The sequence below is a fragment of the Acidithiobacillus albertensis genome (assembly GCF_001931655.1).
Lineage (GTDB): Bacteria > Pseudomonadota > Gammaproteobacteria > Acidithiobacillales > Acidithiobacillaceae > Acidithiobacillus > Acidithiobacillus thiooxidans.
This window is the reverse complement of sequence record NZ_MOAD01000001.1, coordinates 1,763,396-1,821,066: the sequence shown is the minus strand read 5'-3', so window position 1 is coordinate 1,821,066 and position 57,671 is coordinate 1,763,396. Positions and strand designations below refer to the sequence as shown.

Below are 57,671 nucleotides of genomic sequence, written 5' to 3'. Positions count from 1 at the left end.
CAGAGAGAGTAACTTTCCGCTGAATAGTACTCCCGGTCCGAGTGGGACCAGTTGGCGTTTGCGATTGAGTATGTAGCGCCTTTTGGCCAGAGGGTTGGCTTCGACGATTTCCTGTTGCAGTTGGAGTGAATCCATCAGTGCCGGAACTACCTGACCTTTGAGCATCAGCGAATTGGGTCCGGCATCCCGCAGAAAACCATTTTCTTTGATGCTCAGAAGATTTCCCCCGACTTGGGGTGCTGCTTCCAGCAGGCGTGACTGCACGCCCTGTTGCTGCAAAAAATAGGCACTGGCGAGACCGGAAAGGCCGCCACCGATAATGATGACTTTATCCAAGGGGTTTATTCCTTGCCCAGATAGTAAGGGCTTTGCAAATACCAGCTTTGAAAATGCCGTAATAATGCCACTAATACGGCAGTGACGGGTAGGGCAAGCAACAGGCCGATAAAACCGAACAACTCTCCTCCGGCCATCACGGCAAATATGACGGCCGCAGGATGCAGGCCGATGCGGTCTCCTACCAGATAAGGGGTAAATACCATGCTTTCCAGAATCTGTCCGATGAAAAATACCAATAATACCCAGGCAACCGAAAGCAGCGAACCGGTTTGCACATACATGGCGAGACTGGCCATGAGGACGCCGCTGATGACACCCAGATAAGGGACAAAACTCAGGATGCCGGCTATCAGACCAATGAGAATGGCGGTTTTAAGGCCGATGATGCTGAGACCAATGGCGTAGCTGCAACCCAGGGCGAGCATGACCAGCAGTTGGCCACGCAGAAAGGCCATCAGCATGGTGTCGGCATCCCGGCTCAAAAGACGTATCAAGGGTGCATGCTTTTGCGGAATCCACTGATCAATCCGGACCAGCAAACGCGGCCAGTCCCGTAATAAATAAAAACCCAGAACCGGCACCAGAATGATGCTTAATGCGCTGGTCAATAGCCCTGACCCGGAGCTCAACGCCACTTGTACGCCATGTCCCAGCCATGTGGCCAGTTTCTGGGCATTACTGGTGGCATAGTGGGAAACAGCGCCGCTATCCAGTTGAATACCCGTTGCTGCGGCAATTTGCGGGATCAAACGGCTTTGTAGTAATCCTCCATATTTTTGCAGATACTCCACAAAAAGCAGGGATTGATGCTTGATGACCGGTAACAGGGCCATGATGCTACCCGCAACAATCAGCAGGACAATCACAAACACCAACGTGGTGCCCCAACTGCGGCCAATGCGATGACGCTGGAGATAAGTCACCAGAGGGTTACCCAGATAGGCCAAAATGGCTGCCAGTAAAAAGGGGGTAAGAACGGGAGACAGACGAATCGTCAACCACCCCAGCAAAATCAAAATGGCCAGGAAAAAAAAGCGTTGCATGAATTGACGTATGCTCCGTGTGGATCAAGCCGCGAATTTGCAGAGTATATCAGTCGTGTAGGGTTCGGCTATGGGCGTTCTTGTCGATGCCGAGAATATCCATGAAGGTGGAAAGTACGCGGGATCTTTGCAGACTTTTGGGGACGGCAATATAGCTTCTCCAGACCGGGCTGGGGGCGGCTATGCGGATACCATGAAGTCCCCAATCCAGGCGTTTTTCAAAAACCGTTCGGGTGATGAAGCCTACTCCGAGTCCGGCTTGAACCATGGCGCCCACCGATTCCACATCAGCTACTTCCACGAAGCGTTGTGGCTGAATATCTCTGGCGTTAAAAACGCCTTCCATGATTTTGCGCACACCCGAGGAAGGTTCCCGCCAGATGATCGGATAAACCTGAAAATCCTGAATGGGAACTTCCGCGTGAATGGCGAGGGGATGGTCATGGGGCACGATGGCGATGATTTCATCCGCACACCAGGGCAGTTTTTCGTAGTAGGCGGGGAGGTTGGGAATATCCATATCCCCCTCAAAAAAAAGAATGTCAATTTCGGAAAGCTGAATATCCTGCCAGTAGGTCACGCCACTTTTGATATGCAGATTGATATCTGGATGATTGCTCTGAAATTTTTGCAGGTAGGCCGGGAGGAGATGGTTGGCGATCAGGCTGGTCGAGGCAATGCGCAAATCGCCACTTTGCAGGGATTGGCGGCGGATGACCTGACGTTCTATGTCGCTGATTTTGTCCCGGAGCTGGCGGATATCGGGCAACAGAACCTGACCGGCTTCCGTCAGGCGGATGCTGCCCCCCTCCCGGATATAGAGGGGCTCGCCGACTTCTTCCGATATTTTATGCAGACGTTCAGAAATCGCCGGTTGACCACGATGCAGGCGGGAGGCGACTTCGCTGACACTGCCGGTTTCGGCGAGCAGTAAGAGGGTCAGCCATTGTTCTGCGCTAATATTCATCAATTAATCCGAATCAATATTCAACTAAATCGATTTGTTTGAGTTTCAAGGATAGCGTACCGTCAAAACAAAACCATTTCCAAGAGTTGGTAATGCCGGAAAATACCCCAATTGCTCCTGAAGTTTTGACCCATGTAATCGAAAGAGAAGTAGGCGGATGGCAGGGCAGGCTGCGCCGCAACCCTTTATTCCATCTGTTGCTGGCCTTTTTTGTCGGCATTATTGCCGGGCTGGGGGCGGTGGCATTTCGGCGTCTCATCGGCCTGATGCACAACCTGTTTTTCTTTGGTCAGTGGTCCTTTTCTTTTAATGCACTGCAACATTCCGATGCCAGTATCTGGGGCGCTGGAATCATTTTGGCCCCCATTATCGGTGGTCTGATTGTGGTCTGGCTGGTGCGCAACTTTGCACCCGAGGCCAAAGGTCATGGCGTGCCCGAGGTGATGGATGCCATTTACTACAAGCGCGGGGTGATTCGCCCTGCCGTGGTCCTGATCAAGGCGCTGGCTTCGGCCATTACTATTGGGAGTGGCGGCTCAGTGGGCCGGGAAGGGCCCATTATCCAGATGGGCGCAGCCTTTGGGTCCAGTCTGTCGCAATGGTTGCGCTTGCATGAGTGGCAGCGTCTGGGCTTGATTGCTGCCGGTGCCGGTGCCGGAATTGCGGCCACTTTCAATACGCCGGTTGGCGGCATTCTGTTTGCGGTGGAATTGATGCTGGTGGAAGTCAGTGCCCGTACACTGGTGCCTGTCATGATTGCCACTGGAACGGCCACCTTTGTGTCCCGCCTGTTTCTGGGAAATCATCCTTCTTTTGTGATTCCTGCCAGCATTATTGCCAGTACAGCCCATGAAACGGCTGCCGATTATGTAGCGTATGTGGTTTTTGGATTGCTGGTAGGGGGCGTAGGTTTGCTGTTCACCAATACCCTTTACTGGACTGAAGACTTGCTGGAAAAATGCTTAAAAAATGCCTATCTGCGCACAATTTTGGGAATGGCTGCGGTGGGTCTGACCATGTATATGATCCAACGCTGCACCGGACATTATTATGTGGAGGGCGTGGGTTATGCCACGGTCCAGAATGTTCTGGAAAGTACCCTGCTGAATCCCGGCTTTCTGCTGCTGCTGTTGGTATTGAAGGTGTTTTCCTTTTCAGTCACTTTGGGTTCGGGAGGATCCGGCGGGGTTTTTTCTCCTTCCCTGTTCGTGGGAGCCGTGCTGGGGGGCGCTTTCGCAGCCCTGGTGAGTCAGTGGATTCCGGACTATCAGATGGGTATGGCGGTGGGAGCAGCACTGGGTATGGCAGGGATGGTCGGGGCATCTACCGGGGCCGCCGTCACTGGCGCCGTCATGATTTTTGAGATGACCAATGACTACCACATCATTATCCCGTTGATTGTGGTATCGGGCTTGGCTTTTGGTGTGCGCAGACTGTTTACCCGCGAGAGCATCTATACGCGCAAGCTGATCCGGCGGGGACATTTTATTCCTGAAGCCCGGCACAGCAATCTTTACCTGATGCGTCCTGCGGCGCAACTTATCGAAACGCCCATGGTACGCCTGCGCGGAGACCGGACATTGGAGGATTTGCAAAAAATACTCCTGCATCGTCGTGAGCTACCCCATGTGCTGATTATTGAAGGGACCATGCCTTTGGCGGTCATTCCTGCGCATCGGGTGGCAGAAATTCTGCGTCGGGAAATCCGCCATGTGCCCTTGAGTGATCTGGCCAGTACCGACTGGGTGGCGGTGCGTGATGACAGTCAGCTGTATGATCTGGTTGCTCGTCTGCGCGCCTGTGCCTGCGAGACGGCGCTGCTCTGCAAAAAGGATCCCCCCGAACATCATGAGGATGTGGTGGCTGTGGTGACCGTGGAAGATATTCTCAGTTATGCCTCTCTGCCTCAGGTCCTGCTGCGACCGGAGCGCGGTCCGCAATGAGTCGGGATACCGTACGATGAAACAGGCATGGACAAGCCTGCGCCGCACTCTCCATGATCGGCTTTCCCCGGTGGGTGAAGGGCCCGGCTTGATCCTTCTTGGTGCCTTTGTGGGCTTGTTAGCCGGTGGTGGTGCTTTGCTTTTCCATTATCTGGTAGCGCTGCTCCACAACCTGTTTTTTCAGGGAAGCTGGAGTTTTTATTACAATGAGCATTTGCCATCCACACCGTCGCTTTGGGGGCCGTGGGTGATTCTGGTGCCGGTATTGGGTGCTTTTCTGGTTACCATTCTGGTGCAACGGGTCACCACGGAAGTTGAAGGTGCAGGCGTCAGTCAGGTTATGGAGTCGGTGCATACGGATGGCGGACGCATACGCCCCATTATTGCCGTTTTGCGGCCACTGGCGACGGCGCTGACTCTGGGTTCGGGAGGCTCTGCGGGGCGCGAGGGACCCGCCATGCAGTTTGGTGCGGCAATGGGCGCATTAATGGGCCATGTGCTGCCCATGTCCGACAGTCGCCGTATTCATCTGGTGGGTTGCGGAGTCGGTGCGGGCATCGCAGCGGTTTTTAATGCCCCTCTGGGTGGCTGGTTTTTTGCCATGGAAGTCATTGTGCCCGACTGGCGCCCCTGGACGGTGTTATCCACGCTGGTAGCAACGGTTTCCGCGACCTGGATTACGGAAACCGGTCTGGGCAATTTTCATATTCTCGCCTATGTGCCCACACCGACACTTTCCGGGAGCCTGATGCTTCCGGCTTTTGCGCTGCTGGGCATTGTGGCGGGTTTGATGAGCTTTTTGTTCATACAGTTGCTGACCTGGACAGGGCAGACCAGCAAACACTACTTGCCCAATCCTTATTTGCGACACATGAGCGCCATGTTACTGGTGGGGTTGCTCCTGTATGGAATGTTCTGGTTTACCGGCCATTATTACCTGATTGGTGGCAGTTATTTTGCTATTTCGGAAATTTTGACCGGTCACTTACACCTGCTCGGCTTTCTGATTTTACTGTTGATTCTGAAGGGCGTTGCCACCAGCCTGACCATTGGTACGGGCGGTTCTGGCGGGATTTTTTCACCTTCCCTGTTTATGGGGGCGGCCATGGGTGCAGGCGTTGGTTATCTGGCAGAGGGCTTGCTGGGTTGGCATGGCAGTATTCCACTATTTGCCATGTGCGGAATGGCGGGGATGGTTGGGGCAAGTACCGGAGCCCTGATCAGTGCGCCGGTCATGGTGGTGGAATTGACGAATAATTATCATATTCTGCTCCCGGCCATGGTCACCTCACTGACGGCTTTTGCATTGCGCCGGGTGTTTCTGGAGCAAAGTATTTATACCTACCCGCTCTTCAAAAAGGGTCTGAATATTCCAGAAAATCATTATGTTGTCCAGGAAAAAATCCACCCGGATAAATCGTCCGATAAATAGCCAGCAAGGAGCCGTACATGAAAAACCCTGAAGCCGCACTCAATCAAAAGGAACGCCGAGCCGTATTTTCCCTGGCCGGAATATTTGGCCTACGATTGTTGGGACTCTTTCTGGTTCTCCCGGTGTTTTCTGTTTATGCCCATGGTTTACGAGGTGCCATGAATCATCCGGTGTTAATAGGTATTGCTCTGGGAGCCTATGGACTGACCCAGGCCTTTTTTCAGATTCCCTTCGGCAAACTTTCTGACAAATGGGGACGCAAGCCGGTCATTGCCATAGGGCTGCTGATTTTTGCCGTTGGCAGCACCATCGCTGCTACGGCGACCAGTATTGAATGGTTGTTGATTGGCCGTATTGTGCAAGGGGCTGGCGCAGTGGCGGCCGCCATTATTGCCCTGACCGCCGACCTAGTCCGGGAAGAACGCTGGACCAAGGCTATGGCGATTATCGGCATTACCATTGGCATCAGTTTCAGTATTTCCCTGATTCTTTCTGCACCGCTTGCAGGCTGGATTGGGGTGAGTGGCATATTCTGGCTCACTGCGGTCTTGTCCCTTGCCGCCATTGGCGTTCTTTACCTGGTGATTCCGGCGGTTCCCACCCGCTTTCATCGCGATGCGGAAATGAGCCCGGCCATGTTGGGCGAGGTGTTGCGCGATCCCAGTTTGTTGCGTCTGGATTTTGGCATTTTTTCCCTGCATACCGGACTCACGGCCATATTCGTGGTGCTGCCGCTGGTGCTGATTGATCCCCGGCATCCCCTGCTCAGCCTGAATGATCAATGGATGCTGTATTTGCCGGTCATGCTGTTCTCTTTTGTAGCCATGCTGCCGATGATTATCGTGGGTGAAGCCAAGCGGAAGCTCAAGGAAGTATTCATCATCGCCATTGCGATCTTACTGGTTTCGGTCATTTTGATGGCGCTGTCAGCTCATAATATCTGGCTGATTGCCGTAGCGCTTTTCCTGTTTTTCATGGGCTTCAATGTGCTTGAAGCCAGCCTGCCTTCGTTGGTCGCCAAATTCTGTCATCCCGGTGCCAAAGGTACGGCAACGGGTGTCTACACCACGTCCGAATTTCTGGGTGCTTTTTGTGGAGGCTTGCTGGGTGGTTTGCTGTATATTCCGGGGGCGCGTAATTACAGCGATATTTTCTGGGCGGTAGCCATTATTTATGCCATCTGGCTGGTGGTTGCCCTGACCATGCAAAGGCCCCGTTACCTGGCGACGCGGGTGTTTACCTTGACGGAATCTGCCGAGCGTCAGAGTAATCTGGAGACCCGTTTGCTGGCGCTTCCGGGTGTTGCTGAGGTGGCGGTATTCAAGGATGAAGGCGCGGTGTACTGCAAGGTGGACAGCAAAGTGTATGATGAGCAGGCAGTGATGGGGGTGCTGGCGGATACCTGAGCCGGATCCGACAGTTTTTTATAGTCAGAAACGGCCTTTGGCGGGGAGGTTTTTGCTCTAACATCCCTTTTGGGCTTATGAAATTGTTTTAGCTGTTTTCAGGACGAGGCACTATTTATCAACAAGGCATTGATAGCCTGCAAATCCGCCATATTGATTTGTCCGGAGGCCGCCTTGAGCTGCACCCGGGCAATTACCTGATTGTAGAAAGCGACGTTGTAGTCCTGCTCGGCCCGCACGTAGTCGGTGGCGGTGTGCAGCAGGTCGATGATGGAGCGGGTGCCCACTTCATAACCCTTGCGCGTTCCTTCCAGGGATAGTTTGGCAGAGTCTACGGTTTCTTTGGCGGCCTTGAGCTGCGCCACACTGTTTTTCAGATTGAGAAAAGCAGTTTGGGTGTTCAGAGTGACTTCATCGCGCACATTGGCAACATGGTCGACACTGGCTACGGTTTGCGCCTGGGCTTTTTGCACGGAGGCGGAAATATTGCCGCCTTCATACAGGGGGGCCGACAAGTTCAGGCTGACGCCGGCCTGATTCATGACCAGCCCCGGAAAGGGATTCCCGAGGGCATGCTGGGCTACGCCCTGCAGGTTGACCACCGGCCAGCGCGCGCGCTGATGGTATTGGACTTCCTGCTGGGCGGTATGGAGCTGGGCCTGGGCCTGATGCATCAGCGGCTGATCCTGAACAGCACTGTGCACCCAGCTCTGCATATCATCAGGCTGCGGACCCAGAGCCTGATAATGGCCCAGAGGCTCCAGCACGCCGATGGGATGATGGGTCAAGCGCTGTAACTGTTTCTCGGCGATCGCCACCCCGTTGCTGGCTTTGATGAGATCGGCTTCGGCGGCATCAACCCGGGCTTGGGCTTCACGCACGGCGATAATGTCTCCCGTGCCAATTTTCAGGGTGGCTTGGGTTTGCCGGTAAATGCTCTCCAACAGCGATTTCTGCTTTTGCGCCACCCGTTCCTGGGCCTGGGCTTCCAGTACCCCGAAATAGGCCGTGGCGACCTGCAGGGCGAGCTGCTGTTCGGTGTAGGTCAGGCCGGCAGCGCTGGCCTGTATGCGCGAGTCTGCCTGTTTCAGCGCCGTCCAGGCCTGGCCGTTGAATACGGATTGGGTGATATTGACGCTGTAGCTGTCGGACAAATAGGCGCGATTAATGTCGATATTGCCAAAGCCGGTAATGTCGGCGGTATTGAAGCCCACCGCTGCACCAACCCCCACATGGGGCAGCAAGGCTGAACGCGCCAGGGGCTTGTCCTGCATTTGTGCGGCCAGTTCGGCGCGGGCCTGGGCCAGTACCGGGTCGGTATGGTAGGCCTGCTGATAGGCGTCAATCAGGTTTTCTGCCCAGGCAGAACTGCTGCTCAACAGCAACGCAGCGGCAAGCAACGACAAAGCAGAACGATGGGCGTGCATGGACATTTCCTGAGCCTGAAGGAGATTCCAGACAATACCGACCGATCGGTCGGTAGTCAAGAGCTCGTGGGCAAAGGGCCTTTCATCGCTTATGCTACGAAGCTCTATTTGGCGATATTTTTGGCAGGATCATGACGTTGTCTCCCTTGGTTTGCTGTGCTTTGGCCTATCCCGATCGTCTTGAGAAGGTATTTGCAAGTCTTGCCGAAACAGATTGGTCGCAGTGGCTGGATAGTAGTGTCCGGACGCCAGGGCAGGGGAGATACAGCATTATGGTGACGCAACCGCGTCGCCGTATCTGGCAGCATCAAGGACAATTGTGGGTGGCCGATGGCAATCAGCCCGCACAGCTTTCGACATCTTCATTGTGGCAGGTCTTGCGGGAAAGTCTTGCCAATCTGCCTGCAACGCAGTTGCCTCAGGGCGAAGATCTGCCCTTTACCGGCGGGGTTCTGGGTTACCTGGCTTATGATTTTGCTTTGGCGGAGCAGGGGCTTGCAATGTCCGCGACTGCGACCTGGCCCGAAGCAGCCTTTGGCGTTTACGATACGGCCTTCATGGTTGACCATTTGGAGTCTTGTTCCTGGCTGCTTGCCCCGGAAGATCAGATGGCCAGTGTACGTTTACAATGGGAAGCCCGATTGGCGGCTGTCCGGGAGCCTTGTTCACCGTCAAGGTTTCAGACGCACGGAGCGGTGCAAGCGCAATGGTCTCCCGCCCAATATCACCAGGCTTTTCGTCAGGTGGAGGCTTATATTCACGCCGGTGATTGTTATCAGATCAATTTGGCACAAAAGTTTTCTGCCGCCTTTAGTGGCTCACCCTGGTATTTGTATCAGCACTTACGCTCACTCAATCCGGCAGCTTTTTCGGCTTATCTGCGCTTTCCCTGGGGGAGTGCATTGAGCTTTTCTCCAGAGAGATTGCTGCAGGTCCGCCAGGGACAAATGCAGGTTCGGCCCATCAAAGGGACACGGCCCCGCTCTGCAGATGCTGTGCAGGATATCCGCCTGGCCGAAGACCTGCTGCATAGCCCCAAGGATCGTGCGGAAAATGTGATGATTGTGGATTTGCTGCGCAATGATCTGGGTAAGGTGGCGAAAACAGGTTCCGTGCAGGTGATCCAGCTTTGTGGTCTGGAATCCAACGCCCAGGTCCATCATCTGGTCAGTGTGGTGGAAGCCCAATTACAGGATGGATTGGACCCCCTTCACGCACTGGCTGCCTGCTTTCCGGGAGGGTCCATCACGGGTGCGCCTAAGCGCCGTGCCATGGAAATCATCCATGAACTCGAAGCCGCATCGCGCGGCCTTTATTGTGGCAGCATCGGTTATATCGACCGCAGTGGAAGAATGGATATGAATATCGCCATCCGTACCATCACGGCCAGCCAGGGAGAACTGCAGTTCTGGGGAGGTGGAGGCATTGTCTCGGACTCTGTGGCTACTGCGGAGTATCAGGAAAGCCTGGACAAGGTGGCTTTGTTCCATCGGGAACTTGCAGCACTGCGCGGTCTCGCATAGAGTCCGACCCTTGATTCACTTTTGAAAGTCAGGCATGTCCCGAAAAAAACTCCACACCCGATGGCAACTGCTGTTACAAATTGTTTTTACCATTGGCGTTCTGTTCTGGCTTTTGCATAACACCAACTGGCCGTCGCTCAGTCAACGTTTTGCAGAAATGCGGCCCTGGTGGTTTGTCGCGGCCATGGCCTCCTATGCCCTGAATTTATCGGTATCGGTTATTCGCTGGCGCATCATTCTGTTGGCTATGGAGCGCACGGCTCCCATCCTCTGGTTGTTGCGGCTGAATTGGGTTGGGGCCTATTTTAATCAGGTATTGCCCGGGGCGGTTTCCGGTGATGTGATTCGTGCCTGGTACACCCGTCAGCAAACCGGTTCCATGCCGCTCGCGCTTGCAGCGGTTTTTGGTGACCGCTTTATGGGTATGGGCGCTTTGATTGTCATTGCAGCGGTCGCCTTTGCTCTGGGTGGAGCAAGGGTGGGGCTGCTCCCGCAAATGGGCTGGACCATCGGGATTCTGCTATTTGCCTATGCACTGATTGTTCTTCTCATTTTAAGCCCGCTACTGAATTTTCTCGAAAAAATTTCGGGAAAACTCGGCGATAAGCTTCATGATATTCGTTTGGGGATGGGCGCACTGCTGCGCCATCGTCTGGCATTGAGCGCGACCATTGTTCTTTCTTTTACGATTCAGTGCATATCGGTTCTGACCTTCTGGCTACTCGCCCATGCTCTTGGCGAGGCCCCGGACGCCGTAGCACTCTGGGTAGTGTGGCCGGTAATCAGTCTGTTTCTGGCCCTGCCCATATCCTTTGCCGGTTGGGGGCTGCGTGAAGGCCTGATGGTTTTTTATCTGGGCTATTTGCACATGGGGCATGATCAGGCTTTGGCGCTCTCCTTGTTGCTCGGCTTCACCATGGTCCTGACCAGTCTGCCGGGCGCCTTGTTGTGGATAGGATTACATCGTCATCATGAAGCACCGCCTGATCTTCAGCATTAGGCCGGTGTCCACTGATAAACAATATTTTTACCGCGAGCATCTTCTTCGACCATGATCAGGTATTGCCCGTTTTTCCGGCGCAGGGCATGAATAGCGTGAATCATGTCCACCCAACCGCTTTGATTGCCCACCGCCGCTCCCGGTGAAATGTTCCCTACCTTTGCCCCATTGCCGAGGCGGAAAATAGTTACTACCGCATCCTTGCCTGCGGTGGGAAATACGGCGATGGTAAACAGATAATCACCAGCAATATCAAATGCTTTTGGTGGTAAGCCATGTCCGTCTTCGGGCATATTGGCCGCCCAGCGAAATTGCGCTTTTCCGCTTTTCCAGTGATCATAGCGCGCGACGACTGCACCTATCAGCCCCCAGCTTTTTTTGCCTTTATTGGCGGTGTAGCCACCGATATAGAGACTATCGCTGCTGCTGTCATAATGTGCACGAGTCACCCGGGTAAATAATTCGGGCACCGGATATTTTACCGGAGATTTAAAACGGGGAATGCCCGCATCAGACCAGGCAGCAAAGGCATAATGCCAGATGTTTTGATCGGGTGTTTGCCCACGCCAGATACCCCCTTCCGCGTCCACGTTCCAGGCAAATCCATCGCCCTTGAGGCTGGCCACATGATGGGCAATTTGGCTTGGGGCCGGTTCAAAGGCGTATAAATCGTATCCGCCTCCGGTTTGTCCCATGGTGTACAGCAGTCTTTTCCCCTGCAGATGGCGTAGTTCGGTGGAGCAGGCATCTTTGCCCATAATGCGTGGATCATCAGGGTAGCGCACAGCATCCAGAGTAATGGCCTCTGCCTGCCAGCCTTTGCCGGGCTCCTGGTCAGGGTCGTAGGAAAAAATGGATTCAGGACCATAAACCACTGTGCCATCACTGCGGGGGTCAAAACAGAAAGCGGTCACCCAGGCATATTTTGATAACTCCCAACGCAATTGCTGCTGGGGGTTTAAAGAACGAATAACCACCGGAGAATTGGGATTGGGTCCAAAACACATACCGACATAAAGATTACCAGCAGCATCCAGGCCGGCCCCGCGCAGGGCAAAAAACTTGTTGGCAGCCATTTTTCCCGGTGTGCCCGCCCGCAGCCCACCCTGAACCCCATAACGCTGATTGAGTTGTGGTTTAGAAGAGAGGGTATAACTCAGTACCTGTTGATCCGGACCATTATCGCAAATCAGCAGAACATCATTTTTATCGATGGAAATAGCCGTAGCTTTGGCCACATTGCCAATCCGACCAGGCAATATCTGACCATCCAAACCATAATGCAGGATTTGCCCTTTTTGTATCACCCACAAGGAGTTTTTTGAGTCGATGGCGAGGCCGGTGATATCCGATAAAGGAAGGGTGTTGCGGACGCTCATATCCTGCGGATTGCGGATCTGAATGCCGCCTCCTTTGAGGGCCAAGGCCAGGGTTTCTGCGCGTCCTGCCATGGCGAGTGCCAATCCGGATTTGCTGTGCCCCTGGTATTTAATGGCCGATTGAATATTGTGTGGATCGCTCCAATAGAATTGTAATAAGTCCCCTGCAGTATTGGTGATAAAAATCAGATGGCCGATTACGGCTACACTGGTTCCTGCGGTGCCCCAACCCCAGGCCCGTGAACGGGCTTCACCATCGGCCATGAGACATTGGACATTGGTATCATTGTCCCGATACAGGCCGGTACAACGCCCAGCCTCATCCCACAAGGATGCGGTCAGCACCGTGCCCTCATCCGTGACAGTCATGGCCACAATTTCATCCTGAACCCAGCGACCGGAACCATTTTGACCCTTTCCGGCAAAGCTGTTGCCAATCCACGAGGTGGAATATTGTCCATGCAGCAGTGACAGCTCTGAACCTGCAAAAGCCCGAGAGATCAGGTTGTGAGAGTAAAAAGCAATACCCGCAACCGGCAGCGCCACTCCACTCAGTCCGGCAAATTTCAGGAAGGTACGACGATTATGCATGTAGAACCGCCTCACTATGATTAAATGCGTCAAATGGCCCGAGAAAGCATGGTCTGGCTTCGAGTGTAACGGATTACTGTGCTCATAGCGGTATGATGCGTTGCCACAGGGCGTGGCATCAAGATATAATTCAGTATCCGAGATGCTGGCGTAGCTCAGTCGGTAGAGCTACTGATTTGTAATCAGTGGGTCAGGGGTTCGATTCCTCTCGCCAGCACCAAATAAAACAGGCACTTAGCGATTTTTGCTAGGTGCTTTCATTTTTACGGGCTAACAGGATTGTTCCAGGGCTTGCCGCAGTATGTGAAATTCGCGCCTACAATAGCGCCAAATGGATTTAAAACAACCGGTATACGATGATAAATTCAACAGAGGCCATTGATAAAGTGATATCAGTCGCACCCATGCTCGACTGGACAGACCGTCATTGTCGGCATTTTTTGCGGCTGATTTGTCCTTCCTGCGTGCTCTACACGGAAATGCTGACGACTAATGCGCTTTTGTTGGGTCGCGATCCCCAGCGTTTCCTGGAGTATTCTGCGGCCGAAAACCCTTTGATTTTGCAGGTAGGGGGGGATGATCCGGCCGCGATGCGCCGTGTTTCCAGGCTAGCCAAGGAGTATCAATACGACGGAATCAACCTGAATGTAGGTTGTCCTTCGCCACGTGTACAAAAGGGCAGTTTTGGTGCCTGCCTCATGGCGACTCCGGAATTGGTTGCCGAGCTGATGGCAGGGCTTTCGGACAGTGCCTTACCGGTGAGTGTCAAACATCGTTTGGGATTGGATCGCGAAGAGGATTTTGCGTCTTTGCATCAATTCGTGGAAATTGTGGCGCAGTCGGGATGCCAGCATTTTATTGTGCATGCCCGTAATGCCTGGTTGAAGGGCCTGAATCCCGCAGAAAATCGGGAAATACCGCCATTACGCTGGGATTGGGTACATCGTCTGAAAAGCGATTTCCCCCACTTGCGCATTGAAGTCAATGGGGGCTTCAAGACCACTGAAACGGTACTGGATCAATTCACTCACGTCGATGGGGTGATGATTGGTCGAGCGGCTTATCATAATCCAATGTTCCTGGCCGAAGTGGAAATGGCCCTGGACAGGCGCGGGCAATTACCTGATCGATCCGTCGTGCTCGAACAATTACTGGCTTATGCCGAAAACTGGGGAGAGGCATTGCCTGCGCCACGCCTGAGCCGACATCTGCATGGTCTGTATTTTGGGGTTACTGGCGCTGGAGAATGGCGTCGATTTCTGGGTACGGCGACAGTCAACGAAAACGCCGCAGAGTTTCTGCGGCGAGCCATGCAACATATTGAAAAAATGGATCAGGCAAGTACTTGATTACTGATTTCCAGCAAGCGTAAGGTGCGTTGATCGCGGATGCGGTAATAAACGCGACTGGCCACCTTTCTGACCAGGACCAGACCGGAGTCCTGAAGCAGGGCAAGATGCTGGGAAGCATTACTGTGACTGGTGTTGATGGCGGTCACCAGATTTTGCATGCTCATTTCACCGCGACCAAGTAGGCAGATGATCTTATAGCGCAATGGATGAGACATGGCCTTGATAATTTCAGAAAGCCGGGTAATTTCCCATTCGGGAATGATCGTGTTTCCTGTGCTTTTCATGGTGTCTCCTTACTTGACTATCATTAGGTAACTGACCTGGATGATTAAGCAGAAACCATGCCACTAACTATATCCACATGAAATATAAAACAAAAAATAATAATTAGTGTATTTCTATGGCGCGTTTATTAGCTTATGCTGTAGACGTTCGACTACGCTTTTTGTAAGGATAGTTTATTTCATTGAATCATATGGTATTTTTTTTGTTATCAAGGAGCGACAGTCGAGCTTTCAGGGCTGTCGCTCACGCTCAGCTTAGATTTTGTTGCGCCAATACTGATCTTCTTTGTCCATAATCCGCGCAGCCTCTTCCGGTCCCCAGGAGCCCGCCGGATAGGTGAGGATGTAGTCGGTTTCCCGGCCCCAAGCCTTGATAATCGGGTCTACTACCCGCCAGGCCCATTCCACTTCATCAAAGCGGATAAACAGGGCTTTGTCGCCTTCCATGACATCCAGCAGTAGAGCTTCATACGCATCCAGCTCCTGTTCACCCTCCTTGCGATAGGATGCATTGAGCTGCACCGGACGGACGCGCATTTCCAGGCCGGGTTCCTTGATCTGGATTTCGGTTTTCAGACTTTCGGGTTCCAAAGAAAGCAGGATCCAGTTGGGTTCGATTTTTTCGATACTGGTTTCTCGAAAAAGCTGCTGAGGCGTATGCCGAAAACGCAGGGCAACACTGGAGGTTTTGTTTTCGAGGCGTTTGCCGGTACGAAGATAAAAAGGAACCCCGCGCCAGCGCCAGTTATCAATATAAAATTTCGCGGCCACATAAGTCTCGGTAATGGAGTTGGTTTCAACCCCGGCTTCATCCTGATAGCCCGGTACATGCTTGCCATCTACTACCCCGGGACCGTATTGAGCGCGCATGGCATAGGCCGTGACGGCAGATTTGGGGATGGGTCGAATAGAGCGGAGTACCTTGACCTTTTCATCACGCAGAGCGTCCGCTTCCATGCAAGGGGGGGGCTCCATAGCTACCAGAGTCAGAATTTGCATCAGATGATTCTGCAACATATCCCGCAATGCTCCGGCCTGATCATAATAACCGGCGCGACTTTCGATACCACCACTTTCGGCTACGGTAATTTGCACATGGTCTATATAATTGCGGTTCCAGAGGGCTTCTACGGCCAGATTGGCAAAACGATAAACCATCAGGTTCTGGACGATTTCCTTGCCTAAATAGTGGTCAATGCGATAAATCTGTTCCTCGCGGAAGTGACGATGCAACTGTTCATTGAGACGCATGGCGCTTTCCAGGTCTTCACCGAAAGGCTTTTCAATAACAATACGATAGTCGCCTTCCTGATTGAAGCCGGCACTCGATAGATGCTGAACAACAGGCACAAAATCTGCCGGGCGAATGGCCAGATAAAATATGGTAGCAGCAGGTTTATCCGCACCTTCCTCAGTGAGTGCCGCGCGGAGCTTTTCATAAGACTCCTTTTCATGAATTTCTCCACGCACATACTCAAAGTGTTTGCAGAAATCATCAAAATGTTCGTCATGATAATTTCCTGCGTAGGTTTCCAATTGTTCTCGCAAGAAATCCTGCCAGCCATTATTGTCCCAGGGACGCCGCCCAAAAGCCAAAATACGCATTTCCTTGGGCATCATACCGGCACATTCCAGGTGATACAGGGCCGGGAGCAGTTTTTTACTGGCCAGATCCCCAGTAGCGCCAAAAATGACGAACTGACAAATACATTGGTTATCCACTCAGTCCTCCTTTTGTACGGCATGACCGCCGAACTGATTGCGCATCATGGCCAATAGCTTGGCCGCATAGTCGTCTTTTCCCTGGGAAGCCCAACGCATCTGCAGGGCCAGCGTGATGACCGGAGCAGGAATTTTCATGGCCAAAGCGGCTTGAGCGGTCCAGAGCCCTTCGCCCGAGTCGGCGACCACCGGCGCAATATCCGCGAGGACCTGATCTTTGTGCAGGGTGTCAGCAGTCAGATCCAAAAGCCAGGAGCGGACAACACTGCCATAGCGCCACATTTCGGCGACATTGGCGAGATCCAGATTAAACTCGGTTTTAGCCTGAAGAATGGCGAAACCTTCGGCGAGTGCCTGCATCATTCCATATTCAATACCGTTGTGAACCATTTTCACGAAATGCCCACTACCTACCGGTCCGCAATGCAGCCACCCCTGATTTTCACCGGGAGCGAGGGCTTTCAGGAAAGGCGTGACCTGAGTAACCGCCTCCTGGCTGCCGCCTACCATCAAGGCATAGCCTTCCTGCAATCCCCAAACCCCGCCGGACACACCCGCGTCGACATAATGCAAGCCAGCAGCTTCGACCTTGGCGGCCTGCGCCATGGAGTCTTCGTAGAGTGCATTGGCGCCATTGACCAGGGTGTCACCCTTGCTTAGCAAGGGAAGTAACTGGTCAATATGCTCTTGCGTGGCTTCACCGGCCGGTAGCATTAACCAGATGACTCTGGGGGCTGGCAGTTGTTTGACCAGATCTTCCAGCGAGCTGGCAGCGCGCATGCCACTTTCCTGGGCAAGGTCCTGGGCTTTTTGGATATGGCGATTGTAAGCAATGACATTCATGCCTTTCAGATGCAGACGTCGCGCCATATTGGCGCCCATGCGACCAAGACCGACCATGCCTATACTGGGTTTACTCATGTCATGCTCCTTTGCGTATGCGTATGCGTATGCGTCTGTCGGGAAAATGATACTATGTTGAGTATAGACATATTGGGCTTTTATTGTTTTTTTTGCTAAAGGAAATGCACATGAATCTGGGTACTCCGTGTTCTGCTTCTGCGACCCGGCTGATGATGCTGGGCGCCGGTGAATTAGGTAAGGAAGTGTTGATTGCTGCCCAGCGTCTGGGCGTTGAGACCATCGCCGTGGATCGTTACGCAGATGCTCCTGCCATGCAGGTCGCTCACCGCGCCTACGTGATAGATATGACCGACCCTGAAGCGATTCTGGCTCTGGTCAAGCGTGAGCGTCCGCATTTTGTGGTCCCGGAAATTGAAGCTATCGCCACCTCCGCCCTGGCAGAAATCGAAAATTCCGGCTCGGCCACGGTGGTCCCTTCGGCGCGGGCCGTGCAATTAACCATGGATCGTGAGGGTATTCGTCGTCTTGCGTCCGAACATCTGGGCCTGCCCACTTCTCCTTACCGCTTCGCCAGCAGCTTGCAGGAACTAGAGGCGGCAGCTGTCGAGCTGGGTTTCCCCTGTGTGATCAAACCGGTCATGTCTTCCAGCGGCAAAGGGCAGTCGGTCGCGCGGAGTGCGGCGGAATTGGCGCTGGCCTGGCAGGAAGCGCAGACGGCCGGGCGTGTGGGGGCGCAGAAAGTCATTGTCGAGGGCTTTGTGGACTTTGATTTTGAAATCACCGTGCTGACGGTGCGCTCTGCCTTAGGTACAGTATTTTGCCCGCCCATCGGGCATCGTCAGGAAGCAGGAGATTATGTGGAGTCCTGGCAGCCCCAGGCCATGTCCGCGCAGGCGCTTCAGGATGCACAGAGCATGGCGCAAAAAGTGACGGATAATCTCGGCGGACAGGGATTATATGGGGTGGAATTTTTTGTTCAGGGTGAAGCAGTGATTTTCAGTGAGTTGTCGCCCAGACCCCATGACACCGGTCTGGTGACCTTGGCCAGTCAACGTCAGAACGAGTTTGAATTGCATTTGCGGGCTATTCTGGGCTTGCCCGTTGATCCCGGATTCCGCAGAGCTTCCGCTTCTGCGGTTATTCGGGGTAAAAACTTGGGTTGGGGGCCCCGATATGCCGGTCTTGAAACAGCACTGGCCGTACCGGAAAGTGATTTACGTCTGTTTGGCAAGCCGACGGCCAGCAAGTTGCGGCGGCTTGGCGTAGCCGTCGCTGCCGGAGAAAGTGTGGAAGAGTCGCGGGAAAGGGCGGCCAAGGCCGCCGCCGCGATTACGGTCAGCCCCGCCTAACTCTTTACAAATTGTTCAATGCGATCCAGTGCCATTTCCAGGTTTTTGTCACTGGTCGCAAAAGAAAGGCGAATATGTCCGGGGCTTCCAAAGGCAGAACCCGGTACCACCGCAACGCCTGCTTCCAAGAGGGCTTCCGCTAGAATCAGGTCATCCTGCAGATTTTTGGCCTGCATCACTTCATGAAAGCCCGGGAAGCTGTAAAAGGTGCCATCTGATGGCAGCACGTTGACGCCCGGAAGACTATGCAGGCGACCATAAACGTAAGCATGACGGCGCCGGAAAGCATGAACCATTTCATGCACCGCACTATCGCCCCCTTCCAGAGCTGCCTGGGCAGCTACCTGGGCGATGGAGGTTGGATTGGAGGTGCTTTGCGACTGCACGGTGTTCATGGCCGTAATCAGTGTCTCGGGCCCTGCACAATAGCCTATGCGCCAGCCGGTCATGGCATAAGCCTTGGAGACGCCATTCATCACAATGCAGCGTTCTTTCAGATCGGGGCAGGCATTGGTAATGTTTACGAAAGGCTGGTCCTGAAAGAGGATTTTTTCATACATGTCATCAGTGGCAATCAAAATCCGGGGATGACGACGTAATACTTCTCCCAGTGCTTCGAGTTCACTGCGGCTATAAGCGACTCCTGAGGGGTTGGAAGGGCTGTTGAGCACTAAAAGCCGGGTGCTTTCGGTGATGGCCGCTTCCAGTTGTTCAGGCAGAATTTTGAAGTGTTGTGCGGCGTCCGTATCAATAATGACCGGACAGGCCTCGGCAAGAATGACCATATCGGGATAGGACACCCAGTAGGGCGCGGGAATGATGACTTCATCTCCTGCATCCAGCAAGGCTTGACAGAGGTTGAAAAAGCTCTGCTTGCCGCCGACGGAGACCAGCACCTCATTGGGACGGTAATCGAGATGATTGTCCCGGGCAAATTTGGCTATGATGGCGGTTTTCAGCTCCGGCGTGCCACCGACTGCGGTGTACTTGGTGAAGCCCCGATGAATGGCTTGTATGGCCGCATCCTTGATATATTCGGGTGTGTCGAAATCGGGCTCGCCAGCGCCGAGACTGACAATGTCTTTGCCTTCCCGACGGAGTTGCTGTGCCCGGGCGGTAACGGCGAGTGTCGGAGAGGGACGCACCGCAGTAACGCGGCGGGAAAGGCGAATATCCACGATGTTAAACTCCAGATATCATTTTCAGCGGGTGCGGCAAATGCGCACAAGAGGGCAAATGATAAGCATCCGTCACTTAAAATCAACTATTTTGCTATAGGCGAAAAGATCGCGGTTGCCCATGGTGATGGATTGACATTACATCTGGCTACAAGGATATGCTGCAGATTGCAATTTTCAAATAGCAATGGGCAGCGGGCAGGAAAGGGAGCGTTATGAAAAATCTGGAGATCGGGGTGGCAGGGATGACCTGTGCTTCCTGCAGCAGTCGGGTAGAACGCACGCTGAATCGCTTGCCGGGGGTACAGGCCAGCGTGAATTTGAGTACTGAGCGGGCAACCGTGGCATTCGATCCGACCCAGACCAGCCTGGAAACGCTGAGGGCTGCGATTGCTGATATAGGCTACCAACCCGTCGTGGCGCAATCTGAGCTGGAGGTTGGCGGGATGACTTGTGCCTCTTGCAGCAGTCGCGTGGAGCGCGCTCTGGGCAAGGTTTCTGGCGTCCTGTCGGCCAGTGTCAATCTGGCCACAGAACGGGCCATGGTGGAATATTTTCCGGATAGCACTAATCAGGATCAATTGATTGCGGCTGTTGTTAATGCCGGTTATGAAGCGCGGGCGGTCCGTGCTGATGCCCGGGGTGAAGATCGTAAAATCTCCCAGCTGCGGCTTATGCGAAAAGATTTGCTGACGGCAGTTGTTCTGGCTGTGCCTATTTTGTGCTTGTCTATGGGTCCCCTGCTTTTTCCGGCGTTGGGACGATGGCTGCAAGAAAATGCACTCTTTGGGCATTTTTGGGACTGGGTTCAGGCCGTACTGGCAACGCTGGTACTGGCCGGTCCGGGGCGGCGTTTTTTTCGTCCGGGTCTGATTGCCTACCGTCATTTGTCTCCGGATATGAATTCTCTGGTGGCTACCGGTACGGGAGCCGCCTGGCTGTTCAGCATGATCGTGCTGATTTTCCCGGAGCTTTTCAGCCAGGTCGGAGGGCATGTGTATTTTGATTCGGCGGCGGTGGTCATTGCCGCCATTCTGCTCGGCAAGTATCTGGAAGAGCTGGCCAAAGGCCGGGCCTCGCAGGCGATTCGGCATCTGGTTGATCTTCAGGCCAAGGACGCAACACTGCTCAAAGATGGGCAGGAACAGCGGGTGCCACTCAACCGCATCCGCACTGGAGATCATCTCCTGGTCAGACCGGGAGAGCGTCTGCCCGTGGATGGCATCGTCCTGGAAGGAGAATCCTATATAGATGCAGCCATGCTGACCGGAGAAGCGTTGCCTGAGCATAAAAAAGCAGGTGACGCCGTCGTCGGCGCGACGATCAATGGTAACGGCAGGCTGATTATCGAAGCGACTGCGGTGGGGCAAAATACAGTCATTGCCCATATTATTCAGATGGTCGAGCAGGCCCAGGCTGGAAAGCTGCCCATCCAGGGTCTTGCTGACCGGGTGGTTCGTGTATTTACGCCTTTGGTTATTGGCATTGCGCTGCTGAGTTTTATGGTGTGGTTATGGTTGGGACCCAGCCCGGCTATTACTGTGGCCCTGTTGTCCGCTGTGGCGGTGCTGGTGGTGGCCTGTCCCTGTGCCATGGGACTTGCCACCCCGGCGGCGGTCATGGTCGGTACCGGCCGGGCTGCAGAGTTAGGTGTGTTTTTTCGCAAAGGACTGGCGTTGGAAACGCTGGCCCAGGTGAAAACGGTCTGTCTGGATAAAACCGGCACGTTGACGCGGGGTACGCCAGCCGTGTGTGAAATTGTCGCAGACGATGTCCGCCAGGTTCTGACCTTGGCTGCGTCGCTGGAAGCGGCTTCTGAGCATCCTTTGGCGCGGACCATTGTTCAGGCTGCGCGTGAACGGGAAATTTCCCTGTCTCCTGTGACGGATTTTCAGGCCGTCCCTGGCCGGGGTGTTGAGGGTGTCGTAGCCGGACAGAAAATTCTGGTCGGTACGGCGGTCTGGTTGCAGGAGAATGGCGTAGAGCAGGACGCTAAATTTTGGACTGAGCCGCAGGTGGCCCAAAGCTGGGTGTATATTGCCGGGAATGGACATTTGCTGGGGAAAATCGCCATTCAGGACAGCGTAAGACCCGAATCCTTAGCGGTCGTCCGGCAACTGCAGTCCATGGGTATGCGGGTGGTCATGATTACGGGTGACAGCCAGAGCGCAGCGCGGCATCTTGCCGAACACCTTGGATTAGAAGAGTTTTATGCAGAGGTGTTGCCTCAGGATAAGGCAAATATCGTCAAGCAGTTACAAAGCCAGGGCGGCAAAGTCGCCTTTGTGGGCGATGGCATCAATGATGCTCCGGCTTTGGCTCAGGCCGATGTGGGCCTGGCCCTGGCTTCAGGCACTGACATTGCCATGGAGACGGCTGATTTGACCTTAACCCATGGGGATCTCAGTGCATTGGTGACGGCAGTGCAGGCAGCGCGAAAAACCATGGCGACCATTCGCGGTAATTTATTCTGGGCGTTTTTCTACAATATCCTGCTGATTCCGGTGGCTGCGGGGGTGCTGATTCCCTGGGGGTTTCAGCTGAATCCCATGCTGGCGGGACTGGCCATGGGAATGTCGTCAGTATTTGTGCTCAGTAACAGTTTACGTTTGAAGTGGCTGCGTCCGTGGGTGCCTGATTTAGTCTGAAAGATGTGGCTGTTGCCGCAGAGGCTTTGCCGCTCCCTTGTCCCTCGCCTGTTGTTCTAGGGCTCATCCTGCTGTCAGGAGAGAACTCGCCCTTCGGGCTCAAACAGCTCTCCTGACGGGCGCAGGATTTCACCAAGAACAACAACGGCGCGGGCCAAAAGTCGCGGCAAAGCCTCTGCGGCAACAGCCACTTTAAAGAGATCAAAGAGGTTCAGCACTGTAACGCACCATCAGCGTGTGCTTTTCACCCGGCTGCAGTTGCAGCACATTTTCGGCGGCGTTGGCGGATTCCACGCAGAGCATCTGCCGCCAGCCTTCCGGCGTGTAATCTCCCATGGCAGCGGCTTTCTCGGCCCAAGGCGTCCAGACTACTGTGGAATCGGCATGCTCCTTATGAATACGAATTCGGCGGTACATGCGCGGGTCATGGATAATGCAATCACTTTGGGTGTTGAGATAAACCCGGTCGGTCTCGGCGTTGAAGGTAATGTCACCTTCCTGCTGCTTCCGGGCGAAATCTGCGGTTTTGTCGAGATAGGTACAACCATCCAGACCTTCCAGGCGCACCGAATGAATATCGCCCACGTGGAAATACGTATGGAAGGCCTCACCCAGAGTGATTGTGTCGTTTCCGGCGTTATGGGTAGTCAGAGACATTTCCAGAGTTTCGGAAACGATAATTTCAAGGCTGACCGGAGTCTCATGAGGCCACTGTGCCCGGGTTTCGTTCGTGGGCTCCAGGGTCAGGGTAATCCGGGTGCTGTCCTTGCTGCTTGCTGAATCGCTGACGGTCCACAAGTGGGTGCGGGCAAAGCCATGGGCCGGGAACTGGCTGTTGTCGGGATGCGGACCGAACCAGGGCCAACATACCGGCACGCCGCCGCGAATGGATTTGCCGACGGCGAAGCACGATTTTTCCGAAAGCCAGATGAGTGGATCGTACTGGGACCGTGGTTGAAACGCTGTCAGATGAGCCCCTTGCAGGAAAACACTGGCACTGGCACTGCTGTTGCGAATGTCCGCAAAAATCTGCCCCCCCGGACCAAAGCGAAAAAACACATGTTCGGGAATGGCGTAGCGATTCAGTGCATCAAGGGATTGCATAGTTATTCCAGGAAGTGAGGGAATTTGGCACATTCTGCTGCTGAAGGTTGCCAGCGGTCAATTGACGGATCGCGATAATGCAGCCAAAGCCGTCGGGCAGGCGTATGCTGTGTTATTCCTGTAATTCGCTGACAAGGTGACTGAGTGGCGCAAAATCCCTGGCAACGTCCGGTCAACAAAAATCTTTGGGTATTATGGAAACTCAAGCCCTTTTTGCGTTCCCGGCTCGGGCTTCTGCTGGCTTATCTGCTGGCCATGCTCTGCAGTGCTGGCGCTTCCTTGGTTTTGCCCCAGGGAGCTCGGTTTATTCTCGACAAGGGGTTCCATAGTTACAAGGCATTACTTTGGATCAGCATTGCGCTATTCATGTTGGGTATGTTTACGGTCGCCATGCGCGGGCTGCGGGATGGTCTGGCAACCTGGCTGGGGCAGGGGGTCGTCGCCGATTTGCGCAGTGCCGTGTTCAGTCATGCGCTGCATCTTCCCGCCATATTTTATGAGACATTCCGGACCGGTGAGGTCATTTCGCGGTTAAGCAGTGATGTCACCATTTTACGTTTTGGTTTGACGGGCGTGCTCGGGCGTAGTCTGCAAAGCGGCATCACCCTGGTCGGCGCGCTGGTGTTGATGCTGGTGACCATGCCCCAGTTACTGCTCCCGGGAGTGTTGGTATTGCCGTTGCTGGTGTTTGTCAATATCCGCTCAGGACGTCTGCAGCGCGGATACAGCCGCAAGGAACAGGATTATCTGGCTGATCTCAGTGCCCATACCGAAGAGTCTATCAATGGCATTAGGGTCATCCAGGCGCTTACCCTCGAACCTCAGACTGAAACCCGATATCGCCAGGATATTCATCTGTTGCTGGGACAAGTCTGGTCGCGGGTTAAAGTCCAGTCCTGGTCCACCTTTCTGACGGGAAGCCTGGTTTTTCTGGCACTCAGCGCCATGCTCTATCTGGGCGGTCTCGCGGTTCTCGAAAAGCAGGTGGGCATGGGCGTACTGGCGGCATTTCTGCTTTATGCCCTGATGGCGGCAACGTCTTTGGCCTCGTTGGGGGAGTTATGGGGCAGCATGTCACGACTGGCGGGTGCCACTGAACGCTTGCTGGCGCTGCTGGATGAACAGCCAGAACACAGTGTCCAGGCTTTGTCAGGCGAAGTCGGCAAAGTTCCAGAACCCTCTGAGTTTTCCATCAGAAATCCGGCACGATTGACCCTGGAGCGCGTCGCCTTCCGGTATCCTTCGCGGCCGGATGTGCCTGCTATTGAAAATATTTCCCTGGATATTGAACCAGGGGAAACAGTGGCTTTTGTAGGTGCTTCCGGAGCCGGTAAAAGTACGGTGTTTTCCCTGCTCATGCGCCATTATCAACCCAGCGAAGGGCAAATTTTGCTGGATGGAACGGCCATTGATGCCATGCCCTTGCGTAGCTTGCGCCAGCAACTGGCCGTAGTCCCACAACATCCTGTCATTTTTTCCATGAGTATTGCGGATAACATTTTGATGGCGCGTCCTGATGCCAATGAGGCAGCTTTACTGGCTGCCGTTCAGGCTGCTCGGGTGGATGAATTTTCTGACCGACTGGAAGACAAACTGAAAACCCATGTTGGAGAAAAAGGCGTAACTTTATCCGGAGGGCAACGCCAACGCATTGCCATTGCCCGAGCGATTCTGAGAAACCCTCGGGTACTGATTCTGGATGAGGCCACCAGCGCCCTGGATGCGGAAAATGAGCGGCTCATTCAGGAGGCACTGGCTAATTTGACCGCACAGCGGACCACCCTGGTGGCAGCGCATCGTTTGGCCACTATTGTTCATGCTGCACGCATTGCCGTGCTCGATCAGGGCCGACTCATTGCTATTGGCAGTCATGAAGCGCTGCTGAAAAGTTGTCCCACTTACCGACAATTTGCTGAATTGCAGCGCCTGCACGAACAATCTCCGGAATTTTCCACCCTGGAAAAAATACGCGCCTGAAGAAAAACAGAACTATAGTCAAAGCTGGCGGTCTGAACTTGGGTAATTATTTTTTGAAAACCGAATGTGGCCGATAAAAGGGTGGGAGGCCCTCTATGAGCACAGATTTTGACCAAAGTACCGCCTGGATCAGGCGCGCGCAAGGCGACATGAAAGCTTTTGTTGAAGGATTGGCGGCAAGGCTGGAGGGAGATATGCCCGGCCTGGTTGAAGTCGAAAGAAAAAAAGACGGTTTTTTTGCCAAGACCAGCCATGTCCATGCCATTACTGTTCACACCAACAATAACGATTATTTACTGACTCATGAGGGTGCGCATATCAGCACGGTTCGCGCCAAAACCGTGCGTGGCGTGGTGCTTAAACATGAGGATTTACCACTCGCCACCTGGCTGGAAAGTCTGGTGAAAGACCTCGGTGATTTGTCCGGGGAAATGCAGGGAGCCAGCAATACATTGCACGATTTTCTCATGGGGTAACGGCAAGGAGGTACTATGTCCATTTGGGACAAGATCAAACACGGTATTGAGGAAGTCGCCCAGGATGCCCAGCGAGCGGCCGAAAATCTGGGTCATAACGTGAGCCAGGGCGTCCGTTCACAAACCCCTGAAGAAATGCAGCGTTATTCTGAATGGGAACAGGCCTTGCAGCAACGCCGCCTGCCCAATTTTGTCCAAAATCGCATGTTCGCGACTAGTCAGGGGCATCTTCCCTGGATCAGTACGGCCACTGCCGCAGAACTTCTTTTGCAGCGCAGTCACGGGGTTCAGCCTATCGGTATGGTAACCGGAAACTGTTGGTATCACTTTGGTTATTCCTGGACCCAGGGACACTACGATGGCTGGCACACGGCGGTAGAGCGTATGCGCCTGGAAGCCATCGCTCTGGGAGCCAATGCGATTGTCGATGTGCGCATGAAAGTGCGGCATGGGGAAGGTGAGGATATGGATTATGGGGTGACCGGCACCGCTATCCGGCTAACCGGAATTCCCCCTGCCACCGCGCCAGTTATCGCTACTGTGTCAGCCCTGGAATTTGTCCGTTTGCTGGAAGATGGCGTGGTTCCTGTAGGTATTGCCATTGGCGCCAATTTTGACTGGTACATGCCCTGGATGGGTACGGTCGCCGATCAGGCTTCTCAGCAGGCACCTTTTGCGGCACGTTACTGGAATATGGAAATTACCGACCTTTCTACTTTTCAGGAAAATGTCCGGCGCCGGGCGCTTTATGATTTGCGCGAAGATGGCCGGAAGATGGCTGCCGGAGTTCTTGGACACACCAGTTATACCCAAATGTTTCGGGTGCCTGCCGATCAGGACAACCCCGAACGCTTTCTTTGTCGCCACATCAGTATTGGTACCGCCATCAGTTATCTGCCAAAAAACCCACCGCAACATGAACTGCTTGCCATGATATCACTGGCTGATCACCCCCTGACCAGTGCTACTGACTCCAAAAAGGATTTGATATGACCGATAGTACAGAACATCTCGCTCCCCATGCTGTAGAGCGTCTGAAAGGACTGCGTTCGCAGGGCAGTCACGAAGGTATATTTACTTCGGATTTGTCCGTCAATGAGTTTGTGATGGTCCGCAAGGCCAATTTTGAGCCCTTGGGTCTGGTGGTCGGTTCGTGTATTTATCACATGGGAATCCAGTATGGAAACTGGAATCAAAACATGGAAATGGATGTACTTTCTCAGGCCATGTATCAGGCCCGTGAGCTGGCTATCAGTCGCATGGAGCAGGAATCCATTTTACTGCAGGCCGATGGTATTGTGGGTGTGCGACTGGAAGTGAAGCGTATGGAATGGGATCAGGACATTCTCGAATTCATGGCGATTGGCACGGCCATCGCCCACCGCAGTGGCGCGTCAGGCTTCAAGGGGGTGGGCGGCAAGCCCTTTACCAGTGATCTGAGTGGTCAGGACTTCTGGATGTTGTTGCAGGCGGGTTACCGCCCCATGGAAATGGTCATGGGTTCCTGTGTGTATCATGTGGCGCATCAAGGGCTGCTGAAATCTATGGGAAATGTGGGTCGCAATACGGAAATGGAACAATTTACCCAGGCCATGTATGACGCCCGGGAACTTGCCATGGAACGTATGCAACATGAGGCGCAGGAAGCCCAGGCGGACGGCATTACCGGCGTTCAGCTTCATGAAGGCAGCCATAACTGGAAACCCCATATCATCGAATTTTTTGCCGTCGGTACCGCCGTGAAAGCCATGGAAAATGCCGATGCTCTGGTTGATGGCCTGAGCCCGCAACTGGTTATTCCGGTCAACGATTAAAGCGCGATTCATTCGCAAGGAGAGTGTCAATGTCATTATTTAAGCATGCCTCAGAAATATTGCAGGGCAAGGTCAATCATTTTCTGAATAATGCGGAAGATCCTGCTGAAACTTTGGATTTATCGTATGAAAAAATGATCACCAACCTGCAGGAAACCAAACGCCATCTGGCCGATGTGGTTACTGAAAAAGTCTCGCTGGAAAGTCAGATGGCACAAGCTCAAAAAGCCGCTGACAAGGCCGACGCAGATGCCAAGATGGCTCTGGGTGCCAACCGTGAAGACCTGGCCCGTGCCGAGTTGGCCGAAAAGCAGTCCGAATTGCAAAAACTGGCCAGCCTCAAGGAAGCGCATGATGCAGTAGCGGCTCAGTCCCAGAAACTGCAGGATTATGAGCAGAAACTGCAGGATCATATCGAACAGTTCCGTACCCAGAAAGAAGTGACCAAAAGTGAAATGATGGCCGCCAAGGCTGAGGTCCAGGCTGGAGAATCATTAAGTGGTATCGGCAAGGGTATGGATGACGCCGGTGAGGCCATGCGTCGCGCCCAGGACCGCACCGCCCAAATGGAGTCCAAGGCAACTGCCATGGATGGCCTGATTGAGTCGGGTGCCCTCAGTGACCCCCTCGATACTCGCAGCCAAACCGATAAGGAACTGGATAAAGTGCGCGCCAGTAGTGGCGTTGATGATGATCTCGCCCGTCTAAAGGCAGAAATGGCCAAAGAAAAGGCCGGAGGGGCATCCGGAGACAGTTCGGGAAATTCCTGAGCATTCGTGGCTGCTGCTGGCGCAACATATTGACCCCGGCCAGTGCAGTCGCTATATTACGCCCTCGTTGCGCTCGTAGCTCAGCTGGATAGAGCAACTGGCTACGAACCAGTAGGTCGGGAGTTCGACTCTCTCCGAGCGCACCAAATAAAACAGGCACTTAGCGTAATTTGCTAGGTGCTTTTTTTTGGCCAACGCGAGGCTAACATCAGAACGGCCCCAGCCAAAGAAAACCGCCTGCATTCGGAAATCAGCGGGTTACAACATTATCTGATTAACTGAAAATTGCAAGAATCAATGGAACGGGAATTCCTGCGCGATGCCGGGCGCAAATTGGTTCTGATCGCCGCCTAATAAACTGGAACCAAAGCATACCCCTTTTCTTGGTAGGCGATGGTAGAGATGAAGCCACTTTCCACAGGCGTTACGCTCGGAATCAGCATGCTCGGAGATACGTCCATACCGTGTAGCGCCACGCCACAAGCCTGAAACTGGATGCCTTTGTGGCTGAGCTTCAGGATTTCTCCCTGAATCCCCGCAATATCCCTTTCTTCTGTATAAGGTATGCCCCGACGATCTTTGGTCAGAAATGCGACATCTGGACCGATAAAGACCACGATGAAGTGCGGTGTCACCTTTTGTTGCAGAAGTTGTTTGCGGGTCAAACCGATGACTTTGACCAGGTGATCCACAGCCGCCGGGTTGCGCATATTCACCAAAAACACGGCCTTTGCATCATGTAAGCCCGATAGCGCCGCAGTGTCATTGAGCTTTTCAGCCTGGGCATTGGGGAACAGGCAGCCAAGTGACAGAAATAGAAAGGCCAGAATAAAACGCTGCATGGGAATATCCTCCTGAATGAGCAGGCTACTGAACGACAGCCCCGGGATGTTTTTGAATTTGTGCCACGTAAGCCGGATTCATTTCCTGCTTGGAGAAAAACGCTTTCCAAGTGGTGATCGGCAATAACTGTGTTGGCGGCGGAGCAAAAACCAAGTCTTGATGGCGGACCAGTACGTGACAGGCGATACAGCTGCCCACTTTGCCATAAGCCAGGACTTTACCGGTGGGATCATAGGCAGCCATGATCCAGTTGCGGTCTGAAGGATCAAATTTAGCCGCCTTCAGCATGGCGGTAACGCCAACTAACTGCTTGTGGGCATTGTAATTCTCTTTGACCACCAAGCTTCCGTTACTATAGCGGGTCACTTTCAGTATCCCACCGGCTTTTTTTATAGTGGATATTGCCAAAGTGTTGGCCAAGTCCACAGTGTAAGGATCAACCGTCCGAGATCCCAGCTGAAAGGGTGTGCTTCCGGGCATGATGGCGTGCGTTTTTTGCAAAATTTGCACTTCTTTCCACAGAGCTTCAGGGCTGGGTCCGGCTGTATGCGCCCAAGCCATAGAAGAAAAACAACCGCTTATAGTGAGTAGTATAACAATATTAAGTTTTTGCATGACGCGGCTCCTGACTCAACCCGTAGTCTCCACGAATTGTCATGACGTGGAGAAGTTTGCTTCAAACCTAAAGCTTCTTGGAAATTATAGCGGGTATTCCGGAGGGGTGTACGGCCGATAGGGGCAGCGTGAGGCGACGCTGCTGCTTGGCAAAAATTAGAAAATAGCCTAATACCCCTTTGCTGCTTTATCTGACCAAAGGGGTTCACAATGAACAAAATAGCTGTAGCCGTCGCTCTTACTCTACTTCCGGTCTATGCCATGGGCGCAAGCATGACCGGCTCATTCGGGCAAACGCAGAATCTGATCGGCATTTATGGTCAGGTAGTCGGTACCCCTTCATCAGTTTCCGCTTCAGATCCTAGTGCATCCGCATCCGCATCTGGAGGCAATACTGTTGGCGGCGTTGGCGTCTTTGCAAACGGCGTGAACAGTGACTTGTGGTTTATGCATCTGGGGTTCAACTATGCCGCTGGTGCTGCCATCTCTGGAGGTTCCGGAACTGTCAATAACAACAACGCCAGCGGCTCTACTTCTGTAAATGGACACTCTCTGCAGTTTAACGCCAGACTGGGCAAGCTGTTTGCTGTGACGCCAGTAGTGGCGGTCGGTCCTTATCTGGCCTACCAATATGCTGACTTCAAGCTGGGGGTTAACGGCTTCGGGAATGTTACCTATGGGAATAATGCCCTGGGCGGCGGCGTTGAGCTTGTCACTAACACTGGCGGTCCTTTTGATGTGGATGCGCATATTGGCTACCTTGCGGGCGTAGACGCTACTGCCAGCGCAAATACCATTGACGGCAGTGGATCTTTTTCTAATCCGCCGTCTTCCGGTGTTGTGCAGTTGGGTGCGAAGGGCGTCTATGCCTTCACACCGCAATTCAGCGCTTTTGCTGGGATTGCGTATGATCGTTATCACACTTCCTACAACTATCCTCTTGAGGCCGTGAGCGCGTCGGCCACAATCAACGAGGTGCGCGGCATGGTGGGATTGGCTTACAACTTCGGATAAGTCCTTGCTGGTGCCCTAGTATCAATTTCGCTAGGGCTAGTCTTCACAGTACTCATAAGGCCTCCTAATCTTTCGCTCATGGTGCTCAAAACACCTACAGGCGGAACCTCCGCCGCGCCAGACTTGCGGGGGTTTTATGGCCGTTAGACTGGAAAAATAAAGGCACCTAGCAAATCTCGCTAAGGTGCCTGTTTTATTTGGTGCCGTTGAGGGGAATCGAACCTCTGACCTACTGATTACGAATCAGTTGCTCTACCGACTGAGCTACAACGGCGTGGGCGCGATTGTACCTGTCATGGGGCAGCGCGACAAGAATCCACCCCGTACCCGCCCCATCGTGAAAATTACTCCGGTTCGTCTGCAATCAATTCCCGTCGATGTATGTAAAAACCTTTCAAATAGCTGCTTTCGGGCACAGCGGGATGGATGGGATGATCCATGTCCTGGGTGCCTTCGCCGATAATGGCGTAATCGCCTCTTTGCGCCCCAAAGGCAATCTGGCCGAGCAGCGTCTCGCGGTTGAGATGATGGGAGCAGGAGGCCGTGAACAGAATTCCGCCCGGCGCGAGCAGGCGCATGGCCAGATCATTGAAGCGTCGGTAGGCAATGCTGCCTTCCTTGAAATCCTTTTTGGATTTGATCAATGCCGGGGGGTCGAGGACGATCAAATCAAACTGCTCACCACGATCCCGAAGTCGGGCCAAAGCTTCCATGGCGTCATCGTGCATGATGCGAATAGGGGCTACCGCATTGCGCCGGGCATTTTCTTCCAGCAGGGCCAGAGCGGGCGCCGAGCTGTCTACTGCGGTGACTTCAAGCGCCCCGGCCTTGGCCAAGGGGATGCTGAAAGCGCCGAGATAGGCAAAGCAATCCAGAACACGTCTACCGGGGGCATAACTCAGCAGGCGACGACGATTGGCGCGATGGTCGTAAAACCATCCGGTTTTTTGACCGCCGCGCGGGTCCATCTCAAATAAGCAATCATTCTCCCAAATCTGCAGACGCTCCGGAACCTGTCCGAATAGAACCTCTACCCGATCTTCCAAACCTTCCAGACGCCGCGCCGCGCCGCCCGCTTTTAGTAGTATGCCCGTGGGGTGTAAAAGTGCTTGCAGGGCGTTGGCAACCAGGGCGATGTCCCGATCCATACCCAGGCTGCCAGGCTGCATGACCAAGGTATCTTCATAGCGATCAATAATCAGGCCGGGCAGGCCATCTCCCTCGCCATGCACCAATCGGTAAAAAGGCGCGGAAAAAAATTTTTCACGCATGCGCAACGCCTGGTGCAAGCGTTCCTGATAAAATGCTTCATCAATCAGTAGATGGGGATCACGGCTGAGGAGGCGCCCGCAAAGGAGGGTGTGCGGATTGATATGCGCCAGGCCGATGGCTTTACCCTGGGCATCTTCTATTCTGCAGACACTGCCGGGGATCATTCCATGCAGAGGCGTTTTGGTGACGTCGATTTCGTTGCTGTAAATCCAGAGGTGACCGGCACGCAAACGGCGGTCTTCCTTGGGGCGCAGGCGCAGAACAGGGTAATGGTGGGTGGCAGACATGATCAAAACCTATAGGAAAAGGAAAGTTGCCCCGGCATTTCGGGGGCGAGTAAGGTCCTGCATTTTACAGATATTTCGTTGATCCGTATATTGAGCGCGCCGTGTATTTTATCCGGCGCTGTCCGAAGCCCGCCACTCAGGAGATTCTCTGTGCCTATAGTCGATAATATTCGTGCCATTCGTTGGGAAGACCAGCAGCTTTGCCTGCTCGATCAGCGCTTGTTACCACAACAGGAAATCTGGTTGCAGCTGGGTGACTATCGCGAGGTGGCTGTGGCCATTACGCAAATGGTAGTACGCGGGGCACCGGCTATTGGCGTGACGGCGGCTTATGCCATGGCATTGGCTGTGCAGGAAATGCGGCAATTTTCTGACTGGCAGCAGCGTTTGGCAGGAGCAGCAGCGGAAATCAAGGCGGCGCGGCCCACAGCCGTCAATTTAGCCTGGGCAACAGATCGTCAATTAAAGCTGGCGCAAGGTGAAAGGGCTGCTGACCGGGCTGCGGCATTATTGCTGCAGGCCGCCCATGACTTGCTGGAACAGGACATCGCCGACAATCAACAGATGGGTCGCCATGGCGCCGCCTTGTTGCCCGAGCAGGGCGGCATCCTCACGCACTGCAATACCGGGAGTTTGGCCACGGGGGGCTATGGTACGGCGCTGGGCGTCATCCGGGCGGGCATTTCTGCCGGAAAACAACTGCAGGTGTATGCCGACGAAACCCGGCCCTGGTTGCAAGGTGCGCGCCTGACCGCCTGGGAACTCCAGAAGGACGGCATTCCCTTTCACCTGAATACCGATAGTGCAGCGGCCTATCTCATGCAGCAGGGGCTGATTCAGGCGGTGATTGTAGGCGCTGACCGGATTGCCGCCAATGGTGATGCAGCCAATAAAATCGGAACCTATAGTCTCGCAGTATTGGCGCAATATCATCAGATTCCCTTTTATGTGGCAGCACCCTTAAGTACGGTAGATTTCGCCATGCCCGCCGGAGAAGGAATTGTTATTGAAGAGCGTCCGGACAGCGAAGTCCGGCAGTGTGCGGGTCATGATGTGGCTCCAGCGGGTGTTAAAGTGCGCAATCCGGCTTTTGATGTCACCCCGGCTGCTCTCATAACGGCGATTATTACCGAAAAAGGGGTGGCCCGGCCGGACTACCTGCACAGTCTTGCCAATCTGCGTGGCTGAAACATGCAGACAGCATCCTGTTGTGGCATAATGCCCCGTTAAAATAATCAAGGATATCCGGTCTCCAGATGATAGAGTTCGCCAAAGAAACCATTCCCGTCAGTCTCGAAAAGGAAATGCGCCAGTCCTACCTCGATTACGCGATGAGTGTAATTGTCGGGCGGGCGCTTCCTGATGCCCGCGATGGCCTGAAACCAGTACATCGTCGGGTGCTTTTTGCCATGCACGAGATGAATAACGACTGGAACAAGCCCTACAAAAAATCTGCCCGCGTGGTGGGTGATGTCATTGGTAAATATCATCCGCACGGAGATACTGCCGTATATGACACCATGGTGCGTATGGCTCAGGACTTTTCCATGCGCTATCCCCTTATTGACGGGCAGGGTAACTTTGGTTCGGTAGATGGTGATAGTCCGGCGGCCATGCGTTATACCGAAGTGCGCATGTCGCGCATTGCCCATGAAATGCTCGCCGATCTGGAAAAAGAAACGGTGGATTTTGGCCCCAATTACGACGAGAAAGAATGGGAACCGCTGGTCATGCCAGCACGGATCCCAAACCTGCTCATCAACGGTTCGGCCGGGATTGCGGTGGGTATGGCCACCAACATCCCCCCCCACAACCTGACGGAAATCATCAATGCCTGTCTGGCCTTGGTGGATGATCCGCAGATCTCTGATGAAGCTTTGTTCGATCTGGTGCCTGCACCCGATTTCCCGACTGCCGGCTACATTCTTGGCCGGGCTGGCAGTATTGAAGCATACCGCAGTGGTCGTGGCCGCGTAGTCATGCGTGCGCGTAGCGAATTTGAAACGGACAAAAAAACCAATCGGCAGAGCATTATTGTTACGGAATTGCCCTATCAGGTGAACAAGGCCCGCCTGATTGAACGCATTGCCGAAATGGTCAAGGAAAAGCGTCTGGAAGGCATCAGTGACCTGCGCGATGAGTCGGATAAGTCAGGTATGCGCATTGCCATTGAGCTAAAGCGCGATGCCAATGCCGATGTGGTGCTCAATAATCTGTTCCAGCATACGGCCATGCAAAGCGTTTTTAATATCAACATGGTGGCTTTGCTCGACGGCGCGCCCCGGACTTTGGGTTTACGTGAACTGCTTGATGCCTTCATTCAGCATCGTCGGGAAGTAGTAACCCGCCGCACCATTTTTGAACTGAAAAAAGCCCGTGATCGTGCCCATATTCTGGAAGGTCTGGCGGTGGCTCTGGTCAACCTCGATCCGCTCATCAGTCTGATTCGCGCAGCGGCCAATCCAGCCGAGGCCAAGGCCAAAATGCTGGAGCGGGTTTGGGAGCCGGGGATGGTGGCTTCCCTGCTTACCGAGCGTGGCGAACCCTCTGACGGGATGCAGGCTGATGGTTATCACCTTTCCGAAACCCAGGCACAGGCCATTCTCGACTTGCGTCTGCATCGGCTGACCGGTCTGGAGCAGGATAAAATCCGTGATGAGTACCTGGGCTTGCTGGATCGCATTAAGGAATTACTGGAGATTCTCGGGTCCCATGTGCGCTTGATGGAAGTCATTCGCGAAGAGCTGGTAGCCATTCTTGATCAGTACGGTGATGTCCGACGGAGTGAAATTGTGGCCGATACCGGCGATATTTCCAATGAAGATCTCATTGCCGAAGAAGAAATGGTGGTGACCTTCACCCATGCCGGTTACATCAAAGCCCAACCGGTCACCGTATTTAATGCCCAGCGTCGCGGTGGTAAGGGAAAAATGGCGACGACCACCAAGGAAGAAGACTTCGTGGAGCGGATGTTCTGCGCTTCTACCCATGCCTACTGCCTGTTTTTCAGTAACCTCGGCAAGGTGTTCTGGCAAAAAATTTATCAGTTACCCCAGGCGGGTCGCGGTGCCAAGGGCAAGCCGATTGTAAATCTGCTGTCGCTGGCTCCCACCGAACATATTACTGCGGTGTTGGCGGTGCGCGATTTTACGGAAGGACAATTTGTGTGCATGGTGACTGCCCATGGGGTCGTCAAAAAAACCCCGGTCATGGATTATTCCCGACCGCGCAGTCAGGGTATTAACGCCATCAATCTCGATGATGGAGATCGTCTGGTGAGCGTCTGCCTCTCCGATGGGCAACGCGAAGTCATGCTCTTTACCCGTCACGGCATGGCGGTCCGTTTCCCGGAAGAAAAGGTCCGGGCCATGGGGCGTAATACCCGGGGTGTACGGGGCATCAGTCTGGCAGAAAACGATCGGGTGATTTCTGCGGAACTGGTCGATGCGAATCAGATCGTACTGACAGCAACAGCCAATGGTTATGGCAAGCTCACCACGGTCGAAGAATATCGACGGACCAATCGCGGCGGTAAAGGGGTCATCGCCATTCAGACCAATGAACGCAACGGAAATGTGGTTGGTGCTCTGGCAGTGACGGAGCGGGACGAATTGATGTTGGTCTCCGACCACGGCACACTGATTCGAATTGCGGTGGACAGCATCCGGCGTACGGGTCGAAATGCCCAGGGGGTGCGTCTGATTAATCTGGGCGAGGGCGAGCAGCTTGCCGGTTTGGCGCTTATTGCAGAAACAGATGAAGAGGAGGGGGAGCAGTCCGAACTGCCCCAGGAATAAATCATGAATCAGCCGGTATATAATTTTGGTGCGGGTCCTGCCATGTTGCCGCCTGCAGTGCTGGAGCAAGTGCAGGCGGAACTGCTGGATTGGCATGGTCGTGGTATTTCCATCATGGAAATGAGCCATCGTGGCGCGGATTACATGCAGATTATTGCGGAAGCCGAGCAGGATCTCCGTGATCTCATGAACATCCCGGAAAATTACAAGGTCCTGTTTCTGCAAGGCGGCGCCACCCTCCAGTTTGCCATGGTTCCGATCAATTTGTTACGTGGGCATCACAAGGCCAGCTATGTGCAGACCGGCATCTGGTCAGAAAAAGCCTTGAATGAGGCGCGGCGTTTTGCTGAGGTGGAGGTTTCTGCGAGTAATGCCGATCGTCAGGCCCGTCTGGTACCGCCCCAGTCCGAATGGCAGGTCAGCAAAGACACTGCTTATGTGCATATTGCCGGCAATGAAACCATTGGTGGCGTGGAATTCGACTTTGTTCCAGAGTTGGGAGACATTCCGCTGGTCAGCGATGCTTCTTCCCATATTTTATCGCGCCCCGTGGATGCCAGCCGGTTCGGGCTGATTTATGCGGGTGCCCAGAAAAATATTGGTCCGGCTGGCTTGACCCTGGTCATTGTGCGTGAAGACTTGCTGGGACAGGCCCCGGCCAATACGCCCACCATGCTGGATTATGCCGTGCAGGCCAAAGAAGGTTCCATGCACAATACCCCGCCCACATTTGCCATTTATGTGGCCGGTCTGGTGTTCAAATGGTTAAAAAAGACCGGTGGCCTGCAGGCTATGGCCGAACGCAATGCGCGCAAGGCGCAATTGCTGTATCAGGCCATAGACGGATCAGCGGGTTTTTATACCAATCCAATTGAACCGCGTAACCGGTCCTGGATGAATGTGCCCTTTACCCTGAAAAACGCCAATCTGGACAAGGCATTCCTGCAGGAAGCCGAAGTTCAGCACCTGCTGCAGCTCAAAGGTCATCGTCTGTTGGGTGGAATGCGCGCATCCATTTATAATGCCATGCCCGAGACCGGTGTGCAGGCGTTGGTGGATTTCATGCGGGACTTTGCCCGCAAGCACAACTAGGAGCGTTGCTTTTGAAAACATCCTCGCGCAGCCTGGTGGAATTGCGTGCCGCCATTGATCAGGTTGATGGCAAAATTCTGGCGTTACTGAGCGAGCGGGGCCAACTGGCCCACGCCGTGGGTGAACTCAAGCGCGCCGAGGGCGAAAGCCGTTTTTATCATCCTGATCGTGAGGCGGAAATCCTGCGACGGATTATGCAGGAAAATCCCGGACCTTTTACAGATGCCCAGGTGGCCAGCATTTATCGGGAGATTATTTCGGCAGGACTGGCTCAGGAAGAAACTCTGCAAGTCGCTTATCTGGGGCCGGCAGGGACATTCTCGCAGATGGCCGCACAAAAACATTTCGGCCGTTCAGCATCTTTTCAACCGACGGCCAGTATCCCTGAAATTTTCCGGATGGTGGATGGCGGGCAGGCACAATTTGGCGTGGTTCCGGTGGAAAACAGCACGGAAGGTTCCGTCAACCTGACGCTGGATTTGTTACTGGATTATCCCCTGCAAATTTGCGGGGAAGTACAGTTACGCATTGTCCATAATCTGGTGGCCAATATTCCCATGGAACAAATCCGCAAGGTTTACGTGCATTACCAGACCCGCGCCCAGTGTCGACAATGGTTGGCTATGCATATGCCCCAGGTGGAACTGGTGGATGTTCCCAGTAATGGGGTAGCCGCAGAACGGGCAGTCCAGGATCCGCAAAGCGCTGCCATTTCAACCACTGTAGCTGCCGAAACTTATGCCCTGAATATCCTGCAGGCAGGCATTGAAGACAACCCGGAAAACACCACCCGTTTTCTGGTCATCGGAAAAATTTTTACGCGTCCCACTGGTCAGGATAAAACCAGCCTGGTGGTGGCGGGCATTAATCGGCCGGGAAGTCTCCACGCGCTCCTGTCGCCTCTGGCCGATGCGCATATCAGCCTGACCCGCATAGAATCCCGTCCCGCGCGTTCGGCGGTCTGGGAATACGTTTTTTATCTGGATTTGTTGGGACATTGTCAGGATTCCGACTTAACTCCGGTTCTCGATGCCCTTGCGGCACAGTCTTCTTTTTATCGTTGTCTGGGAAGTTATCCCAAGGCGGTTTTTTAATGGCACTGAATTTTCTGGAGTACGCAGCTCCGGGTGTGGCGGATTTACGTCCCTATCAACCCGGCAAACCTCTGGCTGAACTGGAACGCGAACTGGGCATTCGCGACGCCATCAAACTGGCTTCCAATGAAAATCCCCTGGGTCCCAGTCCGTTGGCGCTGGCGGCAATACGTGACGCATTGCCCGATCTGGCTCTTTATCCAGAAGGTGGCGCCCCGGAACTGCGGGCGCGCCTTGCGCAAATGCATGACCTGGATCCCCGGCAATTTATTTTTGGAAATGGTTCGGATCAGGTTATTGAAATGGCGGTCCGTGCCTTTGCCGGGCCAGGGACGGAAGTGATTGTGTCGCAATATGCTTTTGCCGCTTATGCCATTGCTGCACAGGCCAGTGGTGCGACGGTACGAACCGCGCCTGCTCGCAATTACGGACATGATCTGGATGCCATGACGGCCTTGCTCAGCGAGCGGACGCGGCTGGTATTTATCGCCAATCCCAATAATCCAACCGGCACGCAATTGTCCGGCGCAGCCCTGGAAACCTTTATTGATAGTGTTCCGGCGCATGCCCTGGTAGTTCTCGACGAGGCCTATCTGGAACTGATGGACGACGACAATTATCCCGATGGTCGCCAATGGCTGGGACGTTTCAGCAATTTGCTGGTAACCCGGACTTTTTCCAAGGCTTATGGCTTGGCCGGCCTGCGCTGTGGTTATGGAATGGGGCATCCGGACCTGATTGCCGTGCTTGAACGCGTCCGTCAGCCTTTCAATATCAACAGCCTGGCGCAGGTAGCTGCGCATGCCGCCCTGCTTGATACCCGGCATTTGGAGGCAACACGCGTCAATAATCGACAGGAAAGACAGGTTCTGGCGGAGGGGTTGGATAAATTTGGATTGACAATTCTCCCCCCTGCAGGCAATTTTACCGCCTTCGCCGTACCGGGAGGAGGGCAGCGCGTGTATGTGGCGTTGTTAGAGCGTGGTGTGATCGTGCGCCCCCTCAGCCCCTACGGCATGCCGGATCATCTGCGGGTGAGTGTGGGCCTGCCGGTGGAAAATCAACGTTTTCTGAAAATGCTGGGCGAGGTCCTGTAATCCCATGATCGTCATCGTCAAACCACAAGCAAGCGCAGAGCAGATGGAACAGCTGCTTGAGCGGATTCGCCAATTCGGCCTGCAGCCTATGGTCAGTACCGGCTCGGAACGGACCGTGGTGGGTCTGCTGGGCGACGAACGCTTGTTGCCGGAAGGCGCCCTGGAATCCTTACCCGCAGTGGAACAGGTTATGCCCATTCTCAAGCCCTATAAGTTGGTCAGTCGTGAATTCAAGTCCACCGATACCATCGTTGAGGTGCGGGGAATTCCCTTTGGTGGTAAACAAATCCAGATTATTGCCGGCCCCTGTTCCGTAGAAACGCCGGAACAGATGCGCAGTGCTGCAGAGGCCGTGAAAGCCGCTGGATGCCGTCTGATGCGCGGTGGTGCTTTCAAGCCGCGTACCAGCCCATATACCTTTCAGGGTGTTGGTGATGAGGGCCTGGACTATTTCCGGACGGCTGCTGATGCAGTGGGCCTGCCTATTGTTACCGAATTGATGGATGTCCGAAAAATCGACCTTTTTCTGGAAAAAGGTGTGGATATTATTCAGATTGGTACCCGCAACATGCAGAATTTTGATCTGCTCAAGGAAGTGGGGCGTCTGGATGTGCCGGTCATTCTCAAACGGGGCCTCAGCGCCACGGTCAAAGAATGGTTGATGGCAGCGGAATATATCGCCGCCCATGGTAATCACAAAATCATTTTTGCCGAGCGGGGCATCCGTACTTTCGAGACTTCCTACCGGAATGTGCTGGATGTCACGGCTATTCCGGTACTCAAGAAGGAAACCCACCTGCCAGTGATCGTCGATCCCAGCCACGCTGGTGGTAAGTCCTGGCTGGTTCCGGCACTTTCCAAAGCCGCCATTGCCGCTGGAGCCGATGGCTTGCTGGTGGAATCTCATCCCTGTCCGGAAGAAGCCTGGTGTGATGCCGATCAGGCACTCAGTCCTCAGCAGTTGATGACCTTGATGGATGATTTGCATAAAGTTGCAGCGGCCATAGGGCGCGAACTGTAAGATGCCGGAGATTCCCTTTCAGCGGGTGGCCATAGTGGGCCTCGGGCTGATGGGTGGCAGTGTTGCCAAGGCCTTGCGCGCTGTGGGGTATGAGGGTCAAATTAATGCCGCGTTGCCCAGTGCCGCTGCCGTAACCGCTCTGCGGTCCAGTGCAGAACCTTGGGGGATTGAACTGGGTCATCAGTTGCCGGAGGTATTGGTGGATGCCGATCTGATCCTGCTGGCCACTCCGCCCAAAGTCTTACTGTCCCAGCTGCCAGAGGTTGCGCGCTGGGCAGACCCTGCTGCGGTAATAACTGATCTGGCCAGTACCAAAAATACTATTGCCTGCCGGGCTACGGAAATTTTCGGGGCGCGCTTTGTACCGGGTCATCCGGTGGTCGGCAGTGAAATGACTGGCTTTCCGGCGGCGCGTGAAGACTTGTATCGTGCTGCACAAGTGGTTCTTACGCCACTGACAGGCCGGACGGATGAGCTGGCGCTGGACAAAGTCCGGCAGTTCTGGATGGCCTTGGGTGCCGGGGTGCAGGAAATGTCGCCCCAGGCTCACGATGCAGCGCTGGCAGCTACCAGTCACCTGCCGCATTTGTTGGCATATATCTATTTGGCCGGACTGGCGCCGCAGTTTCCCGGTCTGGAAAATCTGGCGGGTGGCGGTTTGCGAGATTTCTCGCGCATTGTCGATTCAAACCCCGCACTTTGGGCCGACATTCTGCAGGAAAACCAGCAGGCAGTCCGTCAGCAACTACAACAGTTCCAGGATAACCTGCGTCTGGTGGAACAATTGCTGACGGACGAAGCGATACCTGATCTGCAGACCTGGCTGGAGCGTGGCAAAACGGTTCGCCAACAATTTCATTTTCCACCGGTGCTTTCTGAATGATTACCCGCTACCTCGTCAAACCTGGCAATGCGCTCAAAGGCCGCTTCCCTGTTCCGGGAGATAAGTCCATTTCCCATCGCTCCGTCATTCTCGGTGCCCTTGCCGAAAACGTGACCGAAGTAGAAGGGCTCCTGGAGGGCGAAGACGTACTGGCAACCATTGCGGCATTTCGGGCCATGGGGGTCCAGATGGAAGGACCGGTAAATGGCTACCTGCGCATTCATGGAGTGGGTCTGCATGGCCTGAAAGCACCGCAAGTCCCGCTGGATTGTGGTAACTCCGGCACGGCCATGCGTCTCCTGTCCGGAGTGTTGGCCGGGCAGGCTTTTGCCAGCACCCTGGTGGGTGATTCGAGTTTGCAGAAGCGCCCCATGGGTCGGGTTTTGAAACCACTTACGGCCATGGGTGCGGATATTCAGTCGCAAGACGGTAAAGCGCCCCTGCATATTCACGGCAAGCCCTTGCAGGGATTGCATTATGAGATGCCGGTTGCCAGTGCCCAGGTGAAATCCGCTGTATTATTGGCGGGTCTATATGCCCGGGGCGAAACCTGCGTCACTGAACCGGCACCTACCCGGGATCATAGTGAACGCATGTTGAAAGGTTTCGGCTATGCGGTATCCCGACAGGAAAATCGGGCCTGCCTGGAGGGTGGCGGTCAGCTCACCGGGCAACGCATCCAGGTACCCGGCGATATTTCTTCGGCAGCTTTTTTTCTGTTGGGTGCCAGTATTACCCCGGGTTCGGACCTGCTGCTTGAAGGGGTAGGCATTAATCCCACCCGCACCGGAATCATTGAAATCCTCACCCGGATGGGCGCGCGGATAGATTTGACGGCCCTGCGCGAAATTGGTGGTGAGCAGGTGGCGGATATCCGGGTACGTTATGCCCCACTGCAAGGCATTGAGGTTCCTCCCCATTTGGTGCCTTTGGCTATTGATGAATTTCCGGCCCTGTTTATTGCTGCCGCCTGTGCAAAAACGCCCAGTATCATTTCCGGGGCTGAAGAATTGCGGGTCAAGGAAAGTGACCGCATTGCCGTGATGGCGGCCGGTTTGCGTGCTCTGGGCGTTGCGGTGGAAGAACGGCCTGACGGGGCGGTGATTACGCCTTCGACGCTCTGTGGCGGGCAGGTCGATAGCCATGGCGATCATCGCATTGCCATGGCTTTTGCCATGGCCGGGCAGGTGGCCTCCGGAGATGTTGAGATAGTGGATTGTGCCAATGTCGCCACCTCTTTTCCCGGTTTTCCGGCGCTGGCGCGTCAGGCTGGACTGAACCTGGAGGTTCTCGCCTCATGAGTCTGATTCCCGTAGTGACGCTGGATGGGCCGGGCGGCGTTGGTAAAGGGACATTGGGACGCATGCTGGCGCATGATCTCGGCTGGCACTTGCTGGATAGCGGGGCTATTTATCGTGCTCTGGCGCTGGCGGCAGATCGATCAGGAATCGCAAAAGATGATGAAGCCGGCCTGGTTCGGCTGGCGCTGGAATTGCCCTTGCGCTTCCGGGGGGATGGCAACCAGACCCTGGTGCTGTTGCACGATGAACCGGTGGACGAGGCTATTCGTACCCCACAGATCAGCGCCCTGACTTCGCAAATTGCTGTTATCCCGGCGCTGCGTGCGGCTTTGTTGCAGCGGCAAAGAGACTTTGCCCAGTCTCCGGGTCTGGTGGCCGATGGCCGGGATATGGGTACGGTGGTTTTCCCGGAAGCGGTCTTGAAAGTTTTTTTGACCGCCAGTGCCGAAGAACGTGGTAAACGACGCCTCAATCAGTTGATGGAACAGGGGATTAGTGCTAATCTCGCGAGCGTTGTGGCGGAAATTGCAGAACGGGATGCCCGGGATCAACAACGCAGTGTCGCGCCGCTCCGGCCCGCTGCGGATGCCCGAATTTTGGATACCAGTGCGCAAACAGTCGTCGAAACCTATACGGTCTTGCAGGCGTGGGTAAAAACCGCGTTGCAGGAGAATTGAAACCGCCATTGATTTGGCATTGAGCTGTAATCAAAAGGGACACCCACGGTGCTCCCGGTACATGAGGCCTATTGAAATTTATGACCACCCCTAACGCTGAAATGCTTGTTGAACCCAGTTTTGCCGAGATGTTTGAAGAAAGCCAGAGTACCCAGGGTCTGAAGCCTGGTGAGTTGCTCACCGGCATTGTCACCCGCGTGGATAATGATTTTGTCATCGTCGATGTCGGCCTTAAATCCGAAGGACCCATTCCTGCCGAGCAGTTTCGCAATGCCGAAGGTGAAATCGAAGTCAAGGTCGGTGACTCGGTGGAAGTCTGTCTGGAACTGGTCGAAGATGGTATGGGTGAAACCCGTCTTTCGCGTGAAAAAGCCCGGCGTGCCAAGACCTGGGTCGATCTCGAAAAATCCTTCAATGACAATGAAGTGGTACATGGCTTCCTGACCGGTAAGGTCAAGGGCGGTTTCACCGTCAGCATTGATGGTGTCCGCGCCTTCCTGCCAGGTTCACTGGTGGATGTCCGTCCGGTGCGTGATGTGGCTTATCTCGAAGGCAAAGATCTCGAGATGAAAATCATCAAGCTGGATCGCAAGCGTAATAACGTGGTGGTGTCCCGTCGCGCCGTGGTTGAGCAGGAACAAAGCGCTGAACGTGGGGTGTTGCTGGAAAGCATCCAGGAAGGTGCCATCCTCGACGGTGTGGTGAAGAATCTCACCGATTACGGCGCATTTATTGATCTGGGTGGAATTGATGGTCTGCTGCATATCACGGATATGGGTTGGCGTCGCGTCAAACATCCCAGCGAAGTGGTTACCGTTGGCGGCGAAGTGCGTGTCCTGGTCCTCAAGTTCGACCGCGAAAGGGGTCGTATTTCTCTGGGCATGAAGCAGTTGGGTGAAGACCCGTGGCGTGACATTGCCCGTCGTTATCCCGAATCCACCCGCATTTTCGGTAAGGTCACCAATGTCACCGATTATGGTGCCTTCGTTGAAATCGAAGAAGGCGTGGAAGGTTTGGTGCACGTTTCCGAAATCGACTGGACTAATAAGAACATTAATCCGGCCAAGGCCCTGCATGTCAGTCAGGAAGTGGAGGTGATGATTCTTGATATTGACGAAGAGCGCCGCCGTATTTCTCTGGGTATCAAACAGTGTCTGCCTAATCCATGGGATGATTTTGCCCAGAACTTCCAGAAAGGCGATCGGGTCTCCGGCCAAATCAAGAGCATCACCGACTTTGGTGTATTTGTGGGTCTGGATGGTGGAATTGACGGCCTGATTCATCTTTCCGACCTGGCCTGGGATCGTACCGGTGAAGAAGCTGTGCGTGATTTCAAGAAAGGCGATACGCTGGAAGCTGTGGTGCTCAGCATTGACCCGGAACGTGAACGTATCAGTCTTGGCATCAAGCAGATGGAAACGGATCCTTTCATTCAATTTGTCGTCGCCAATGAAAAGGGCGCGCTGGTAGAAGGTGAAGTCATTTCCGTAGACGGTCGTGGCGCGGAAATTCGCCTGGGTGAAGGGGTTGAAGGCCACCTGCCGCAGCGTGAGTTGAACAAGGGCCAGACCCTGGCTGCGGGTGACAAGATTGAGGTGGCCATTGCCGCCGTAGATCGTAAAAACCGCACCTTGACCCTGAGTACCAAGGCGCGTGATGTGGCCGTAGCTCCAAGCGCTGAAGAACAGGCGGCTGCTACCCAGCAGTATGCCCGCAGCGCGGCAACAGGTACCACCAGTCTGGGTGACCTGATTAAAGAGCAGCTCAAGCGCAAGCAGGAAGAAGAGGGTTAATCGCGAAACGGCTCTCGGGATGCCCTCTAATTGAGTATCCGGGGAGCCACTTTTTTTGGCGTCAGGCCGAGGTTCTTGCCGTCTGTCGTTTTTATGGTTTTCCAATCAGTGCTTATTTGAAGAAGCTAAAAATCATGACTAAATCTGAATTGATCAAAAACATCAGCGCCCAATACCCGCAGCTCAGTGTGCGCGATATTGAAATGGCCACCCGCCATATGCTGGATTACCTCAGTGATGCACTTGCTGAAGGTGAGCGCATTGAAATTCGTGGCTTCGGCAGTTTTTCCATGCATGTACGTCCGGCTAAACAGGGGCGTAATCCCAAGACCGGCGAATCGGTCATGGTGCCGGAAAAGCGGGTTCCACACTTCAAACCGGGTAAGGAACTGCGCGAGCAGGTCGATTATCCGGAGAATACATCCGGCAAAGCCTGATTGACCATTCTGGGCGTGGATTCTGCGGTTGTCCTCGTCCTGGGGATAGTATCAGGCTTTGCTGCCCTGCTGGGCTTCTGGCTGGGCCGTACCCAAAAAGCCCCCGCTGGCAAAGCCATCCCTCAGGTTTATATTCAGGGCCTGAATTACCTTCTGAGTGAACGTCAGGACGAAGCGGTAGAGGTTTTTCTGGAAGCCTTGCGCCAGCACCCGGAAAGTGTCGATATTCTCCTGGCCCTGGGCCGTCAGTTTCGCCGACGTGGCGAGTTGGAAAGGGCATTACGGGTACATCAGTACTTGTTGGAACAGCCAACCCTGGCTGAGGAGCTCAGGCAAAGTGTGCTGTTTGAAATTGCCCGCGATTATTTGAAAGCCGGAATTCTGGATCGGGCAGAAAGCATTCTCAAGGAATTGCTCGAAAGTCAGCCCGCGCATACCGAAGGGCTTGCCACGCTGGCGGAACTCTATGAATTGGGTAGTGAGTGGGCTTCCTCTATTGCCATTCGCAAGCGTTTACTCCAATCAGGAATGTCCGAACAGCAAAAGGTAATTGCCTTGTTGTACGGTGAGCTGGCCGAAGAAGCGTTGCGCAGTGGGGATCAGTCTCAGGCACAGAAGTATCTGAATGCTGCGCGCCGGGAGGTTCCCGACAATCCGCGCGCACTGATGATTGCCGGGCGTCTCGCCTTTGACAAAAAAGATTGGCAGGGTGCTCTCAAATACTGGGATAAATTGCTGGCACTACCGGCTGACTCGGCGATTTTACTGGTGCTGGAGCCCTTTCTGCAGGTTTTGCAGCACTTGGGGGGCCAGCAGCAGGATCATCTGCAGCGTTTGCAGGATCACTGTCGTTCGCCGCTGGCCATTAAACGCCTGGCAGAAGCTTTGCAGAAAATAGAGGGACAGGCAGCTGCCAGTAGTTTTTTGCGCAATATTCTGATCAAAAAACCTGATCTTCGGGTATTTCAGCTGTTGTTAAGCATGGACCCGAACGCTCCGGAAACGGAGCTGATCGAAAAAATGGCCCTGGCCGTGCGTCAGTGGCAACTGGAACCTGAACTGTTTCATTGTCAGTCTTGTGGTTATCAAAGTACGCAGTATTACTGGCGCTGCCCCAGTTGTCGCCAATGGGGTGTCTTTTCAGGAGAGGAAAAGCTGTGAAATCACCACTTATTGTCGCGCTGGATTATGCAGATACGGCATCAGCATTGGCTATGGCTGAACTTTTGGATCCCCGCCAATGCCGGGTCAAGGTGGGCAAGGAACTCTTTACGGCATCCGGACCCAAAGTGATTGAACAACTTCAGAATCGGGGTTTTGAGGTGTTTCTGGATCTCAAATTTCATGACATCCCGCAGACCGTGGCCAAAGCCTGTCAGGTTGCCGCCCGCTTGGGGGTGTGGATGCTCAACGTGCATGCCAGTGGGGGGAAGGCCATGCTGGAGGCCGCGCGGGAGGCTGTTGATGGGGTGACGGCTTCCGGGCCTCAGCCGCTGCTGATTGCGGTGACGGTATTGACCAGTCTGGATGCCGATGCCCTGGCGCAGCTGGGTGTGCATGACTCTGTTAAGCTACAGGTAGAAAGGTTGGCCGCGCTCAGTGCAGAGGGTGGTCTGGATGGACTGGTCTGTTCTGCGCAGGAGGCTTCCCGACTCAAACAATTGCATCCGGAGTTTTGTCTGGTGACCCCCGGTATCCGGCCCGCCCAGCATGGTGCCGATGACCAGAGGCGGACCATGACGCCTGGAGCCGCCCTGGCGGCGGGTTCAGACTATCTGGTCATTGGCCGCCCCATTACTGCAGCGTCGGATCCGGCAGAAGCTTTGTCTGCCCTGTTGGCTGCTTGCGCGGGATAATGTGTCCCATTTTATAAAATCAGACTAATGGAGAAACAAACTCAGTGACAGCAGATGAAGTAGTGGATTTATACAAAAATGATGGTGCCTTGTTACAAGGACATTTTTTATTGTCCTCTGGCTTGCACAGCGATACCTACTTGCAATCTGCAAAAGTGTTGCAGAACCCAGAACATGCAGAACGCCTCTGTGTCGCGATGGTTGCCGGTATTCCAGAAGCAGTCAGGAAGCAGATCCGTTGTGTCGTGGGGCCAGCCATGGGTGCCGTATTGGTTTCCTATGAATGTGCCAGAGCGCTGGGGGTACGCAGTCTTTTTACCGAACGTGAAAATGGTCAGATGGTCCTGCGCCGGGGCTTTGCTTTATCTCCAGGTGAAGGGATATTGGTCGTTGAAGATATTACCACGACAGGTGGATCGACCCGTGAATGCATTGCTGCGGTAGAAGCAGCGGGTGGCAAGGTACTGGTTAGTTCTGCAATTATTGATCGTAGCGCGGGCTTCCAGTATTTTGATGATATTCCGTTTTATCCACTCCTGCGTTTGCCGGTGCGGACCTGGTCCGTTGAAGATTGTCCGCTCTGCGCGGCGGGTGGTGTCCCGGTGAAACCGGGCAGTCGGGGGCTGCGTTGACCTTGAGGGGCGGCGGGCTTGTGTTTATGATGGGTGTTTAGGCTTAGACAAAATGAAAAACAAGGATCAGTTCATGCAAATTTCCACACCGGAGGCTGCGCCTCTGGAACGCCACATTCATGTGACCATTCCTGCCAGTGAGGTGGAAAGTGGTGTCACGCAACGTTTACGTAACAAGGCCCGCTCAGCGCGTTTTCCGGGATTCCGTCCGGGCAAGGCACCATTGGCTATTGTTGAACGCCATTATGGTTCAGATGCCCTCATGGAAACCTTTGACCAGCTGATTAATGAGCGCTATTCCCAGGCCGTCCGTGAACAATCCCTGCGTCCCGTAGGGCGTCCCGAAGTGCAGGTTGAAAAAGGCGGACGCGGAGAAGACTTCGTGTTCACGGCGGTTGTTGAAGTCTATCCTGAATTCGAACCGCAAATTCCCACGGCTACGGTGATTCGCAAGAGTGCCGTTGTTACGGAAAGTGATGTAGATGCCACGATTGATATCATGCGCCAGCAGCGCCGTTTTTATGTTAAAACCGAGCGTGCGGCACAAAATGAAGACCGGGTTACGGTAGATTTCCAGGGACTTATGGATGGTGAGCCCATGCCCGGTGGCGATGTGGTGGATTATCAGGTAGTCCTGGGCGCCGGACGGCTGCTCCCTGATATTGAACAGGGCCTCATCGGGCTTTCTGCCGGTGAAGAAAAAAGTGTTTCTGTACAGTTTCCTGCGGATTATCATGTGGCAGAACTGGCGGGCAAAAATGCCGAATTTCATCTCCAGGTCAAGGAAGTGGCCGAAGCACAGTTGCCTGAATTGAATGCCGAATTTGCTCTGGCGCTGGGTATCGAAGATGGTGATGTTGCCGTCCTGCGTCAGGAGGTCAAGGAGAATCTGGAACGCGAAGCCCAAAGGCTGAGTCATGCCCAGGTGAAATCGCAACTGCTGGATCTGTTGGTCGAGAGTAACCAGCCAGACCTGCCCAAACAAATGTTGGCCCGGGAACTGGAACAATTGCAGAAAGACCCCAACGCCAGTGCTGCTGGAGACCTGGAAAATATCTCCAGGCGCCGGGTAGTGCTCGGTCTGGTCCTCAGTGAAGTGGTGCGCCGGGAAAAGCTGCAGGCCAGCCCTGCCGAAGTGACGCAAGTCATTCGTGACATGGCCGAGCAATATGAGGATCCCGACCAGTTTGTGGCTTGGTATCGCAGCAAACCGGAGCAGCTGGAACAGGCAGAAGCCATGGTGCTGGAGGATAAAGTGGTGGCATGGCTTCTGGAGCGTGTTAAAGTGACCGAAGAGTCGGTGAACTTTAATCAGTTGATTGGCCGTTCTCCGGCAACCCCGGCGGCGTAAATCGAGTATTCAGACGAATGTGGCAGCGTCCCTTAATCGAGGAGCAGCAATGATGTGGAAACAAGCAGGAGAACCAGTTACGTCCGCCCCCCAGGGTTTGGGATATGTTCCGATAGTGGTGGAACAAACGGGTCGTGGTGAGCGGTCGTATGATATTTACTCCCGCTTGCTGAAAGAACGGGTTATTTTCATGGTGGGTCAGGTGGAAGACATGATGGCCAACCTGGTGGTAGCCCAGCTGCTTTTCCTGGAAGCGGAAAATCCTGACAAGGATATTGCTTTGTATATCAATAGCCCGGGCGGGTCTGTGACGGCAGGGATGGCTATTTACGATACCATGCAGTTCATTCGTCCCAAGGTGAGCACAGTCTGTATTGGCCAGGCCGCCAGTATGGGCGCCGTGTTGCTGGCCGCTGGTGCGGAAGGCAAACGCTACGCATTACCCAACGCCAGAATCATGTTGCATCAGCCTTCCGGTGGTTTCCAGGGGCAGGCGCATGATATCGAAATTCACACCAAAGAGATTCTGCGCATTCGTGAACGTCTGAATGATATTCTGGTCCACCATACTGGACAGAGTCGCGAACGCATTGAGCAGGATCTCGACCGGGATTTTTTCATGTCGGCCGAAGAGGCCCAAACCTACCATCTCGTCGATGCCGTGATTACCCATCGCGGCGATAACGAGACCGCCTGAAGCAGGCAGGAGAACAGCTATGGCTGGAAAGCATGAGGGAAGTGGCGAAAAGACCTTGTATTGTTCTTTTTGCGGAAAAAGTCAGCACGAAGTCCGGAAACTGATTGCTGGACCATCGGTATTCATCTGCGATGAATGCATAGAACTGTGCAATGATATCGTCAAGGACGAGATCCTGGATGATCTGCGCGGTGATCAGCCGGATAAGCTTCCGAAACCCATGGAAATACGCAAGACCCTGGATGATTATGTTATTGGTCAGGAAAGTGCCAAAAAAGTGCTTTCCGTGGCGGTGTACAATCATTACAAACGTCTGGAGCATGGTGGTAAGGACAATGAAGTAGAGCTTGATAAAAGTAATATTTTGTTGATTGGTCCGACCGGTTCCGGCAAGACCTTACTGGCCCAGACTTTGGCGCGCCTGTTGAACGTGCCCTTTGCCATGGCCGATGCCACGACCCTCACCGAAGCCGGCTATGTCGGTGAGGATGTGGAAAACATCATTCAAAAACTACTGCAGAAATGTGATTATGACGTCGAGAAAGCCCAGACGGGAATTGTCTATATCGATGAAATCGACAAGATCACCCGCAAATCTGAAAACCCTTCCATTACCCGCGATGTATCGGGAGAAGGCGTGCAGCAGGCTTTGTTGAAACTGATTGAAGGCACCGTTGCCTCGGTTCCTCCTCAGGGTGGTCGTAAACATCCACAGCAGGAGTTTTTGCAGGTGGATACCCGTCACATTCTGTTTATTTGCGGGGGTGCGTTTGCGGGCCTTGAAAAATCCGTTTCTTCCCGCATCGAAAAAGGCGGTATGGGCTTTAACGCGCCCCTCAAAAAACGGGACAAAGATGCTACTGCCGCCATGCTCATGCAGAATCTGGAGCCGGAAGATCTGGTGCGCTATGGGTTGATTCCCGAGTTTGTCGGACGTTTGCCCATATTGGCACTTCTGGAAGAGTTGGACGAAGAAGCGCTCATGTCCATCCTCACTGAACCCAAAAATGCCCTGATCAAGCAATATCAGAAAATGTTCTCCCTGGAGGGCGTTATCCTGGAGTTCCGTCCAGAGGCCCTCAAGGGGATTGCCAAAAAGGCCCTTGCGCGGAAAACCGGTGCTCGCGGCTTGCGCTCCATCCTTGAGCAGATTTTGCTGGACACGATGTACGAGCTGCCTTCCATGACCGGCGTCAAAAAAGTGGTGGTGGATGCTGCGGTGGTGGAAAGTGGCGGCAAGCCGCTTCTGGTTTATGACGATGCCATCAAGGTAGATATGTCTCATCCTGCCTGATACAAGCTGGGGGCGCGTTGAAAACTCGACCATGCGCCCCAATCTGCTTTCCTAATGATGGTTATCATCGAATTTCTGGAGTGAACCGTGGCGCAAATAGATAAAAGTCTCCTGGTAGAAGAAGAATCCCTGATGGTGCCCGTGCTTCCGTTACGGGACGTGGTGGTTTTCCCATATATGGTGATCCCGCTTTTTGTAGGTCGTGCGAAGTCTATCCGCGCACTGGAAGAAGCCATGTCAGGAGAAAAACAGATCCTGCTGGTTTCTCAAAAAAATGCGGCTGATGATGATCCCCAGCCGGAAAATATTTATCGTATCGGGACCTTGGCGACCATTTTGCAGTTGCTGAAACTGCCGGACGGAACGGTCAAAGTCCTGGTGGAAGGTACGGACCGGGCCAAAATCGTCTCTTTTTTGCCGGCTGACGAATCACTGCGCGCCCAGGTTCAGGTAGTGGTCAGTGGTGCTGCCAATGATCGTGAACTGGAAGCGCTGATGCGTTCAGTCAGCGCGCAGTTTGAGTCCTATGTAAAGCTCAACAAAAAAATCCCGCCAGAAATTTTGTCTACCCTGGCCAGTATGGATGATCCGGCGCGACTGGCGGATACGGTGGCTGCCCATCTCAGTCTCAAGCTGGAAGAAAAACAGGATATTCTCGAAAAAGCAGATACGCGTGTGCGGCTGGAACACCTGCTGGGCATGATGGAATCCGAAATTGATCTGCTGCAGGTAGAAAAGCGGATTCGTGGACGTGTCAAGCGGCAAATGGAAAAAAGCCAGCGCGAGTATTATCTGAATGAGCAGATGAAGGCCATCCAGAAGGAGCTCGGCGATCTTTCGGAAGAGGGTGGTAGTGAGCTGGATGAGCTCGCCCGTAAAATTGAAAAAGCCGGAATGCCCAAAGATGTGCGGGCCAAGGCGGATGCCGAATTAAAGAAGCTACGGATGATGAGCCCCATGTCTGCGGAAGCGACGGTGGTACGTAATTACATTGACTGGCTGGTTGGTGTTCCTTGGCGTAAACGCAGCAAAATTACTAAAGACCTTAAGCGTGCCAAGGCCATCCTCGATGCCGACCACTATGGTCTGGAAGATGTGAAGGAGCGGATACTGGAGTATCTCGCTGTGCAGGAACGTGTGGGTAACAGTCGTGGCCCCATTTTGTGTCTGGTTGGTCCGCCCGGTGTTGGTAAAACCAGTTTGGGCCGCTCCATTGCGGAAGCAACCAATCGCAAATTTGTGCGGATGTCTCTGGGCGGAGTACGTGATGAAGCGGAAATTCGCGGACATCGGCGGACTTATATCGGCGCATTGCCGGGAAAAATTGTCCAGAGTCTGGCCAAGGTGGCAACCCGCAACCCGCTGATGTTGCTGGATGAAGTCGACAAAATGGCGATGGATTTTAGGGGTGATCCGGCTTCGGCACTGCTTGAAGTGCTCGATCCGGAGCAGAATGCCACTTTTAATGATCATTACCTGGAAGTGGACTTCAATTTGTCCGAGGTGATGTTTGTTACTACAGCTAACACCCTGAATATTCCGGCACCTTTAATGGATCGTATGGAGGTCATCCGGATTTCCGGTTATACCGAAGATGAAAAAATCCATATTGCCACTAAGTATCTGCTCCCGAAGCAAATCGAGAAAGCCGGTCTGAAAGACGGGGAGATGCAGGTTTCGCAAACCGTAATTCGGGACATCATCCGTTACTATACACGCGAGGCGGGGGTGCGGAATCTTGAGCGGGAGCTGGCGCGCATTTGCCGTAAAGTCGTCAAGGAGCTCCTGCTGGACAAGAAGCGCACTAAAATTCAGGTATCTGATCGTAATCTGGACAAATATCTGGGTGTTCGGCGTTTTGATTTTGGCAAGGCAGAAAAAGAAAATCGTATTGGTGAAGTCACCGGCTTAGCCTGGACGGAAGTCGGGGGTGAATTGCTGAGTATTGAGGCTGTGGTTGTACCGGGTCGGGGTAAACTGCTGATTACAGGCAAACTCGGTGACGTCATGCAGGAGTCCATTCAGGCGGCTATGAGTGTGGTGCGTGCCAGATCGCGTGCGTTGGGTATTCCGGCTGACTTTTATCAGAATCGGGATGTCCATATTCACGTTCCTGAAGGTGCGACCCCCAAAGATGGCCCCAGCGCCGGCATCGGCATGGCCACGGCTTTGGTTTCTGCGCTGACCGGTATTCCGGTCAAGGCTACGGTGGCCATGACGGGTGAAATTACTCTCCGTGGTGAGGTTCTGCCTATTGGGGGCTTGAAAGAGAAACTGTTGGCAGCACATCGCGGGGGCATCAGTACGGTGATGATTCCTGCTGAAAACGAAAAGGATTTGCAGGAAATCCCCAAAAACGTGCGTGATGCACTCACGATCAAGCCGGTACGCTGGATTGACGAAGTGTTAGCGATTGCTCTGGAGACGTCACCAACACCATTGCCTGATGATGGAGAACCTCTACTGGGTGTTGTACCGCCAGTTAGTGGAGATAACGCGGAAGATAAAGCAACAGCCCACTAGATTACTGTTATCAGCCTCTGGGAATATGATTATTCTCAGAGGCAGTATTTTGTTCTGCTATCAACTTGTACTGTTATAATTTGTCATTGATTAATACGTAGACAGTCGCTAAATCACGACGAATATTGTCAGATAGATAGGGTCTAACATGTGAAATCATTTGTAGATTTTGTTGGTGATCTTGACAAGTGTTTTTTTACCCTGCTATAACCTCTACTAGCATTAGCTGATTCGTAGTTTTACAGAAGTGTCTGGGTCTATAACAGGAGAAAGAAATTATGAACAAATCCGAATTGATCGAAAAAATTGCAGAAGAAGCAGGTGTTACGCGTGCCGCCGCAGGACATACCCTGGATGCCGCTATTAAAGTGGTTACTGCTGCCTTGAAAGAGGGTGATCAGGTCACGCTGGTAGGTTTTGGTTCTTTCCTGGTTTCTGAACGCGAAGCGCGTAAGGGTCGGAATCCTGCAACAGGTGCAGAAATCATGATTGCCGCCAGTCGCACACCTAAATTTAAAGCTGGTAAAGCATTGCGTGATGCAGTAAACTAGCGCGTCTGGTTTGGGCGGTTAGCTCAGTTGGTAGAGCGTCGGCTTTACACGCCGAATGTCGGGGGTTCGAGCCCCTCACCGCCCACCACCAATTTATTGGGGTGGTAGTTCAGTTGGTTAGAATGCCGGCCTGTCACGCCGGAGGTCGCGGGTTCGAGCCCCGTCCGCCCCGCCAAATGAAGAAAGGCGCCCTCGCAAGCGGGCGCTTTTTTATTTTTAATAGCAGAAATTCTCTGCTGCGCTTTAATCGTATCCAAGTTTAATTCGTGGTAAGAGTGGCTTTCATCAACCAGTAAAGTGGTCATATATACCGGAGCACCGTTTCGCGAGGATTGTAATTATGATGGATGTATTTCGTAATTTTGGACAATCATTTATTGCCAAAATAATTATGGTACTCATTGCGTTGTCTTTTGTCCTCTGGGGCGTTAGCGGCTATTTGATGTCCGGTAGTTCCGGACCTGCGGCTGTAGCCTCTGTAAATGGCCAAAAAATTACCGAAGCGGTGTTTCATAAGCGCTTGGAAGAAGCGCAAGAACGTTATAGTCATGTTTTTGGAGCAGCAACGGCTGCTAAAATGGCACAGCAGAGCAGCTTTGCCCATGATGTACTGAATGGATTGATTGATAATATATTATTGGGTACCGAAGCCGGACGCCTGGGTTTACAAGTTTCGGATACGGCCTTGGCCAAAAAAGTAGAAGCCATTCCTGCTTTTCAGGAAAAGGGCGTTTTTTCCAAGGCAAAATACCAGAAATTATTAGCCGCCAACGGAATGACACCTGCACAATTTGAAGGTATGTTGCGCGAAAGCATGCGGCTGGAGCAACTTCAGGTTATTCCTCAAATTATTGCCAGTGCTTCTGATCAGGCAGCGACTGAAGTATGGGGTTGGTCGCAGGAATATCGGGATATCAAGACAGTGACCATCACTGATGCGCATTTTGCTGAGCAAGCCAAGCCGGATACGGCGGAAGTGCAGTCATTTTATCAGTCGCACTTATCTGAATTTCATTTGCCTGCTGAAGTTGAAGTGCACTACGTAGTTATGGGACCGCATAATTTCCTTGGCGCGAACCAGGCATCGGCGAAAGGCGTTACTGCAGCGGCTGCTTCCGGAAGTAAAAATTCAGAACAGGCTGATCAGGCTGCTGAAAATGCTTTTCAGGCCCAGGTTGAAAACTTCAAGGATCGCCTTTTCAGTAGTCCCGATGGACTTCAGTCAGTGGCGAAAGCATATCACTTAACCATTGAATCGAGCGGGCAGCTGACTGCTGGAAAACAAGCATCCAGTGGTCCCTTTTCTGATCCGAAAGCATTGGATCTGGCTTTTAGCAAAGCCGTATTGGCTGGTAAAAACAGTTCGGCCCTGACTTTGAAAAATGGAGATTTGCTGGCCGTTCATCTGCTCCATTATACCCCGGGTAGAGCCCAGACTTTAGCAGCAGTCAAAAATCAGATTGTGGCGCAATTAACGGCAGAAAAAGCCACGCAACTGGCTAAAAGCAAAGCAGAAGCCCTGCTGGCTTCGGCCAGGAAAGCCGGTAAGGTAGAGGTGTTGACTGCGGATGGTACTTATCCTGTCCAAGTCCATTTGAATGTCACCCGGAAAGATGCGCGGGGTTTGTATCCGACTTTGCTGAGCGCAGCATTTGATGCCCCAGCTCCTATAAAGCATATACCTTCCATGGGGATGGTTCGTGGACAGAATGGCTACACAATATTTGCGGTGACTCAAGTGATGGCGCCTTCTTCAGTAGCCGTCAATCCCAAGGTGACGGCAGAAATTCGTGCCTCGCTGGAAGAACAACGGGGAAGATTGTTGTCGGCAGCTTATTTGCGTGATCTGCGCGATCATGCCAAGGTAAAAATCGACGCTGCGAAGCTCGCGGCTGCTACCAGCCAATAATTATCGGTAAAGTATTGACGTTAATGATTCGCGTCTGAAACGCTCGTTTCCACCAGTTGCAGATGTACGCTAAGTGCTGTGGATTTGGCAGCGATTTCTCGATAAGCCAAATGGATGGGTTTAATGTTCAGGGGTTGTTTCAGGTATTTGCTTCCTGGCGGATCCCAGGGGCCGATCGCAGCGTGGCTGACGGTAACGGGTGTTCCATAATGGATGAGTCCGTACACTTTGTGTGCCGCGCTTTTGGGAAGCTCGACGCAGCCCGCACTTTGTGGAAAGCCGTAATTGGCCCGGGGATAAAAATGTACGGCACGGCCTCTGTCGAAATAATTGACCCAACGGATATCCGGGTCATCATAATGTTGGTATTCCACCCAGTGGTGATGATAGCGCGAATAATGCACGGACTGGAGGGCATAACCTGCCGACTTCGCGGCTTCATATAAGCGTATTTGCGCGTGGGATACTGGTATGGGAAAGCGGCCAACCATGGCGGTATGGGTATCACGGGCATAAATCGGCCAGGTCCCATCCGGAGTGGCATGCATGACGCCGGTATTGGCTTTGCTCTGGAAAATCCAGCCATGTCCGCCCATAAACAAATGAATTTCTTCCGGGCGGGGAAATTTGGTCACCAGAATCCAGGTCCAGGGATCCGGATCAGTTTTTTTTGCGTGTAACAGGGCTTTTTCTATGTTCAGGGGTAATCCACGTATGCCCATTCCGCCAGGTACTATCGGCAGATTATGCACAGCTTCGAACTGGTACAAGGCACCCAGTACCAATGGATTCCAGGGATCTTGCCAGGAATCCGATGCGGCAAGGGCCTGCAAGGCACGCGGGATTTTAAAGCGCCACTGGTAAGTTTTATGGATATGACCATGCACGCCCAGATAATCTTGGTTCCTCGTCATTTCAAGTGGGTAGCCTGAGATCCAGCTTGCCCAGGATCAGGTAGGCCATGTTGATAAAGTTCTTGTGCGTGCGGTAACCCCGAGCCTTGGCCTTGGCGGATTGAATGAGGCTGTTGAAACCTTCCAGAATTCC

The 57,671-nt window shown here is 53.6% G+C and carries 49 protein-coding genes and 5 tRNA genes (1 of these 54 cut by a window edge); 38 read left to right on the top strand and 16 right to left on the bottom strand.

What is annotated here, in order from left to right; translation table 11 throughout:
• The 3 genes in view from hemG to BLW97_RS09465 are tightly spaced (at most 49 nt apart) and all read right to left on the bottom strand, a layout consistent with a single transcriptional unit that may run on beyond the window.
• On the bottom strand, positions 1-336 hold the start of the coding sequence (gene hemG, locus BLW97_RS09475; protein WP_075323002.1) for a protoporphyrinogen oxidase. 987 nt of this gene lie to the left of the window's left edge; the window shows 336 of its 1,323 coding nt (coding positions 1-336); its start codon is at positions 334-336; its stop codon lies beyond the left edge, outside the window.
• A 5-nt stretch (positions 337-341) separates the two neighbouring features.
• The gene (locus tag BLW97_RS09470; protein WP_075323001.1) at positions 342-1,382 is read right to left on the bottom strand and encodes an AI-2E family transporter; all 1,041 of its coding nucleotides are present in this window, start codon (positions 1,380-1,382) and stop codon (positions 342-344) included.
• Between the two features lie 49 nt (positions 1,383-1,431).
• Entirely contained in the window at positions 1,432-2,349 is a 918-nt protein-coding gene (locus BLW97_RS09465) for a LysR family transcriptional regulator (protein ID WP_075323000.1), read from the bottom strand.
• Between the two features lie 92 nt (positions 2,350-2,441).
• Between BLW97_RS09465 and BLW97_RS09460 the strand changes: the two genes are divergently transcribed.
• From BLW97_RS09460 to BLW97_RS09450, 3 genes are read left to right on the top strand one after another with little or no spacing between them, the layout of a single operon-like run.
• On the top strand, positions 2,442-4,292 hold the full coding sequence (locus BLW97_RS09460) for a chloride channel protein (protein ID WP_075322999.1): 1,851 nt from the start codon (positions 2,442-2,444) through the stop codon (positions 4,290-4,292).
• Positions 4,293-4,308: 16 nt separating this feature from the next.
• A complete protein-coding gene (locus BLW97_RS09455) occupies positions 4,309-5,724 on the top strand; it encodes a chloride channel protein (protein ID WP_075322998.1) in 1,416 nt (471 codons plus the stop codon).
• A gap of 17 nt (positions 5,725-5,741) precedes the next feature.
• Positions 5,742-7,130 (top strand): MFS transporter, encoded by a 1,389-nt coding sequence (locus BLW97_RS09450; RefSeq protein ID WP_075322997.1) that lies wholly within the window; start codon positions 5,742-5,744, stop codon positions 7,128-7,130.
• Positions 7,131-7,228: 98 nt separating this feature from the next.
• Here BLW97_RS09450 and BLW97_RS09445 read toward each other — a convergent pair whose 3' ends face one another.
• Positions 7,229-8,557, bottom strand: coding sequence for a TolC family outer membrane protein (locus BLW97_RS09445; protein WP_075322996.1), 1,329 nt, complete (start codon positions 8,555-8,557; stop codon positions 7,229-7,231).
• A gap of 131 nt (positions 8,558-8,688) precedes the next feature.
• Here BLW97_RS09445 and pabB point away from each other — a divergent pair, with 131 nt between their 5' ends.
• On the top strand, positions 8,689-10,080 hold the full coding sequence (gene pabB, locus BLW97_RS09440) for an aminodeoxychorismate synthase component I (protein ID WP_075322995.1): 1,392 nt from the start codon (positions 8,689-8,691) through the stop codon (positions 10,078-10,080).
• 34 nt (positions 10,081-10,114) lie between these two features.
• Positions 10,115-11,080, top strand: a complete 966-nt coding sequence (locus BLW97_RS09435; protein ID WP_207650584.1) for a lysylphosphatidylglycerol synthase transmembrane domain-containing protein — start codon at positions 10,115-10,117, stop codon at positions 11,078-11,080.
• Here the strand turns inward: BLW97_RS09435 and BLW97_RS09430 are convergent.
• Positions 11,077-13,050: an NHL repeat-containing protein gene (locus BLW97_RS09430; protein ID WP_075322994.1), complete on the bottom strand. Its 1,974-nt coding sequence runs from the start codon at positions 13,048-13,050 to the stop codon at positions 11,077-11,079. The genes BLW97_RS09435 and BLW97_RS09430 overlap by 4 nt on opposite strands.
• A gap of 144 nt (positions 13,051-13,194) precedes the next feature.
• Between BLW97_RS09430 and BLW97_RS09425 the strand changes: the two genes are divergently transcribed.
• Positions 13,195-13,270: transfer RNA gene (locus BLW97_RS09425), tRNA-Thr, on the top strand.
• A gap of 136 nt (positions 13,271-13,406) precedes the next feature.
• Positions 13,407-14,399, top strand: a complete 993-nt coding sequence (gene dusA, locus BLW97_RS09420) for a tRNA dihydrouridine(20/20a) synthase DusA (RefSeq protein WP_075322993.1) — start codon at positions 13,407-13,409, stop codon at positions 14,397-14,399.
• Here the strand turns inward: dusA and BLW97_RS09415 are convergent.
• The 3 genes from BLW97_RS09415 to gnd all read right to left on the bottom strand — a co-directional run bounded on the left by BLW97_RS09415 (position 14,384) and on the right by gnd (position 17,377).
• Positions 14,384-14,686 carry an ArsR/SmtB family transcription factor gene (locus BLW97_RS09415; RefSeq protein WP_010637953.1) on the bottom strand — a complete coding sequence of 101 codons (303 nt, stop codon included), beginning with the start codon at positions 14,684-14,686 and terminating at the stop codon, positions 14,384-14,386. The two genes, dusA and BLW97_RS09415, sit on opposite strands and share 16 nt — an antisense overlap.
• 255 nt (positions 14,687-14,941) lie before the next feature.
• On the bottom strand, positions 14,942-16,408 hold the full coding sequence (gene zwf / locus BLW97_RS09410; protein ID WP_010637955.1) for a glucose-6-phosphate dehydrogenase: 1,467 nt from the start codon (positions 16,406-16,408) through the stop codon (positions 14,942-14,944).
• On the bottom strand, positions 16,409-17,377 hold the full coding sequence (gnd, locus tag BLW97_RS09405; RefSeq protein ID WP_278278525.1) for a phosphogluconate dehydrogenase (NAD(+)-dependent, decarboxylating): 969 nt from the start codon (positions 17,375-17,377) through the stop codon (positions 16,409-16,411).
• Between the two features lie 62 nt (positions 17,378-17,439).
• Between gnd and purT the strand changes: the two genes are divergently transcribed.
• Entirely contained in the window at positions 17,440-18,621 is a 1,182-nt protein-coding gene (gene purT, locus BLW97_RS09400) for a formate-dependent phosphoribosylglycinamide formyltransferase (RefSeq protein ID WP_075322991.1), read from the top strand.
• Here the strand turns inward: purT and BLW97_RS09395 are convergent.
• Entirely contained in the window at positions 18,618-19,799 is a 1,182-nt protein-coding gene (locus tag BLW97_RS09395; protein ID WP_075322990.1) for a pyridoxal phosphate-dependent aminotransferase, read from the bottom strand. The two genes, purT and BLW97_RS09395, sit on opposite strands and share 4 nt — an antisense overlap.
• A gap of 215 nt (positions 19,800-20,014) precedes the next feature.
• Here BLW97_RS09395 and BLW97_RS09390 point away from each other — a divergent pair, with 215 nt between their 5' ends.
• Entirely contained in the window at positions 20,015-22,447 is a 2,433-nt protein-coding gene (locus BLW97_RS09390; protein WP_075322989.1) for a heavy metal translocating P-type ATPase, read from the top strand.
• Positions 22,448-22,648: 201 nt separating this feature from the next.
• On the opposite strand, the gene BLW97_RS09385 is transcribed toward BLW97_RS09390, so the two are convergent.
• A complete protein-coding gene (locus BLW97_RS09385; protein WP_075322988.1) occupies positions 22,649-23,551 on the bottom strand; it encodes a D-hexose-6-phosphate mutarotase in 903 nt (300 codons plus the stop codon).
• Between the two features lie 144 nt (positions 23,552-23,695).
• On the opposite strand from BLW97_RS09385, the gene BLW97_RS09380 reads away from it, so the two are divergent.
• The 6 genes from BLW97_RS09380 (at position 23,696) to BLW97_RS09355 (ending at position 28,734) form a co-directional block, all read left to right on the top strand.
• Complete coding sequence (locus BLW97_RS09380; protein WP_075322987.1) at positions 23,696-25,528, top strand: ABC transporter ATP-binding protein; 1,833 nt, start codon at positions 23,696-23,698, stop codon at positions 25,526-25,528.
• Positions 25,529-25,623: 95 nt separating this feature from the next.
• Entirely contained in the window at positions 25,624-26,004 is a 381-nt protein-coding gene (locus BLW97_RS09375; protein ID WP_031573815.1) for a hypothetical protein, read from the top strand.
• A 15-nt stretch (positions 26,005-26,019) separates the two neighbouring features.
• On the top strand, positions 26,020-26,997 hold the full coding sequence (locus BLW97_RS09370) for a heavy metal-binding domain-containing protein (RefSeq protein ID WP_010637971.1): 978 nt from the start codon (positions 26,020-26,022) through the stop codon (positions 26,995-26,997).
• Positions 26,994-27,818 (top strand): heavy metal-binding domain-containing protein, encoded by an 825-nt coding sequence (locus BLW97_RS09365; RefSeq protein ID WP_010637973.1) that lies wholly within the window; start codon positions 26,994-26,996, stop codon positions 27,816-27,818. The genes BLW97_RS09370 and BLW97_RS09365 overlap by 4 nt, the downstream gene beginning before the upstream one ends.
• A gap of 29 nt (positions 27,819-27,847) precedes the next feature.
• Positions 27,848-28,588 (top strand): PspA/IM30 family protein, encoded by a 741-nt coding sequence (locus tag BLW97_RS09360; protein ID WP_075322986.1) that lies wholly within the window; start codon positions 27,848-27,850, stop codon positions 28,586-28,588.
• Between the two features lie 69 nt (positions 28,589-28,657).
• Positions 28,658-28,734 (top strand) — tRNA-Arg (locus BLW97_RS09355).
• 204 nt (positions 28,735-28,938) lie between these two features.
• Here the strand turns inward: BLW97_RS09355 and BLW97_RS09350 are convergent.
• Together BLW97_RS09350 and BLW97_RS19785 are read right to left on the bottom strand one after the other, a co-directional pair.
• Complete coding sequence (locus tag BLW97_RS09350) at positions 28,939-29,430, bottom strand: DsrE family protein (RefSeq protein WP_075322985.1); 492 nt, start codon at positions 29,428-29,430, stop codon at positions 28,939-28,941.
• Between the two features lie 25 nt (positions 29,431-29,455).
• The gene (locus BLW97_RS19785; protein ID WP_010637979.1) at positions 29,456-30,046 is read right to left on the bottom strand and encodes a cytochrome P460 family protein; all 591 of its coding nucleotides are present in this window, start codon (positions 30,044-30,046) and stop codon (positions 29,456-29,458) included.
• Positions 30,047-30,256: 210 nt separating this feature from the next.
• Between BLW97_RS19785 and BLW97_RS09340 the strand changes: the two genes are divergently transcribed.
• Complete coding sequence (locus BLW97_RS09340; RefSeq protein WP_010637981.1) at positions 30,257-31,060, top strand: hypothetical protein; 804 nt, start codon at positions 30,257-30,259, stop codon at positions 31,058-31,060.
• A gap of 198 nt (positions 31,061-31,258) precedes the next feature.
• On the opposite strand, the gene BLW97_RS09335 is transcribed toward BLW97_RS09340, so the two are convergent.
• A tRNA-Thr gene (locus BLW97_RS09335) sits at positions 31,259-31,334 on the bottom strand.
• 70 nt (positions 31,335-31,404) lie between these two features.
• The gene (locus BLW97_RS09330) at positions 31,405-32,619 is read right to left on the bottom strand and encodes a class I SAM-dependent rRNA methyltransferase (protein ID WP_031568444.1); all 1,215 of its coding nucleotides are present in this window, start codon (positions 32,617-32,619) and stop codon (positions 31,405-31,407) included.
• A 150-nt stretch (positions 32,620-32,769) separates the two neighbouring features.
• Between BLW97_RS09330 and mtnA the strand changes: the two genes are divergently transcribed.
• From mtnA to BLW97_RS09220, 22 genes are all read left to right on the top strand, one after another.
• On the top strand, positions 32,770-33,807 hold the full coding sequence (mtnA, locus tag BLW97_RS09325) for an S-methyl-5-thioribose-1-phosphate isomerase (RefSeq protein WP_075322984.1): 1,038 nt from the start codon (positions 32,770-32,772) through the stop codon (positions 33,805-33,807).
• Positions 33,808-33,875: 68 nt separating this feature from the next.
• A complete protein-coding gene (gyrA, locus tag BLW97_RS09320) occupies positions 33,876-36,416 on the top strand; it encodes a DNA gyrase subunit A (RefSeq protein ID WP_075322983.1) in 2,541 nt (846 codons plus the stop codon).
• A gap of 3 nt (positions 36,417-36,419) precedes the next feature.
• Complete coding sequence (gene serC / locus BLW97_RS09315) at positions 36,420-37,508, top strand: 3-phosphoserine/phosphohydroxythreonine transaminase (protein WP_075322982.1); 1,089 nt, start codon at positions 36,420-36,422, stop codon at positions 37,506-37,508.
• 11 nt (positions 37,509-37,519) lie between these two features.
• Positions 37,520-38,602: a prephenate dehydratase gene (gene pheA / locus BLW97_RS09310; protein WP_075322981.1), complete on the top strand. Its 1,083-nt coding sequence runs from the start codon at positions 37,520-37,522 to the stop codon at positions 38,600-38,602.
• A complete protein-coding gene (gene hisC / locus BLW97_RS09305; RefSeq protein ID WP_075322980.1) occupies positions 38,602-39,699 on the top strand; it encodes a histidinol-phosphate transaminase in 1,098 nt (365 codons plus the stop codon). Before pheA ends, hisC begins: the two co-directional genes overlap by 1 nt.
• 4 nt (positions 39,700-39,703) lie before the next feature.
• Positions 39,704-40,720, top strand: coding sequence for a 3-deoxy-7-phosphoheptulonate synthase (aroF, locus tag BLW97_RS09300; protein ID WP_010638097.1), 1,017 nt, complete (start codon positions 39,704-39,706; stop codon positions 40,718-40,720).
• Between the two features lies 1 nt (position 40,721).
• A complete protein-coding gene (locus tag BLW97_RS09295) occupies positions 40,722-41,603 on the top strand; it encodes a prephenate dehydrogenase (protein WP_077218343.1) in 882 nt (293 codons plus the stop codon).
• Entirely contained in the window at positions 41,603-42,904 is a 1,302-nt protein-coding gene (gene aroA / locus BLW97_RS09290) for a 3-phosphoshikimate 1-carboxyvinyltransferase (RefSeq protein ID WP_075323636.1), read from the top strand. The genes BLW97_RS09295 and aroA overlap by 1 nt, the downstream gene beginning before the upstream one ends.
• On the top strand, positions 42,901-43,581 hold the full coding sequence (gene cmk, locus BLW97_RS09285) for a (d)CMP kinase (RefSeq protein WP_075322979.1): 681 nt from the start codon (positions 42,901-42,903) through the stop codon (positions 43,579-43,581). The genes aroA and cmk overlap by 4 nt, the downstream gene beginning before the upstream one ends.
• Positions 43,582-43,661: 80 nt before the next feature.
• The gene (rpsA, locus tag BLW97_RS09280) at positions 43,662-45,374 is read left to right on the top strand and encodes a 30S ribosomal protein S1 (protein WP_010638104.1); all 1,713 of its coding nucleotides are present in this window, start codon (positions 43,662-43,664) and stop codon (positions 45,372-45,374) included.
• A gap of 134 nt (positions 45,375-45,508) precedes the next feature.
• Positions 45,509-45,811: an integration host factor subunit beta gene (locus BLW97_RS09275; protein WP_010638105.1), complete on the top strand. Its 303-nt coding sequence runs from the start codon at positions 45,509-45,511 to the stop codon at positions 45,809-45,811.
• Positions 45,812-46,972: a tetratricopeptide repeat protein gene (locus BLW97_RS09270; RefSeq protein WP_010638107.1), complete on the top strand. Its 1,161-nt coding sequence runs from the start codon at positions 45,812-45,814 to the stop codon at positions 46,970-46,972.
• Positions 46,969-47,667 carry an orotidine-5'-phosphate decarboxylase gene (pyrF, locus tag BLW97_RS09265; RefSeq protein ID WP_242947786.1) on the top strand — a complete coding sequence of 233 codons (699 nt, stop codon included), beginning with the start codon at positions 46,969-46,971 and terminating at the stop codon, positions 47,665-47,667. Before BLW97_RS09270 ends, pyrF begins: the two co-directional genes overlap by 4 nt.
• A gap of 44 nt (positions 47,668-47,711) precedes the next feature.
• Positions 47,712-48,299 carry an orotate phosphoribosyltransferase gene (gene pyrE / locus BLW97_RS09260; protein WP_075322977.1) on the top strand — a complete coding sequence of 196 codons (588 nt, stop codon included), beginning with the start codon at positions 47,712-47,714 and terminating at the stop codon, positions 48,297-48,299.
• A gap of 73 nt (positions 48,300-48,372) precedes the next feature.
• Entirely contained in the window at positions 48,373-49,650 is a 1,278-nt protein-coding gene (tig, locus tag BLW97_RS09255; RefSeq protein ID WP_242947785.1) for a trigger factor, read from the top strand.
• Between the two features lie 49 nt (positions 49,651-49,699).
• Positions 49,700-50,347 (top strand): ATP-dependent Clp endopeptidase proteolytic subunit ClpP, encoded by a 648-nt coding sequence (gene clpP / locus BLW97_RS09250; protein WP_288009908.1) that lies wholly within the window; start codon positions 49,700-49,702, stop codon positions 50,345-50,347.
• Between the two features lie 19 nt (positions 50,348-50,366).
• Positions 50,367-51,641, top strand: coding sequence for an ATP-dependent Clp protease ATP-binding subunit ClpX (gene clpX / locus BLW97_RS09245; RefSeq protein ID WP_075322975.1), 1,275 nt, complete (start codon positions 50,367-50,369; stop codon positions 51,639-51,641).
• Between the two features lie 87 nt (positions 51,642-51,728).
• Entirely contained in the window at positions 51,729-54,164 is a 2,436-nt protein-coding gene (gene lon / locus BLW97_RS09240; protein ID WP_024892766.1) for an endopeptidase La, read from the top strand.
• A gap of 278 nt (positions 54,165-54,442) precedes the next feature.
• The gene (locus tag BLW97_RS09235) at positions 54,443-54,715 is read left to right on the top strand and encodes an HU family DNA-binding protein (RefSeq protein ID WP_024892767.1); all 273 of its coding nucleotides are present in this window, start codon (positions 54,443-54,445) and stop codon (positions 54,713-54,715) included.
• 12 nt (positions 54,716-54,727) lie between these two features.
• Positions 54,728-54,803, top strand: a tRNA-Val gene (locus BLW97_RS09230).
• A gap of 10 nt (positions 54,804-54,813) precedes the next feature.
• Positions 54,814-54,890, top strand: a tRNA-Asp gene (locus tag BLW97_RS09225).
• 165 nt (positions 54,891-55,055) lie between these two features.
• Complete coding sequence (locus BLW97_RS09220; protein WP_031568473.1) at positions 55,056-56,624, top strand: peptidylprolyl isomerase; 1,569 nt, start codon at positions 55,056-55,058, stop codon at positions 56,622-56,624.
• A gap of 20 nt (positions 56,625-56,644) precedes the next feature.
• On the opposite strand, the gene BLW97_RS09215 is transcribed toward BLW97_RS09220, so the two are convergent.
• Both BLW97_RS09215 and BLW97_RS19095 read right to left on the bottom strand, forming a co-directional pair.
• Positions 56,645-57,538, bottom strand: coding sequence for a L,D-transpeptidase family protein (locus tag BLW97_RS09215; protein ID WP_242947783.1), 894 nt, complete (start codon positions 57,536-57,538; stop codon positions 56,645-56,647).
• Position 57,539: 1 nt separating this feature from the next.
• Positions 57,540-57,671: transposase (locus BLW97_RS19095; protein WP_143214904.1), on the bottom strand; the 132-nt coding region annotated here is incomplete at its 5' end.

What these genes read in the sequence shown, in the direction of transcription:
- BLW97_RS09470 (WP_075323001.1), bottom strand. Translation starts at nt 1,382, where the DNA reads ATGCAACGCTTTTTTTTCCTGGCCATTTTGATTTTGCTGGGGTGGTTG.
- BLW97_RS09465 (WP_075323000.1), bottom strand. Translation starts at nt 2,349, where the DNA reads ATGAATATTAGCGCAGAACAATGGCTGACCCTCTTACTGCTCGCCGAA.
- BLW97_RS09460 (WP_075322999.1), top strand. Translation starts at nt 2,442, where the DNA reads ATGCCGGAAAATACCCCAATTGCTCCTGAAGTTTTGACCCATGTAATC.
- BLW97_RS09455 (WP_075322998.1), top strand. Translation starts at nt 4,309, where the DNA reads ATGAAACAGGCATGGACAAGCCTGCGCCGCACTCTCCATGATCGGCTT.
- BLW97_RS09450 (WP_075322997.1), top strand. Translation starts at nt 5,742, where the DNA reads ATGAAAAACCCTGAAGCCGCACTCAATCAAAAGGAACGCCGAGCCGTA.
- BLW97_RS09445 (WP_075322996.1), bottom strand. Translation starts at nt 8,557, where the DNA reads ATGCACGCCCATCGTTCTGCTTTGTCGTTGCTTGCCGCTGCGTTGCTG.
- pabB (WP_075322995.1), top strand. Translation starts at nt 8,689, where the DNA reads ATGACGTTGTCTCCCTTGGTTTGCTGTGCTTTGGCCTATCCCGATCGT.
- BLW97_RS09435 (WP_207650584.1), top strand. Translation starts at nt 10,115, where the DNA reads ATGTCCCGAAAAAAACTCCACACCCGATGGCAACTGCTGTTACAAATT.
- BLW97_RS09430 (WP_075322994.1), bottom strand. Translation starts at nt 13,050, where the DNA reads ATGCATAATCGTCGTACCTTCCTGAAATTTGCCGGACTGAGTGGAGTG.
- dusA (WP_075322993.1), top strand. Translation starts at nt 13,407, where the DNA reads ATGATAAATTCAACAGAGGCCATTGATAAAGTGATATCAGTCGCACCC.
- BLW97_RS09415 (WP_010637953.1), bottom strand. Translation starts at nt 14,686, where the DNA reads ATGAAAAGCACAGGAAACACGATCATTCCCGAATGGGAAATTACCCGG.
- purT (WP_075322991.1), top strand. Translation starts at nt 17,440, where the DNA reads ATGAATCTGGGTACTCCGTGTTCTGCTTCTGCGACCCGGCTGATGATG.
- BLW97_RS09390 (WP_075322989.1), top strand. Translation starts at nt 20,015, where the DNA reads ATGAAAAATCTGGAGATCGGGGTGGCAGGGATGACCTGTGCTTCCTGC.
- BLW97_RS09385 (WP_075322988.1), bottom strand. Translation starts at nt 23,551, where the DNA reads ATGCAATCCCTTGATGCACTGAATCGCTACGCCATTCCCGAACATGTG.
- BLW97_RS09375 (WP_031573815.1), top strand. Translation starts at nt 25,624, where the DNA reads ATGAGCACAGATTTTGACCAAAGTACCGCCTGGATCAGGCGCGCGCAA.
- BLW97_RS09370 (WP_010637971.1), top strand. Translation starts at nt 26,020, where the DNA reads ATGTCCATTTGGGACAAGATCAAACACGGTATTGAGGAAGTCGCCCAG.
- BLW97_RS09365 (WP_010637973.1), top strand. Translation starts at nt 26,994, where the DNA reads ATGACCGATAGTACAGAACATCTCGCTCCCCATGCTGTAGAGCGTCTG.
- BLW97_RS09360 (WP_075322986.1), top strand. Translation starts at nt 27,848, where the DNA reads ATGTCATTATTTAAGCATGCCTCAGAAATATTGCAGGGCAAGGTCAAT.
- BLW97_RS09350 (WP_075322985.1), bottom strand. Translation starts at nt 29,430, where the DNA reads ATGCAGCGTTTTATTCTGGCCTTTCTATTTCTGTCACTTGGCTGCCTG.
- BLW97_RS19785 (WP_010637979.1), bottom strand. Translation starts at nt 30,046, where the DNA reads ATGCAAAAACTTAATATTGTTATACTACTCACTATAAGCGGTTGTTTT.
- BLW97_RS09340 (WP_010637981.1), top strand. Translation starts at nt 30,257, where the DNA reads ATGAACAAAATAGCTGTAGCCGTCGCTCTTACTCTACTTCCGGTCTAT.
- BLW97_RS09330 (WP_031568444.1), bottom strand. Translation starts at nt 32,619, where the DNA reads ATGTCTGCCACCCACCATTACCCTGTTCTGCGCCTGCGCCCCAAGGAA.
- gyrA (WP_075322983.1), top strand. Translation starts at nt 33,876, where the DNA reads ATGATAGAGTTCGCCAAAGAAACCATTCCCGTCAGTCTCGAAAAGGAA.
- serC (WP_075322982.1), top strand. Translation starts at nt 36,420, where the DNA reads ATGAATCAGCCGGTATATAATTTTGGTGCGGGTCCTGCCATGTTGCCG.
- hisC (WP_075322980.1), top strand. Translation starts at nt 38,602, where the DNA reads ATGGCACTGAATTTTCTGGAGTACGCAGCTCCGGGTGTGGCGGATTTA.
- aroF (WP_010638097.1), top strand. Translation starts at nt 39,704, where the DNA reads ATGATCGTCATCGTCAAACCACAAGCAAGCGCAGAGCAGATGGAACAG.
- BLW97_RS09295 (WP_077218343.1), top strand. Translation starts at nt 40,722, where the DNA reads ATGCCGGAGATTCCCTTTCAGCGGGTGGCCATAGTGGGCCTCGGGCTG.
- cmk (WP_075322979.1), top strand. Translation starts at nt 42,901, where the DNA reads ATGAGTCTGATTCCCGTAGTGACGCTGGATGGGCCGGGCGGCGTTGGT.
- rpsA (WP_010638104.1), top strand. Translation starts at nt 43,662, where the DNA reads ATGACCACCCCTAACGCTGAAATGCTTGTTGAACCCAGTTTTGCCGAG.
- BLW97_RS09275 (WP_010638105.1), top strand. Translation starts at nt 45,509, where the DNA reads ATGACTAAATCTGAATTGATCAAAAACATCAGCGCCCAATACCCGCAG.
- tig (WP_242947785.1), top strand. Translation starts at nt 48,373, where the DNA reads ATGCAAATTTCCACACCGGAGGCTGCGCCTCTGGAACGCCACATTCAT.
- clpP (WP_288009908.1), top strand. Translation starts at nt 49,700, where the DNA reads ATGATGTGGAAACAAGCAGGAGAACCAGTTACGTCCGCCCCCCAGGGT.
- clpX (WP_075322975.1), top strand. Translation starts at nt 50,367, where the DNA reads ATGGCTGGAAAGCATGAGGGAAGTGGCGAAAAGACCTTGTATTGTTCT.
- BLW97_RS09235 (WP_024892767.1), top strand. Translation starts at nt 54,443, where the DNA reads ATGAACAAATCCGAATTGATCGAAAAAATTGCAGAAGAAGCAGGTGTT.
- BLW97_RS09220 (WP_031568473.1), top strand. Translation starts at nt 55,056, where the DNA reads ATGATGGATGTATTTCGTAATTTTGGACAATCATTTATTGCCAAAATA.
- BLW97_RS09215 (WP_242947783.1), bottom strand. Translation starts at nt 57,538, where the DNA reads ATGACGAGGAACCAAGATTATCTGGGCGTGCATGGTCATATCCATAAA.